Raw genomic sequence first — 54,860 nt, forward strand, 5'->3', positions numbered from 1 at the left:
GGCCGCGGTCCTCCCGGTGCGATGGGGTGCGGGGTGAAGTGGACATAGGGGGCTACGTTCCCGTGGGGCTGGGGGTTGATCCCGCGGCTGCGGGCTTGGCCAGGTGGTAGGTCACGAGCGCCCCGGCGGGTACCTTGCTGCCGGAAGCGGGCTCGGAACTGACGAAGGTTCCGGGCGCCTCTTTCTTGTTCGTCGGATTCACGTCGGGCCCCTTGGCCCAGCGCAGGCCGGCATTCTGGATGGCCTGCTGGACGGTGGCTTCACTGGCGCCGGACTGCAGAGGCGGGACCGGCACAGTCTCCGGAGCCTTGGTGGGCTCCGGACCCTTGGAGTAGGTCACCGTGATGGTCGTGTCAGGCTGGACCCGCCCGGCCGGGTCGATTTCCAGCACCGTTCCGGGGGCGGATTCGTCGAAGACTTCCGCTCCGGTAACGCCGAGCCCCAGGCCAATCAGTTCAGTTCGGACTCCGTTGTATGGACGGCCCAGGTAGCTTTCCGGAATCAGGTTGATGGCGGCCGGTGTGGACTGCGTCGGTGCCGCGGAGCTGCTGGTGGGGCTGGCGCTCGTGGTCGAGGGCGAGGCGCTGGTGGGGGCCGGTGACGCGCTGGTGGTGGTGGCGCTGCTGCTCGCCGGATTCTGCGGGAACAGGATCCCGGCCTGGGTCAGCATGACACCCACCAGCGCGAACAGCACCAGCAGGATCAGGGCAATCAGCGGCCAGGTCCAGGGGCTGCGCCCGCGGCGTTCCGGCTCAGTGGCCGGTTCGTCGTAATCGTCGTCCTCCTCCTGGACCCAATTGCGTTCCGCGGCGAGGGCGTCGGCACGCGCCACTGTGTTGCGGGCCCCATACGCGCTGGCGGCGGCGGCTCCGGCGGCGGCTCCGGCGGCGGCGCCCGCTCCGGCGGCGCCGATCACGGGCAGAGCCGAGGTGGCCGACGTCGTACGGTCCGCAGCGCCAATGACTCCGGTTGCTGCCGTCGGGATGTCAACCGGTGCCGTGATCGGCCCGGTTGCTGCCTCGAAGAGCAACATGCCCGGGACGGCGGCGTGTGCTGCCGGGATGTCGCCGTTGCGGATAGCCTCGGCGGCCTCGGACAGTTTGAGGGCGTCGGCCGGTCGGTTCTTCGGGTCCTTGGCCAGCATGGACATCAGCAGGGCGCGGACCGGCTTCGGCAGGGTTTCCGGCAGCGGCGGCGGCGCGTCGTTGACCTGGGCCAGCGCGATCGCGATCTGGGATTCCCCGGAAAACGGGCGGTGCCCGGTGAGGCACTCGTAGCCGATGACACCGAGGGCATAGATATCCGAGGCGCCGGTAGCCAGCTGTCCGGTTGCCTGCTCCGGAGCCAGGTACTGGGCGGTGCCCATAACCTGGCCGGTCTGGGTGAGCGGGACCTGGTCGGCCAGCCGGGCGATGCCGAAGTCCGTGACCTTGACGCGGCCGTCCGGGGTGATCAGCAGGTTGCCCGGCTTGACGTCGCGGTGGACCAGGCCCTGGGCGTGGGCCACCGAGAGGGCTCGGGCGGTCTGCGCGATCATGGACAGGGTCCGGTCCGGGGAGAGCACCTGTTCATGTTCGATGATGCTGCTCAGCGGCTGGCCCGGGACCAGCTCCATGACGAGGTAGGCGGAGCCTTCTTCCTCGCCGTAGTCAAAGACGTTGGCGATGCCCACGTGGTTCAGGAGTGCCGTGTGGCGGGCTTCGGCGCGGAAGCGCTGCAGGAAGCCGGGGTCGCCCGTGTACTCCTCCTTGAGCACCTTGATGGCGACGATGCGGCCAAGGATCAGATCTTTGGCCTTCCAGACTTCTCCCATGCCGCCGATCGCAATACGCGTGGTCAGCTGGAATCTGCCGCCGAGGGTGATTCCTGATGAAGGCCTCACTTATTCAACACCGCCTCAAAAATCTTCTTCGCGTTCGGACTGGTTAGCTTTGCGCCGGTGGTGATGTCTACGCCTTCCATGACGATGGTGACAGCCACCTGCGGGTCGTTCGCCGGGGCGAACCCGGTAAACCATGAGTTGTTCCGGCCGTCCCCGAGTTCCGCGGTACCGGTCTTGCCGGCCACCTTGACCCCGGGCACTGCCGCGCCGCGGCCGATGCCCTCGCTGACGACGCTGACCATCCACTCGTTGATCTGCCGGGCAATCTCCGGCGTGGTGGAGGTCCGGAGGGCCTGGGGTTTCGGCTCGTTGATCGGCCGCAGGTCCGGGGAGCGTACGGCCTTGATCAGGTTCGGCTGCATCTGCACACCGTTGTTGGCGATCGCGGCGGTCATCTGGTTGATCTGCAGCGGCGTGGCCCGGACGTCCCGCTGGCCGATCGACGACTGGGCCAGGCTGGCGTCATCCAGCTCTTCGGTCGGGAAGAAACTCGGCGCGGAGTCCAGTTTCAGCTCGTCGCCCCAGTCCTGCCCGAAGCCGAACTTCTCTGCCTCGTCCGCAATGGCCTGCTGCCCCAGGTCCAGGGCGATACTGGCAAACGGCGTGTTGCAGGATTGCTGCAGGGCGAAGGCAAAAGTCGCCGTGTCGCGGGCGTAGCAGTTGCCGCCGGCGTAATTGGGCAGCGTGTACTGGATGCCGGGGAAAGACATCTCCGCAGGGTTGGGCAGGATGCTGTCCTTGTTGTACTTTCCCGATTTGAGCGCCGCGGACGTGTCGATGAGCTTGAACACCGACCCCGGGGCCAGCAACTCCCCGGTGGGTCCGCTGACGTTCTGGTTCAGGTTGATCCCGGGAACCTTGTTCAGCTCTGCGAAGTTTGCGGCCTCAGCCACCGGGTCCTGGGTGGCGATCAGGTTGGGATCGTAGGACGGCTTGGACACCATGGCGATGATCGCGCCGGTCTTCGGGTTGGTCACCACGATCGATCCACGCTGGCCGGCCGGGATGAGGTCGAAGGCGAGCTTTTGGATCTTGGGATCGACGGTGAGCTCCACGGAGGCACCCTTGGGCTGGTTGCCCAGGAACAGCTGCCCAACCCGGTCCAGGAACTGTTGGTCCGAGCTGCCGGCGAGCTCCTTGTTCATCGTGCTTTCAAGCCCGGTCACGCCGAAGCTCCGGGAGAAATAGCCGGTGATCCCGGCGTAGGGTTCCGGCTGGTTGTAAGTGCGCTGGAACGCGCAGCTCTCCGCGGCGGCGACGGACTCGGCCACCGGGGCACCGCCCACGATGATGGCGCCGCGGTCGTTGCAGTAGTTCTGCAGGAGGGTGCGCTTGTTCCAGGCATTGGCCTCCAGCTCGTCCGCTCCAACCACCTGGACGTAGCTGAGGGCACCGAAGATCAAGACGAACATCGCGATTGCGGCGATCCAGGCGTTGCGAATGGCTTGGTTCACAGCTTCACCGCCTCGGTCGGGGCGTCCGGACTGTTTCGTCCGGTGCCGGGCATGGTGGCCGGCTTCGAAGGCATGGCAGGCAATACTTTCTGGGGGTCGGGTTCCTCGCCGGGGGCCAGTGGTGTTGTGTCCACCGGGCCGCGCGCCGTATGCGAGATCATCAGCAACAGTCCGACGATGATCCAGTTGGCCAGCAGCGATGAGCCGCCAGCGGCCAGGAACGGCGTGGTGAGGCCGGTGAGGGGAATGAGCCGGGTGACGCCGCCGATCACGACAAAGCACTGCAGGGCAATGGCGAAGGACAGCCCGGTGGCAAGCAGCTTGCCGAACGCGTCACGGGTGCCGAGCGCCGCGCGGAAGCCCCGGGTGAAGAGCAGCAGGTACATCAGGACGATCGCGAAGAGACCGATCAACCCGAGTTCCTCGCCGAAGGAGGCAATGATCATGTCGCTGTTGGCGAACGGAACCAGATTGGGGCGTCCCTGGCCGAGGCCGGTGCCGACCAGTCCGCCGTTGGCCATGCCGAATAGTCCTTCGACGATCTGCAGGCTACCGCCGAACGCGCGGCCGTAGACCTCGTCGGTGAAGGCGTTGATCCAGCCGTCAATCCGCAGGGCGACGTGGGAGAAGACGCGAGAGGCGACGAAACCGCCGACTGCGATGAGCCCGACGCCGATGACCACCCAGCTGATGCGGCTCGTGGCGACGTAGATCATCACCAGAAAAAGACCAAAGAAAAGGATCGACGAGCCGAGGTCCCGCTGGAAGATCAGCACTCCAATGCTCACGAGCCAGGCGGCGATCATGGGGCCCATGTCCTTGAACCGCGGGAACTGGAGGGGACCGACTTTCCGCCCGGCCAGCAGGATGAGATCGCGGTTGGAGGAAAGATACCCGGCAAAGAATATAGCGAGGGTGATTTTGGCGATTTCACCGGGCTGGAAGGTCATCGAGCCGAACTTGATCCAGACCCGCGCGCCCAGGATTTCGCCGGCCGTTATGCCGGGGACCAGAGGGAGGATCAGCAGGATTGCACTGGCGGCCAGGGAGATGTAGGTAAAGCGGCGGAGGATCCGGTGGTCCTTGAGGAACCAGATGACAGCGACAGAAACGGCCATGGCCACCAGGGTCCAGCGCAGCTGGTTGTTGCCGGTGTCCTCCCCGACCCGGTCCAACCGGTGGATCATGGCGAGGCCGAGGCCGTTGAGCGCCACTACCAGCGGAAGAATTACCGGATCGGCATATTTTGCCCGAAGACGCAGGACGACATGGAACGCGAGGGCGGCGGCGGCGAGCAGGCTCGATTGGAACCAGAAATCGGTGTCGAACGCTCTCTGCTGGTCCACTCCGACCAGGGCGTTGGCCCCAATGCCGACGGCAAGGGCCAGCACCAGCAGGACGAGCTCTACGTTCCGCCGCGGGCGAGGTGCGGGATCGATGGGTGTCATTTCACCGCCTCGCAGACAGGAGTCGTGGCCGCCGGCGAAGGTGCCGCGGTTCCGGCCGCGCCGGGACTCGCCGTGGCACCCGGATCCGCAGTCGCGCCGGGCGTGGCAGGGGTCGGAGACGGGGTGATGCACTCGTCCGCGGGGGCGGTGGTGCCGGTGCGCTCAAGGTTCTTAACGATCCGCTGGGCGTCATAGAGGTCCCGGGCCGGCACGGTCTGGCGCACCCTCTGCTGGGAAAATTCGGGGAGTTCTGACATCCGGATTTCGGTCACCGCTTCGAGGGTGGAGAGCTGGATGGGTCCCAGACGCTGGGAGACCCCGTTGAAGATGGCTACACGCTGGTCGTGCTCGCCGATGTAGTACCGCGTCTGGGTCCATGCGTAGCCCAGCCATAGACCCACCGTGAGAAAAGCCACGATGGCCGCGGCAATGGACACCGTCACCCAGCGGCGGGGCCGGCCGGCCTGCCGGTACTCTTCGGCTTCCTCCCGCGCCTGCTCCGACTTGTGGGTCAGGACCGTTGCCGCCCGGCGGGCCATGGTACGCCCCGCAATGGTGGGGATGGAGCCGGCTGCCGCGGCTGTAGCGGCAGCGCCCACGAGCTCGTGGGGGCGGCCGGCCAGTTCCTCGCGGAGCACCTCGGCGGACAGATGCTCACCCAGGTGGGGGTCGGTGGAGGTTATAGGTTCGCCCGGTCCGGGGGAGCCGCCGGCCGGCCGGTCGACGGCTGTGCCGGCGTCGGACCGGGAGTCCGCGGCCCCGGACGGAGCGGGGGTCGTCGCGATTCCTCCGGCCAGTGGGACTGTGGCGGAGGCGCCGGTCTCGCCATGGGCCTTAGGCGGCGCCTCGGCAGTCTTCGCTGCACCAAAGGTGTCTCCGGCCTGGCGGAGGCCTTCGGACACGATCGCGGCAACGGTGGCCGGCGGCGTCGACGGGACAATTTCGACGGCGGCGGTGCGGACGTCGTCGGTGGTCTGTTCGGCGATTTCCAGCATCACCACGGTGACGTTGTCCGGGGCGCCGGCCTCCAGAGTGAGATCGACCAGCAGCTCAACGCATTCCCGCAGGCTGCTGGTCTCCCGGACGGTACGCTCCACGACGTGGCCGGCGACGTAGTTCAGACCGTCGGAACAGAGCAGCCAGCGCTCACCCGGTACGACCTCGAGCGTTGCCAGGTCCAGTTCAGGGCTGGCATCGACATCGCCAAGGACGCGCATCAGGACGTTCTTGTGCGGATGGGTCTCCGCTTCTTCGGGGCGGAGCCTGCCTTCATCGATCAGGCGCTGCACGAAGGTGTGGTCCACGCTGACCTGCTCGAATTCGCCGTTCCGGAGCCGGTACGCGCGGGAGTCACCAATATGGGCGAAGTGCAGCTTGCCCTCGGCCAGCAGGAGGGCGGTGACGGTGGTCCCCATGCCGGCCAGCTTGGGATCGATGTGGACGAGTTCGGACAGCAGGGAGTTGGCGGTCTGGATCTCGTCGGCCAGGACAGTGCCGGCGTCGCCGTCGTAATCGTCGCTGTCGAGATGGATCATGTCCAGCACCGTGGCGGCAGAGGCGACATCGCCGCCGGCGTGTCCACCCATTCCGTCGGCGACGACGGCGAGGTGCCGGCCGACGTAGGCGGAGTCGTCGTTCTTCGCGCGCACGCTGCCGACGTCGGAACGCGCGGCGTAGCGCATGATGAGCGGCCGCTTGGGGGCAGTTGTTTTGCCTTCGGCCCTGTCTGTGGGGCGATCAGGGGCAGCCACGGCTACGGCCTCAATTCAATGACCGTCTTGCCGATTCTCACGGGGACACCCAGCTCTACGGGCAGTGCCCTGGTGAGCTGCTGGTCGGCCAGATAGGTGCCGTTGGTCGAGCCAAGATCCTCGATAAACCAGCGGCTGCCCTGCGGGAACAGGCGGGCATGGCGGCCCGAGGCATAGTCATCCTCCAGCACAAGGGTGGCTTCCTGGGCGCGGCCCAGCAGGATGGGGCTGGCGGCCAGCTGGATCGTGGTGCCCTTGAGCGGGCCCTCGGTCACGACCAGTTGGCGGGGCTGTTGCCTGACGGGGGCCGCCGGCTCGGCCAGGGCCGGGTTCTTGCGGACCTGCCGCGCCGTGGGGGCGCCCGCTGCTGCCTTGCGTCCGATCATGAGGTCGCGTCGCATGGCGGCAACAATGCTGAGAATGAGCACCCACAGGAGCAGGAGGAATCCGAAGCGCAGGGCGGTGATGGTCAGTTCGCTCATCGGCGGCCGCCCGGGCTGGCGGGCAAAAGTCGGAAGATGATCTTGGTCCGTCCCATTGTGATCGTGGAGCCGTCGGTGAGCTCCGAGGAGCCCACAATCTTGTGGCCGTTGACGTAGCTGCCGTTCGTGGAGCCCAGATCCACGGCCTGGGCGGTGCCCGGGCCCGTGCGGATTTCCAGATGGCGGCGGGAAACGCCGGTGTCGTCAATAAGAATGTCCGCTTCGGAGGAACGTCCCAGCACGATCGCCGGGGCGTTCAAGGAGTAGCGCTGCCCGTCGATGTCCAGCACGGGCTGCATCCGGGAGGGCTGGCGCGTCGGCGCGGCTGGCATTCCGGCGTGCGCGGCCGGCTGGGCCGGTGCGGAGGCGGACGGATTCTTTTCGGTCCGGGCCTTGATCTCGAAGTCGCCGGCGCGGCGGTCCCCGTCACGGCGGAAACTGATCCGGACGGGACCCGGGAGGGTGTAGCCCTGGCTACGCACGTGGTTGATGACCACGTCGCAAAGTTCTTCAGCCAGCGGAGTGCCCCATTCCTGGGCCCGTAGGAAGTCATCGTCGCTGAGGAAGACGTCGAAGACGTTGGGGGCGAGGGTCCGTCCCGCGGCGATGGTGATGGCCTTGTTGTCGACCTCGCGGCGGAGGTGGCTGGCGATCTCGACCGGCTCAACCTGGGCGCGAGAACCGGTGGAGAAGACTCCACGGACGGCCTTTTCGATGCCGCGCTCGACTTTGTCCAGCAATCCCATGGTCCTTCTCCTTTCGTGACGGCTGCAGGGCAGCATTCGTTCCGAACTCGGTTTCCCACATCTGCGGGAGCCCGCTGTCAGCGGGCACTCCTACATCAGATACTACTGGGCGAGTCTGGGAATGGCCTTAATGCGCGTCGCCACCCCGCGCCGGAAAATCGCGCCGGACCGGCCCTGACGTGCACGGACATCGGGTCGCTGCGCCCGCCGAAGATGACGTCCAGGGGTGCGGTGAGGGTCCGGTCCGGGTGGTGCGGCCCCCGGATGTCGTGCGCTGTATGTCCTGATCTGTCCCGCTCCGGAGGCCGATTGGTGTTTTCCCACGGTTGTCCGTTATGCTTGATCTCGCTGCTTTCACGAGGTTCACGGCCCGATTCTGGACCGACAACTCCGTGGAGGAAGTTGCGCGCGAGTGGCGGAACGGCAGACGCGCTGGCTTCAGGTGCCAGTGTCCGAAAGGGCGTGGGGGTTCAAATCCCCCCTCGCGCACGCAAAATGAAAGAACCCCGGTCTTAGGACCGGGGTTCTTTTGGTTTAACCCGGGACGCCAACAAGGACTGCTATCCCGGGCCGCCGATCGCCTCCGCTGACGGCCCGTCACCCCAAAGCAACGCGGGGTCACTTCCGGCCCATCCCGGAGGGGATTATGGGCCGGAAGTGACCCCGCGTTGCTTTTCGGCGGTCAGCCGCGGAGCGTCCCGAAGCGCGCGATCATCGCCTCCAGGCCGAGGTTGAAGGCGACGTCGGCGGGTTTGTCGTAGCCTTCCAGGTCCTGCTGCTTGACGGCGGCGGTGAAGTTCGGCGTCGAGTCCGCCATGCTGCCGGAGGCAAAAATGTCCGCCGGCGCCGTGACGTCGTAGGCGGAGCCAAAGATGAAGGATTCCAGCGCCACGATCGCGGACACGATCAGCCCCTGCGGGAAACCCGCGCGGCTGAACCCGGCGCTGACGGCCTCATACATGGCCAGCGTCTTGGGGGCGTCGGTCACCGGGAGCACGGCGATCACCGGGATCAGCGGCGTGTGCTTGGAGAACACGTCGCGGTAGCTCCAGGCCCAACTGCGCACGGCCTGGTCCCACGGTTCGGCCTCGAAGAGGGACACATCAACGAATGACGTCAGGTGGTCCTGGACCAGCACGAGGACGTCGCGCTTGGACGAGACATGGTTGTACAGGGCCGACGGCGCCACGTTCAGCGTCCGGGCCAGAGCAGCCATCGTGAATCCGTCATAGCCGCTCTTCCCGATGAGCTGCAGCGCCGCCGCCGTGATGCCGTCCTGGTCGAGGACGGCCGCCGCTGGCCTGCCCACCCGGCGGCGCGGTTTCGCGTCGTGGCGGTGCGGATCGGCAGGGGCGCTGGTTGATGCCGGCATTGCTGGCCTTCCTGCGGTCGGTGTCCTGGATGCTCCCATTGTTCCCACTTTACGGGCACTTTCCCTGGGAAATGTCCTGCGCGGGAGCTCTTCCCTGAGGCCTTCAAAGGGTCTATAGTCATCCTAAATGAACGGCATTCATTTAGTGGTCCGCATCACTACAGCGGCCACAGAGAGGACATCATGCTGGAACTTGACCGCGACGTCGTCATCGTCGGAGCCGGCCCCGCCGGGCTGACCGCAGCCCGGGAGCTGAAGAAGGCCGGCCTGAGCGTGGCCGTCCTGGAGGCGCGCGACCGTGTCGGCGGCCGCACCTGGACCGACACCATCGACGGTGCCATGCTGGAGATCGGCGGCCAGTGGGTCTCCCCGGACCAGACCGAACTGCTGGCGCTCCTTGACGAGCTTGGCCTGCAGACCTACTCGCGTTACCGCGACGGCAAGTCCGTCTACATCGGCTCCGACGGCAAGCGCACCCTCTATACGGGCGAAACCTTTCCGGTCAGCGAAACCACCGCCGCCGAAATGGACAAGCTCACCGCCCTGCTGGATTCCCTCGCCGCCGAGGTCGGCCCCACCGAGCCGTGGGCGCACCCCAAGGCCAGGGAGCTGGACACCATCTCTTTCCACCACTGGCTGCGGGAGAACTCCTCGGATGAGGAAGCCTGCAACAACATCGGGCTCTTCATTGCCGGCGGCATGCTGACCAAGCCCGCCCACGCCTTCTCCGCGCTGCAGGCCGTGCTGATGGCAGCCTCCGCCGGATCCTTCAGCCACCTCACCGACGAAGACTTCATCCTGGACAAGCGCGTCATCGGCGGAATGCAGCAGCTCTCCGAGCTGCTCGCGGCCGAACTGGGTGACGACGTCGTGCTGGACAGCCCGGTGCGCACCATCAACTGGGTGCCATCCTCCGCAGGGGGAACTGAAGTAAACACTGCAGGGCACCGGGTGACGGCTGTTTCCGAGCGCGCCACCGTGAAGGCGCGCTTCGTCATCATGGCCGTGCCGCCGAACCTCTACTCCCGGGTCTCCTTCAACCCGCCGCTGCCGCGCCGCCAGCACCAGATGCACCAGCACCAGTCCCTCGGCCTGGTCATCAAGGTTCACGCCGTCTACAGCTCCCCGTTCTGGCGCGAGGACGGCCTCTCCGGAACCTGCTTCGGCGCCTCCGCCCTGGTCCAGGAGGTCTACGACAACACCAACCACGAGGACGCCCGCGGCACCCTGGTCGGCTTCGTCTCGGATGAGAAGGCCGATGCCATGTTCGAGCTCAGCGCCGAGGAACGCCGCCGTGCCATCCTCGAATCAATGGCCGGATTCCTGGGGGACACGGCCCTCGAACCGGAGGTCTACTACGAATCGGACTGGGGCTCCGAGGAGTGGACCCGCGGCGCCTATGCCTCCAGCTACGACCTCGGCGGACTGCACCGCTATGGCAAGGACCAGCACGCCCCGGTCGGCCCGATCTTCTGGTCCTCCTCTGACCTCGCTGCCGAGGGCTACCAGCACGTCGACGGTGCGGTCAGGATGGGACGCCAGACGGCGGCCCGGATTGTCGCAGCCGCAGACCGCAGCTCCGTGGCCTCCCATTAGCCCGAACCTCCCACCCAACCCAACAGCTCAGAAAGGATCGGCCAGATGCGTTACGTAGTGGGGTATTCAGCCAATGCCAGAGGCCACGATGCCGTCAATCTGGCCGTATCGCTGGCACGCGGCCGCGGTGCCAGCCTGGATCTCGTCCTGGTGGTGCCAGAAGTCCAGCAGTTCGGTGCGGCCCATGCGCCCAAGGCAGGCTTCGAGAACCTTCTGAACGAGCAGGCCCGCCAATGGCTCGACGAGGCCCTCGCCCTCGTCCCGTCCGACGTTCCGGCGCAGGCGCACATCCGCAGCGGCGACTCCGATGCCCAGACGCTGATCGACGCGGCCGAGGAACTCGGCGCGGATGTCCTGGTCATCGGGGCCACGCGCACCGGCCTGTTCAAGCGCTTCAGCATCGGTTCGGTGGCCAGCGCGCTCCTTCACGCGTCCACGGTCCCGGTGGCCCTGGCACCTCACGGCTACTACCGCCAGGAGGCCCTGACCCGGATCAGCTGCGGACTCGGCACCCGGGCGGGAGCAGAGAAGCTGCTCGATTTCGCCATCGGCATGGCGGCGAACCGGGCCGTCCCGTTGCGCGTGGTATCGCTGCTCGCGCTCGACGGCGGCGACTCAACCGCCGCTGCGGCCGCCCGCGAGTACGCGGAGAAGACCGTCGCGGCAGCCGCGCCGGTCAGCCCGTCGGGCGTCCAGCTGGCGGCCAAGACGGACGTCGTCGTCGCGCAGGGCCGGAGCATCGAAGAGGCCGTGGACGGCCTCGACTGGGAAGACGGCGAGGTCCTGGTCATCGGATCGAGCCGCCTGGCCCAGGGCCGCGCCATCTTCCTGGGCAGCACCGCCAACCGGATCCTCCGGGCCCTGCCCGTACCGATGCTCGTGGTGCCCAGCGGCTACGAACTCAAGCACCAGAACCACCCAACGTCGAATGACACGTCCGGAGAGGCACCTCAATGAGCACCGAACACGCCGCGGCCAAGACCTCGCACGACACCCACGCAGGACTGAGCGCCAAGGGCCTCAAAGCCGGATCGGTAGGCCTGATCGGCGCCGTCGTCATCGGTGTGTCCTGTATTGCCCCGGCGTACACACTGACCGCGGCCCTGGGCCCGACGGTCGCCGAAGTCGGCGTCCAGCTGCCCGCCATCTTCCTGGTTGGCTTCATCCCGATGCTGCTCGTCGCGTTCGGCTACCGGGAACTGAACAACGCCATGCCCGACGCCGGAACCTCCTTCACTTGGGCCTCGCGCGCTTTCGGGCCCTGGATCGGCTGGATGGGCGGCTGGGGACTGATCGCCGCGACGATCATTGTGTTGTCCAACCTGGCCGCCGTGGCCGTGGACTTCTTCTACCTCATGCTGGCCCAGCTGTTCGGCAATCCTGACCTGGCCGATCTGACCCTGAACCTGCCGCTGAACATCGCCACCACCCTGGTGTTCATTGCGCTGGCCTGCTGGATCTCCTACCGCGGCATGGAAACCACCAAGAGCGTGCAGTACGTGCTGGTCGCGTTCCAGCTCCTGGTTCTCGGCTGGTTCGCCGTCGCCGCTTTCAGCCACGTCGCCAACGGCACAGCTTTCGATGCCACCGCGATCACCCCCGAGTGGTTCAACCCGTTCGCCGTCGAATCCTTCTCGGCCTTCGCCGCCGGGGTCTCCCTCTCGATCTTCATCTACTGGGGCTGGGACGTCACCCTGACCATGAACGAGGAAACGCGCAACCCGGAGAAGACCCCGGGCCGCGCCGCCACCGTTACCGTGCTCGTCATCGTGATCATCTACATGACCGTCGCCCTGGCCACGCTGACGTACGCCGGCATCGGTGAGGAAGGCCTGGGGGCCGGAAACCCGGAAAACCAGGGCAGCATCTTCGCCGTCCTCGCCGGACCGGTCATGGGCCCGTTCGCCATCCTGATGTCCCTGTCCATTCTGAGCAGCTCGGCCGCGTCCCTGCAGTCGACGTTCGTCTCACCGGCCCGGACGCTGCTGGCGATGGGCCACTACAAGGCGCTGCCGACCAAGTTCGGCCGGATCAGCCCTACCTTCAAGTCGCCCAGCTACGCCACGATCGCGGCGGCCATCGCCGCGGCGGGGTTCTATGTGATCACCCGGACCACCTCCGAGAACGCGTTGTGGGACACCATCACCGCACTCGGCATGATGATCTGCTTCTACTACGGCATCACCGCCCTGGCCTGCGTCTGGTTCTTCCGGAGCGAGGCCTTCAGCGGGGCACAGGCATTCTTCTTCAAGTTCCTCGCCCCGCTCCTGGGCGGCGTCATCCTGCTGGTGATGTTCGTCAAGACCGCCTATGACTCCATGGATCCGGCATACGGTTCCGGATCATCCGTCGGCGGCATCGGCCTCGTGTTCGTCCTGGGCATGGGTGTGATCCTGCTGGGTGTGGTGCTCATGCTGGTCATGGCCAAGATCCGCCCGGAGTTCTTCAAGGGCAAGGTCCTGCCCACGCGGTCGTAGGCCTGCGCCGCACCACGCCGGGAAGGTCCTCCGTCCGGCAGCCACTGGAAAGTAAGCAAACTTACCAATAGGCTGGCGGGAGGGGGACCTTCCCCCGTGGAACGAGGGGACAGCATGCCGGACGCAGAAAACATCAGCAAAGTTACGGACATCATCAACGGTTCGCGGATCGGGATGTTCACCACCGTCAACGCGGAAGGCGCACTGGTCAGCCGGCCGCTCGCCGTCCAGGAGGTGAAGGACGACGGCGACATGTGGTTCTTTACCTCCGCCGCCACCTCCCAGGTGGCCCAGGTCCGGGCGCACCCGGGTGTCAATGTCTCCTTCGGCAAAGGCACGGAATGGGTGTCGGTGGCCGGAACGGCCGAAGTCGTCACCGACCGCCAGAAGATCCACGAGCTCTGGAACCAGATGGTCGAGGCCTGGTTCCCGGACGGCCCGGACACCCCGGAGGTGGTCCTGCTGCACGTCGATTCCGACTCCGCCGAATACTGGACCAGCCCGGGCGGAACCGCCGCGACGGTCCTGCAGTGGGTCAAGTCCAAGGTCACGCACAGCCGGATGAGCGTGGGCGAAAGCGGCACGGTCGACCTGTAGGCCCCGGTTTAACTCTGCGCCGTGAAAGACGCGACCTTGTTGGCCGCCTCCTCGGAGTCCGAGGCGATCAGCTGTTGCGGTGCACAGTGTCAGCCGTGGGCCGGATCCACCCTGGTCAATCCGGCGGGCCGGGGCGGGGTGCCCGAGCCGACACCGGCGGCCCGTTCGGCGTCGGCGAGGGCCTGTTCCAGCCGGTCCACCGCCGGGCCATAAGCGGCCTCCGTCCCGCCACGGAGCTGTTCCGCGGCCTTCATCGCCCGGATCAGGGCGGCCGTCTCCGGCTGCCGCGGGTCGCTCATCGCGGGGTAGTCGATGCCGTGCGCGGGGTCCAGTTCGTAGCGCTGCCACCGGGCCAGGGCGAGGCGGTGCCGGGCCGCAGCCGCCTCGTTGCTGGCCGCAATATCCCGGGAGGCCCGGCGGGCCCCGCGCCGGCTGAGGACCCTGGGAGTCCAGAAGTAGGAGCAGGCGGCAGCGGCCACGGCGAGAATCCCGAGCAGCAGTCCGGCCCACGGTGCCGCCAGAGCGGGGAGGACCACGGCCGGCGCCACGATGGCGAGTCCGGCAAAGACGTCCCAGAACACGGCATCGGGCAGGCCATCGCTGGCATCGGCCACATGCTTGCGGATGAGATAGACCGAGGCTCCGGACGCGCACACAACGATGACTGCCAGGGCCAACAAGTGCCAGAGCGCGAAGGGGGCGGACTCGAACAGGGACGGCATTCCAACACCTCCAGGGATCCGGCCCGGACGGGCGCGGTTCCGCTGATTCCATTGGAATCCATTGGAGGCGGGCCGTCAATGGCCGCGGAGCTGTGCGGGAGCCCGGCGCCTTGCGTCCGGTTCACAGCGAGGCCCGTCCCGGCGTAGCCTAGGGCCCATGCGACTGAAAATGTGCAGTATCCACGTCAAGGACCCCGCCGCCGCTTTCGAGTTCTACACCGGAATCCTGGGCTTTGAGAGCCTCCTGGCCATGCCCGAGCACAACCTGTACATCGTGAAGGACCCGGCCGGGACCGGCGGTGGAACAGTCGGGCTCCTGCTGGAGCCCAGCGACAACCCGATCGGGGCCACCTACATGAACGGATGCCACGACGCCGGGCTGCCCGCGGTCGTCTTCGGAGTGACCGATGTCCAGGCCGAGTACAAGCGGCTCACGGCCAAGGGCGTGATATTCCAGGCCGAACCTTCCGTTGGTCCCGGCGGCACCACAGCGGTGTTCGACGACGGGTGCGGCAACTTCGTCCAGCTCCACCAGGACTGAGCGGGACCGACCCCGCCGGGATCAGGGGCGTGTCCTGGAAGGCGGCCAGGCTACTCGGCCGCGGTGCGTGCCTGCTTGGCGTCCTTCTTCGCAGCCTCGTCCTTGACCCGCTGGGCCTCGGCGCGGACGGCAGCGTGGGTGGAACGTTCGGCGACCAGCCACGCCGGGGGAGCCTGCAGCAGCGCGGTGATTTCCGCCGTCGTCAGCGCTTCCTCAACGCCGCCGCGGGACAGGCCGCTGATGGAGACGTTGAGCTTCTGCGCGACCACCGGGCGGGGGTGCGGGCCGTTGCGGCGCAGTTCGGCGAGCCACTCCGGCGGGTTGGCCTGGAGCTCGGCGAAATCGGCGCGGGTGATGACCGAATCCTGGAACTCCTGGGGTGTTGCGGGCAGGTAGATGCCAAGCTTCTTGGCAACGGTGGCCGGCTTCATGGACTGGGAGTTTGCAGAGGTCATGCTTCAAGGGTATCCGGCCAGAGGCTGGCTGGGCACCGGCACTGACCACCGCGCCAGCCCGGACGGTACTGTGAACATGTGTCCGCAGCAGAAGAAACACCCCAGACCCCCGACGAAACCGCCGCCGTCCCGGCCGAAGATGCAGTGCGGGAGCTGCGGTTTGCCTACGTCGCCGGCGTGACGCCGGGCAAGTGGACCCGGCGCTGGGAAGAGCGGATGCCCGATGTGCCGCTGCGCTCCTTTATGTCCGCGGAGGGCGCCCAGCTCACCGTGCTGCGCGACGGTTCCGCGGACCTGAGCTTTGTCCGGCTGCCGGTGGACCGCGAAGGCCTCAGCGTCATCCCCCTGTATGAGGAACAACCCGTGGTGGTGGCACCCAAGGGGCACGAGATCTCCGTGTTCGAGGAGGTGGCCTTCGCAGACCTGTCCAACGAGACGTTCCTGGACGTCGCCGAACTCGGCGGGCCGGAGATGGCCCTGCAGGTGGTGGCCTCCGGTGCCGGCCTGGCGATCCTGCCGATGTCCGTGGCCCGCCACTTCAACGTTAAAGGCACCGTGGCGCGCCAGCTCACCGGGGCCCCAATGACGGAGATCGCCGTGGCATGGCCCAGCGACAGCACGGACGAGGTGATAGAGGAGTTCATCGGGATTGTCCGCGGCCGGACTGCCGCGAGCTCCCGCCAGCCCTCCGCCCAGCAGGACAAGCCCAAAAAGGAACCGAAACCGGACCGGCGCGGTCCCGCCGTCAAGAAGCCCAAGGTGGCGCAGCGCTACGCGCCCAACCCCGACAAGGGCCGCGGCAAGGGATCGCGGAAAAAGGGCAAGCGCTAGGACGCTGCCTGACCCGGAAGAGCTACCTAATGCAGGCGTCCTGCAGGGCCTTGACGGAATCGGCCGGGACCTGATCGCCTGAGTCGGCGATCTGGCGCACCGGGGTGGTGATCTCGGCGGGAACACCTGCGGCCTCGGCACCGGCGACCAGGCCGCCCAGCAGTTCCTTGTCCTGGACACTGACCAGGCCGTCCTCGACGAGCGTGCAGGCCTGCTTCTTCACTTCACTGCCGGTTGCCGTAGCAACCTGGGAGGCGCCGTCGCTGACGGCCTTGTTTGCGGCGTCCTGCACCTGGCCGCAGCCCGTCAGGGCGATCATGAGGGTGGCGGCGGACAGGGCTGCGAGGCGGAGTTTCATGCCTCCACCCTAACAAGCGCTCCTGAGCGGACGCCTGGCCGCCTCACGCCGGTGGATCTAGCCAGCCGGCCGGAAGCGGAGTGCGGGTTCTGCCCTCACGACGCGGGAAATTCTCCAGGACGCGCCGAATTCCTGTCGACACCGCAGTTCCGGTATCGACAGGAATTCCCCGCCGCGCAGGACTCAATGCGCGTCGCCGGCGTCAGCCGGCGTTGTCACCGCCGAAGCTGGCGAGGTAGCTGGGTACCCCGACGGCGTCCGTCGAGACCGGTGCTCCGGTGTCGTTGATGACGTGGTCCAGGGTCCCCGCGCCGAGGTTCACGCTCAGCAGGCTGTGGAGCTTGACTCCGGGCGTGACCGGCACTTCGAAGCCCCGGGTGGCATGAATCGTGGGGTCGACGTTGTTGTAGACGTAGCTTCCCCCGCCCCAGAGTTCGTGGGTCTTGACCGAATCGGCGATCTTGAAGCCGGCCCAGCCCAGGACCCCGTCATGCTGCCAGGCAGCCTGGTTGGGCGCGTCGTAGGGCAGTTCGTTCTGGAAGAACACCGTCTTGCCGTGTTCGCCGTTCCAGATGACGTTGTACTGCTGGTAGTGCTCCACGAACAAGCCGGTGGCCGTCACGTGGTCGCCGTTGATGATAACGCCGTTGTCCCCCGTGTTGGTGGTCCAGCCGACGCCGTTGCCGTGGTCCGCCCGCCAGGCCCAGATGTGGTCCAGGAGCACGTTGTCGCTGTTGACTTCCAGGCTCACGGAGGCCTTGCCCACGTGCGGGCCGCCGATGCGGAAGAACACGTCGTGGAGGGTGGTGGGATTGGCCGGGTCGCTGCGGTTCAATGAGTTCGAAGCTCCATCGGCCTCAGGTTTCGTAGCCTTGCCAATTCGCATCAGCGCGGGCGAGTTCACTGCGCCGGCGTCCACCGTGACGGCAGCGATATCGACGCCTGGGACATCCGCGACGGTCAGCGGAACGGCGCCATTGACAGCGGTCAGGGTGGCCATGCCGAGCCCGAGCACGACCGTGTTGGCGCGCTTAACCTCAATGCTCTGGTCGATGTCGTACACCCCGGGGGTCAGCAGCAGGTTTTTGCCGCGAGCCAGCTGGGAGTTGATCATCTTGACTGAATCGCCGGGCCTGGCCACGTAGAAGTCGGACAGCGGAATGCTGCGGCCGGCCGTTGGGCCGTTTTCCCAGGTGGTGCCGGCGGCGTCCGTGCGGACCGCGGGAACGAAGACGCCGTACTGGCCTGCGGCGTCGAGGGTGAGGTAGGGCTTCTCCCGGCTCGCCGGGGTGCTGGCCAGGGTGGTGTACGGCGGATTCGGGAAGGACTGCGCCGGGGCGCCGTCGACGCCGGAGAAGACCTGGTTCCAGACCCCGTTGGACCAGTCGCCGATGCTGCTGTCACGCACGAAATACTGCTGCTGGGAACCGTTGATCACAGTGCCGGTCTTGGAGTCGGCAATGAACCCCCCGCTGGCATACTGCGGCCCGGCGGTGCAGTAGTCCATCAGGGACAGGTTGCCGCCGGTGACGTTGACCCGCCGCATGGGGGAGGCCTGCGAGGCAGCCCAGAAGTTGGCCGAACTCCGGCAGCCCTCGAGGCCGGTGACGTTGATGGTGAGGTTGGACAACGAGCGCCAAAAGTTGTTCAGGGCAATGCAGTTGTCCGCGGTCAGGCACCGGTTGTAGACGTCAACGTGCCCATTGATAGTGACGTCCGTGGGTGAGGCGCCCAGGCCCGCAACCTCCGTCGAATAGCCGACCTGGACGATGAGGGGCTCCTCGGCGCTGCCATAGGTGCCGGGTTTGAACAGCAGGGAGTACCGCTTGGACCCCATTTCGTCGTCCACCTGTTCGGCGGCAATGGAGTCGACCGTGGCCTGGATCTCGGCCACCGGCATGCTGGGGTCAAAAACCCGGACGTTAGGACCGAAATCCGGGACTCCCGCCTGTGGGACAGCCGGGGAAGCTGGCGCGGCGGCTTGGGGCGGAGCAGGGGCGGGGGTCTGGGGTGCGGCAGCCACCGAGGCGGCCGCCACTCCGCCCCCGGTACCGATAAGGCCGATGAGGAGGGCCGCAATGCCGGCGATGGACCGGACGCTGAGGCGCCGCGGCTGCGGAATCCCAGCCGGGACAGCCGCTGGTCCGGCGGGGAAGTGGGCTAGCGGCATTGCGAGTCCTGTTCTTTGGGGGGCGGGTTCGAGGCGTGCAGCGGGAAACGGCGGTCGATCTAACCTGGGTGACCGCAACTGTGGGAGCGCTCCCGCACTGGAGCGTAACACCGCACACGTCCATGAACAAGGGTCCGAGCCAGGGCTGGCACCCGTTCTTGACAACCGGATGTGAGGTAGGACACTATGGCTGTGAGAGCGCTCCCACACGGACCGCCCAGCCCGCCGCCCGATGGTGCGGCTGCCCCATCCGGCCACCGCGACTTCCCGGCGCTGTGGCACGAATGGAATTTTGACGAAGGAGTCTTCCCTGTGAAAAACCCCAGCAAGTTCTCTGCGCTGTCGGCCGCGGCCGCGTGCCTGGCCCTGTCGCTCACGGCCTGCGGATCCTCCGCCCCCGAGAAGCCCGGCGCCGAGGAAGCCACCGGTTCGAAGCCGGTGACACTGACCGTTGGCACGTTCAACGAGTTCGGCTACGAAAAACTCTTTGAAGAATATGAAATGTTGAACCCCAACGTCACGATCGAGCACAAGAAGGCGGCCACCACCAACGAAGCCCGCGACAACCTCACCACCCGGCTGGCAGCCGGGTCCGGATTGTCCGATATCGAAGGCGTTGAGGTCGACTGGCTGCCCGAGCTGCTGCAGTACCCCGACCGCTTCACCGACCTGAGCGACCCGGCTTTCGAAGGACGTTGGCTGGACTGGAAGACCGATGCCGCGAAGACGGCTGACGGCAAACTGCTGGGCTACGGCACGGATTCCGGGCCCGAGGCTGTCTGCTACAACGCCGAGCTACTCAAGAAGGCGGGCATGCCCACCGAGCGCGAGGCAGTTGCGAAGATGCTGGGCGGGACCTGGGACAGCTACTTCGAGGCCGGCAAGACATTCAAGGCCGCCAACCCGGGCGCGGCGTGGTTCGACTCCGCAGGAGCCATCTACCAGGGAATGAGCAACCAGCTCGAAAAGGCCTATGAGGAGGAAGGCGGAACCGTCATCGCGACGGACAACGAGAAGGTAAAAGACACATACAACCAGGTGCTGAAGGCCTCCACGGATGATGGACTCTCGGCCCACCTGGGCCAGTGGAGCGATGACTGGGCCGCCGGTTTCCAGACAGGCGCCTTCGCCACGACCCTCTGCCCGGGCTGGATGCTCGGGGTTATCGAGGGCAACGCAGCCGGAGTCACGGGCTGGGACGTAGCCAACGTTTTCCCCGGCGGCGGCGGAAACTGGGGCGGCTCCTACCTGACGGTCCCGACCCAGAGCGAAAACCAGGCCGAGGCCAGGAAGCTGGCCGGCTGGCTGACCGCCCCCGAGCAGCAGGTCAAGGCTTTCACCGCAAAGGGCACCTTCCCGAGCCAGAAGGCGGCACTGGAAAGCAGCGAGCTGCTGGGGAAGACCAACGCGTTCTTCAACGGAGCCCCCACCGGCAAGATCTTTGCCGAGCGGGCCAAGGCCGTTGAAGTGACGCCGTTCAAGGGCACCAAGTTCTTTGCCATCAACGACGCCATGCAGCAGGCCCTCACCCGTGTGGACGTCGACAAGACGGACGATGCGGCCTCCTCGTGGGAGAAGTTCGTCACTGCCGTGAAGTCCCTGTAAGCCATGACGGTTACGGACCAGGTCAAGCCCGGGAGCGCCGGTGCTGAGGCACCTCCGCCGGACGGCGGCGGCAGCGGTGTCCGGCGTCTGGCCTTCTCCCAGCAGGTCTCCAAATGGGACGTGAAACTCTCCCCCTACCTCTACATTTCCCCGTTCTTCCTGCTGTTTGGCGTCACGGGCCTCTTCCCGCTGCTGTACACGGGCTGGGTTTCGCTGCACAACTGGAACCTCATCGGCGGGCAGGGGAAGTTCACGGGCCTGGAGAATTATGCGTTCGTCCTGGCGCAGCCCTACTTCTGGAACGCCGTCGGCAACACCCTCAGCATCTTCCTCCTCTCCTCCGTGCCCCAGGTCATCATTGCCCTGGTGATCGCGGCGGTGCTGGACGCGAACCTGAGGGCCCGGACGTTCTGGCGGATGGGTGTCCTGGTTCCGTTCGTCGTCGCACCGGTGGCGGTGGGCCTGATTTTCAACAACCTCTTCGCGGACCAGTTCGGCCTCGTCAACGAGATGCTGAAAGCTATTGGCCTGGATCCGGTCCGATGGCATTCGGAGTCGCTCGCCAGCCACACGGCGATCGCCACCATGGTGAACTTCCGCTGGATCGGCTACAACGCCCTCATTTTCCTCGCAGCCATGCAGGCGATCCCGCGGGATGTGTTTGAAGCTGCCACGATCGACGGCGCCGGACGGCTGCGGCAGTTCTTCTCCGTCACCGTCCCCATGCTGCGGCCGACCGTGATCTTTGTGGTCATCACGTCCACGATCGGCGGACTGCAGATTTTCGACGAGGCGCGGGTCTTCGACCAGTCCGGGCTGGGCGGGGCGGACAGGCAGTGGCAGACGCTGACCATGTACATCTGGGAACTCGGCTGGGGCCAGCGGAACTTCGGCAGGGCCTCCGCCGTGGCGTGGCTGCTCTTTGTGATGATCGTTCTGATTGCCCTGCTCAACTTCGTCATCACCAAGCGCATCGCAAGCCAGGGAGGCCGCAAATGAGCTCTATCCCCATGATCGAACAGAGCGCCGGCAAGGGCGCCGCCCGGGCCGCGGCACGGCGGGGGCCCGGCGGAGGGCGCAAAAAGGGCTCCTCCAGCGTCCGCCGGCCCGGCTTCCTGACATACGGTTTCCTCGGCGCCGTCCTGCTCGCATCCCTTTTCCCCCTGTACTGGTCCTTCCTCGTCGGCAGCCACGACAACACGGTCCTGAGCCGCGGCATCCCGCTGCTGCCGGGCGGGAACTTCCTCGCCAACGCGGAGAAGGTCTTCGACAGCATCCCGTTCTGGAAGGCCATGGGCAACAGCCTCATCGTCTCCAGTGTGACGGCGGCATCCGTCGTGGTGTTCTCCACCCTCGCCGGGTTCGCCTTCGCGAAGCTCCGCTTCCGGGGGAGTAAGGGGCTGCTGGTTTTCGTTGTCGCAACCATGGCGGTCCCGACGCAGTTGGGCGTGGTCCCGCTGTTCATCGTGATGTCCAAACTGGGCTGGACCGGCTCCCTGTGGGCCGTCATCATTCCCGGGGTCGTCACGGCTTTCGGGGTGTTCTGGATGACCCAGTATCTCCGGGACGCCCTTCCGGACGAACTCATCGAGGCGGTGCGGATGGACGGCGCCTCGATGATCCAGGCCTTCTGGTACATCGGATTTCCGGCCGCCCGGCCCGCTGCCGCGATGCTGGCGCTGTTCACCTTCGTAGCCACCTGGACGAACTTCTTCTGGCCGTTCATCGTCCTCGACCCCTCCAACCCCACGCTGCCGGTGGCGCTGCAACTGCTGCAGGCCGCACACTTTGTGGACTACTCGGTGGTGCTGGCTGGTGCGGTCCTGGCCACCGTTCCACTGCTGCTGCTGTTTGTCGCTGCAGGCCGCCAGCTCGTTTCCGGAATTATGCAAGGAGCAGTAAAAGGATGACCACCACCCCGCTTTCATTTCCCGAAGGTTTTCTGTGGGGGGCCGCGACTGCTGCCTACCAGATTGAAGGGGCCGCCCACCTCGGCGGCAGGAAGGACTCAATCTGGGACACGTTCTGCCGGGTTCCAGGTGCGGTCGCCGACGGCCACAACGGCGACATCGCCTGCGACCACTACCATCGGAGCGCCCAGGATGTGGCCCTGATGAAGTCGCTGCACCTGAAGGCGTACCGGTTTTCGGTGTCATGGGCCCGCTGCATGCCGGACGGAAGGACGCCGAACCCTGAGGGGATCGCGTTCTACTCCCGTCTCGTGGATGAACTGCTGGCCGCAGGCATCACCCCCTGGCTGACGCTCTACCACTGGGACCTGCCGCAGGCACTGGAGGACGAAGGAGGCTGGACCAACCGGGAGACCGCCCGGCTTTTCGCCGAGTACGCCGCCGTGATGCACGAGGCGATCGGCGACCGCGTGCGGATTTGGACGACCCTCAATGAACCCTGGTGTTCGGCGTTCCTTGGCTACGCCGCCGGTGTCCACGCCCCGGGCCGGCAGGAACCGGCGGCCGCCCTTGCCGCAGCCCACCATCTGCTGCTCGGGCACGGGCTTGCCGTTGCCGAACTGCGCCGGCGAGACCCGGACGTACGCCTTGGAATCACCCTGAATCTCACGGTTGCGGATCCGGCTGACCCCGGCTCCGCGGACGACCGGGATGCGGCCCGCCGCATCGACGGCCTGCACAACCGGATCTTCCTGGATCCGCTCTTCCGCGGCGAGTACCCGGCCGACGTGCTGGACGATGTTGCCGGACTCGGTTTCGACGCGGTCGTGCAGGACGGTGACCTGGCCGTCATCTCGGCGGCCGTGGACCTGCTGGGTGTCAACTACTACCAGGGAGAGGCCCTCACCAGGGCGGCGTCCCCTGCCGTGCAGCCGGACCTCCCGGAAATCGTGACGACGACGGCGCAGGCGGCGCCGGAGTCCGCTGGCCGGCCCGCGGCGTCACCGTTCGTCGCCGCTGATGGTGTGCACTCGGTGCCGCGCGGGCTACCGGTGACCGGCATGGGCTGGGAGGTCCAGCCCGAAGGTCTCTTCCGGCTGCTGGTGCGGCTCCAGAGCGAATACACGGGCCCGGCTGGCATCCCGATCTACATGACGGAGAACGGCGCCGCCTATCCGGACGTTCCCGATGCCGACGGCTATGTTGACGACCAGGACCGGCTGGCCTATTTTGATGCCCACCTGCGCGCGGTGCGGGAGGCGATCGACGCCGGCGCGGACGTCCGCGGCTACTTGGCCTGGTCGCTGCTGGACAACTTCGAGTGGGCCTACGGCTACCACCAGCGGTTCGGGCTGGTCCGGGTGGACTACGAGACCCTGGAGCGGATCCCCAAGGCCAGTGGCCTTTGGTATGCGAAGGTGGCGGCATCGAACGCCATACCGGCCAGCAAGGTGGCCTCGCACGTGGGATGACCGGGGATGTCGTAGTCTCAAGGTGATGAGCGAACAGATCCACGGGGGTGTCCGGCCCGAACCGGCGAGGTCCAGCCCCACCCTTGAAGACCTCGCGAAGGCGGCGGGTGTGTCCCGCTCGACCGCCTCGCGGGCCATCAACGGCGGCTCCCGGGTCAGCCCCGAGGCCCAGGCAGCCGTCGCCGCCGCCGTCGTAGCCCTCGGCTATACGCCGAACCCTGCGGCGCGAAGCCTCGTCACCCGCCGAACCTCATCAATTGCCCTGGTCATCAACGAACCCGATGCCCGCGTCATGATGGACCCTTTCTTCGCTGCAGTGATCACCGGTGTGACGGAGGCGTTGCGCGAGACGGAAATGCAGTTGGTCCTGCTGATGTCCCGGGCCGGCGGCGACCCGTCGCGCACGGTCCGCTACCTGCGCGGCGGCCACGTCGACGGAGCCATTGTGGTCTCGCATCACAAAGCGGATGGCTGGACCGAGGAGCTCGCCGCGTCCGGTCTGCCCACCGTATTCATTGGACGGCCCTGGGATGCGGATCTCGGAATCCACTACGTTGACGTGGACAGCTTCCAGGGCGCCCGGCTGGCGGCGCTTCACCTTGCGGCAACCGGGCGCACCCGGCTCGGAACCGTCACCGGCCCGCTGGATATGACGGCCCCAGCGGACCGGCTCGCCGGCTGGAACGCGGGCCTCCGGGAAGCAGGGCTCCCGCCGGGACCGGCCGCCCACGGAGACTTCACAGCGGCCGGAGGCGCCAAGGCCACCGAAGAGCTGCTGGCCCAGGACGGCAGTCTGGACGGCATTTTTGCCGCGTCAGACCTGATGGCCCGTGGCGCGGTCACGGCCATCCGGGCCTCGGGGCGGGCGGTCCCCGGGGACGTCGCCGTCGTCGGGTTTGACGACCACGTGTCGGCTCCGGGTGAGCTGCCCCTGACCACGATCCATCAGCCGATGGTGGAAATGGCTACCGAGGCGGGCCGTCTCCTCCTCGCTGACATCTCGAACCCCGGGGCCGACCGGGATCCGGTGATCTACCCGGCGCGGCTGGTCGTCCGGGCCAGCAGCGGGCCGAAGGCCGGGTAAGCCCCGAAATCCCGGCGGCGAGGCGATCCGGGTTCCGGGGAGCGTCACGGACGCTGCGGAAATTTTTCCACGATGCGCCGAATTCCTTGCGCGCCGGTATGCCGGTATCGGCCGGAAATTACCGCAACACAGAACGGCAGGCGTGTCACAGGCGTCCCAGCACACCCTCTGTGCCGCCGGCGGCGCACCGGCGCGGGGAGGGCACGCTTCTTCGGTAGATTGGATCCATGCCGATGAATGCCGCCCTTGAAGGGATCTCCGCCGAGATCCAGGCCACTCACGCCCACACCGGATCGTGGGTGGCTGCTGTGCTGCGTTCGCGTATCTCGGCGGGCCAGATCGCCCCTGGAACGAAACTTTCCGAGCAGAAACTCTCCGAGGTCCTGGGCGTCTCACGGAATACGCTGCGGGAGGCTTTCACCGTCCTCGCCGGCGAGTCCGTGGTGCAGCGCATTCCCAACCGCGGCGTGTTCGTGTCCGCGCCGCAGGCCGAGGATGTCCGCGAAATCTACCGGGTCCGCCGGCTGATCGAGCCGGCGGCCGTGCTGTGGGGGGAGTACGGCGCAGAGACCCTGGATGCCCTTGATGCCATCATCGACGTGGCCCGCGCCGCCCTGGCTGCGGGGTCCGTGACGGAGATGGCCGATGCCAACCAGGACCTGCACAAGGCGCTGGTGGCGCTATCCGGGAGTGCGTCAGTGGCCGAACTTATGGACAAGGTCCTCGCCCAGATGCGGCTGGTCTTCCACGCCATGGCAACCACGGCGGACTTCCACAGCCACTACGTGGAACGCAACGCCGCCCTCGTGGCGCTGCTGCGCGCTGGCCGCAGGGAAGAGGCCGCGGCAGAGTTGCGCAGGTACCTGGACGTCGCCGAGCACGAACTCCTGGCGCACATCGGAGCCCAGTAGCCTAAGGCACCTGGTAGAAGATGTCGCGTGCGTCCGTGATGAGCATGTGGCCCGGGGAGTGGCCAATGGCCAGTGCCGGCCGTGACTCCATGACGGCCGCCTGCGGTGTCACCCCGCACGCCCAGAAGACAGGGACGTGCCCGTCCGGGATCCGGACCGGGTCCCCGAAGTCCGGCCGGCCCAGATCAGCGATGCCCAGTTCGGCGGGGTTGCCCACATGGACCGGGGCGCCGTGCACGGCCGGATAGCGGGAGGTGATGCGGACGGCGTCGGCCACCTGCGACGCCGGAACGGGACGCATGGAGACCACCAGCGGACCGGCCATTTGTCCGGCCGGTTCGCAGCGGACGGACGTGCGGTACATGGGCACGTTCACTCCCTGGTCGATATGGGCCACCCGGATGCCGTTGGCCTGGAGGGCGGATTCGAAGGTGAAGCTGCAGCCCACAATGAACGTCACGAGATCATCGCGCCAGTGGTCCGTGATGTCGGCTGGTTCGTCGACCTTCCGGCCCTCCCGGTACACCACGTACTTGGGCACATCGGTGCGGATATCCCCTCCGGCCAGCAGCGCACCGGAGGTCGCACCCGCGTCCAGCACGCCCAGGACAGGGCAGGGCTTGGGGTTGCGCTGCGCGAACAGCAGAACGTCGAAGGCCTGCGCCTTGGGGACAATGATCAGGTTGGCCTGTGCGTAGCCGCTGCTCCAGCCGGAGGTCGGCGTCACAAGACCGGAGCGGAACAGGGCCCGGGCCTCTGCCGGGAGCAGCCCTGCCGGGTTTCCGGGAGGGCCGACGGCGGACGGCACGGTCACCTCAGGAACAGTCACTGGTTCTAGGCCCACAGTTTGGCCAGGCTGGTCAGCGAGCTGTAGCCGAGGAACAGGGTCAGCAGCCAGGCCACAACGCCAATGACCAGCAGGCCCTTGGGGTAGACGTAGCCGTGCAGGAGGTCCCGGCGGCGCCAGGCCACCCAGAGCAGGACGCCGAAGCCGACCGGGAGGATGAGGCCGTTGAAGGCACCGGCGAAGATGAGGAGCTGCTGCGGGGCCTGGCCGATCAGCAGGTAGGCCACGGTGCAGAAACCGATGAAGCCGACGGTGATCAGGTTGCGGGTGCGATCTCTGGTGCTGGACTTCGTCACGAAGGAGACCGAGGTGTAAGCCGCACCGATCACGGAAGTGATGGAGGCAGCCCACAGGATGACACCGAAGACGCGCATGCCGATATCGCCTGCTGCGGCCTGGAACGCGGAGGCGGCCAGATTGCTGCCGGTCAGGGCCACGCCGCCGGCGACCACACCGAAGATGGCCAGGAAGAGCAGGATGCGCATGACGCAGGTGACCAGGATCCCGGCGATCGAGCTCTGCGTGATTTGTTTGACGTTTTCAACGCCGGTGACGCCGGTGTCCAACATGCGGTGGGCACCCGCGTACGTGATGTAGCCGCCGATCGTTCCGCCGATGAGGGTGGTGATGACCAGGAAGTCGACTTTCTCGGGCATGACGGTGTTCTTGAGGGCCTCACCCAGCGGCGGGGCGGAAACCACTGCCACGTACAGCGTCATCAGGATCATCAAGGCACCGAGAATCACCACGATCCGGTCGAGGGCCACCCCCGCCCGTTTGCTGAGGAAGATCAGGATCGCCAGCACAGCGGACACAGCCCCGCCGATTTTGGGATCCAGCCCCATCATGGCGTTGGTGCCGAGCCCGGTTCCGGCGATATTGCCAATGTTGAAGACGATCCCACCCATGAAGACGAGCGCGGCGAGGAACCATCCGACGCCGGGGAGGACCTTGTTGCCGAGCTCTTGGGCCCGCAGACCGGAGACGCCAATGATCCGCCAGACGTTGGCCTGCACGGCAATGTCGACCAGGATCGAGACCAGGATCGCGAAGGCGAAGGCGGCGCCGAGCTGGACGGTAAAGGCTGTGGTCTGGGTGATGAACCCCGGGCCGATGGCACTGGTAGCCATGAGGAACATGGCGCCCAGCAGGGCGGAACGCCGGGCGGCCGGTTTGAGGGCGGCCTTAACGGTGGTGGTTTCCATGGGGGTCCCAACAGTTGGGTGACTGGCGTCACAACGATTGTCTCCCGCAACTGTACAGACTGTTGAACAATCTGCGCAAGGAATTGTTCAACAATTCCTAGATCGCCGTACCGGGCCCCGGCGAACCGACAGGGGCCCCGGCGCGTCAATAATTGGTTAGTCGCCGTGGACCGCGCGCTGCTTCTCCTCCGAGTTATTCAGGTATGCCAGCAGCAGGTCCCCGGCACGGTCCAGCTGCCCCGCCTCCAGGGCCTTGCAGATTTCCTCGTTGTCGTCGAGGTAGCTGCGGTAAAAATGCGCATCCACGGTGGCCTTGTGAAAGAACAGCCGCATCTCGGCCAGCACCTGAGCCATGATCGTATTGAGGCGCCGACTCTCGGCCAGCGCCACGACGGCCCCATGGAAATGCTGGTTCGCGCTGCCGAGCGCTTCCTCGTCGTCCGCTGCCGCCGCGGCCCGGCCCTCCTCCACTGCCGCGCGGACCGCGGCCACCCGCTCCGGGCTTCCTCCGCCGCGGATCGCGCCGACTTCGATGAACCGGCGCACGGTGTAAACGTCATGGATCTCGCCCGGCCCCAGGGTTGCGACAAACATGCCCCGGTTGGGATGCCGGACGACCAGCCGCTCGGCCGCGAGCTCGGCAAAGGCCTCGCGGATCGTGTTGCGGGAAACGCCCAGCTCCTCGGAGATGGTTGATTCGGTCAGCCGTGCGCCCGGCAACAGCAGTCCTTCCGCCAGCTGCAGCCGCAGCTCGGCCGCGACCCGGTCCGCCACAGAGGGGGTGGCCACTCGCAGCCGGGCCGCCGGCCCCAGGGCCGCGCCCGCCGTGCCGGAGGCCTTGCTGCGTCCGGCGGGGGTGGAGCCGGGAATGCCGGGGAATCCTGATTCGGCGCTCGTCATAGATGCGAATCTACACGATCGTCACATCGTGGAATCGGAGAATTGTTGAACAATTCAGGGATTTGGTGCATCCTAGATGGAGGAACCCCATGAGACGAGGATCACAAATGGCAACCATCGACCTGAACAGCGACGTCGGCGAATCCTACGGACGCTGGAGCCTGGGAGATGACACTGCGATGTTCCGTTCGGTTTCCAGCGCGAACGTGGCCTGCGGATTCCATGCCGGCGACCCCAGCGTGATCCGGAAGACCTGCCGCGAGGCGGTGGCCGCCGGCGTCGTGATCGGCGCCCACGTCGGGTACCGCGACCTCGCAGGGTTCGGCCGCCGCTTCCTGGACATCGACCCGATCGAGCTCGCGGACGACGTCGTTTACCAGATCGGCGCGCTGCAGGCCCTGGCCGCCGCGGAAGGCGGCAAGGTCACCTACGTCAAGCCTCACGGCGGGCTCTACAACGCGATCGTGGCGCACACCGCGCAGGCGAGGGCCGTCGTCGACGCCGTTAAGTCCGTGGACCCGAACCTGCCCATCCTGGGCCTGCCGGGCTCCGAAGTGCTCCGCCTGGCCGAGGCCGCCGGCCTCCGTGCCGTGACCGAAGCCTTCGCGGACCGGGCTTACAACCCGGACGGCACCCTCGTCTCCCGCACCCTGCCCGGAGCCGTCCTGCACGACCATGTGGAGGTCACGGAGCATGTCCTCCGGATGGCGTCCGATTCTGCCGTCCGCACCGTTGACGGCTCCATCCTGAAGATCCGCGCAGAGAGCATCTGCGTGCACGGCGACTCCCCGGGAGCCGTCGCCATGGCCGCCGCAGTCCGCGCGGCTCTGACCGCCGCCGGCATCAGCACCGCAGCATTCGTCCACGCCTAAGCGGCGCGGACCACCTCGAGGCATCGCCAACGATGAAGGCAGCTCATGATTGAGACAGCAGGGCAAACCCTGGCTATACAGAAGGTCCGCTCCGTGCGGGCGGTGGGAACCCGCGCGGTACTGGCCGAGCTCTCCGGAACCCAGGACGTGCTGGCACTGCAGGCGCTGCTCTTTGAGTGCCCGTTGCCGGGCCAGCTGGACGTCCTCGCCGCGGCCGAGACGGTGCTGGTCACCGCGGATTCGCCGGTGTCGGCCCGGCGGATCGCCGCGCGCCTGCTCCAGTTCGACCTCACCGCCCCCGCGCAGCGGGAGGGCGAGCTGGTGGTCATCGACACCGTGTACGACGGCGAGGACCTCGCCGAGGTGGGGGAGCTGACCGGCCTCGGAACCGACGGCGTGATCGCGGCCCACACCGGGCAGATCTGGACCGTGGCCTTCGCCGGCTTCGCCCCGGGCTTCGGCTACATGGTGGGCGAAAACCAGGTGCTTGAGGTGCCGCGGCGCAGTTCGCCGCGCACCGCCGTCCCCGCCGGTTCGGTGGCGCTGGCCGGGAACTATTCGGCCGTGTACCCGCGCCGGTCGCCCGGCGGCTGGCAGCTGATCGGCCGCACCGGCGCCGCCATGTGGGACCTGGGCCGGGAACAGCCCGCGCTGGCCGCCCCCGGCCACCAGGTCCGGTTCCGCGCGGTCCGCGACATCGTCACGCTGGCGCCGGAACACCCGGCCCAGGTTCCTGCCCCGGAGCTGGCGACCGGACTCCGGGTTGTCGCGCCGGGGCTGCAGAGCCTGATCCAGGACCTTGGCCGCCACGGCCACTCGGGCCTGGGCGTCTCCGCGGCCGGCGCGCTGGACCGGGCCTCGCTGCGCCGGGCCAACCGCCTGGTCGGGAACGCGCCGTCGGCGGCAGCGGTGGAGACCGTCGCCGGCGGGCTTACGGTGCAGGCCGTCGGGGATCAGGTCCTTGCCGTTGCCGGGGCGCCGTCGGAGCTGACCATCGAGTCGCCCTGCGACGCCGTCTCCGGCGATGTTGTTTCGGACGACGCCGACGGCTCCGACGGGGCCAGGTCCGGTCCGTCCCGGCGGACCGTCCCGATGGCCACCCCCTTCGCCCTGCTCGTCGGCGAAACCCTGAGCATCGGTCCCCCGGAGAGCGGCTTCCGCAGCTACCTCGCCGTCCGCGGCGGCGTCGACACCGCCCCGGTGCTCGGCAGCCGCTCCACCGACACGATGTCCGGGATCGGCCCGGCCCCGCTGGCCGCCGGCCAGCTCCTCGCCGCCGGCGGGGAGGCCGAATCCGGCGTCGTCGGCCACCCCGAACTGCAGCCGGAGTACCCGGGAACCGGCGTCACCGTGCTCGACGTCGTCCCCGGCCCCCGCGCCGACTGGTTCGATCAGGCGGCGCTGGACTCGTTCACGGCCCAGGACTGGGAAGTGAAACCGCAGTCCAACCGGGTGGGCATGCGCCTGCAGGGAACCCCGCTGCAGCGCACCCGCCGGGGCGAACTCGCCAGCGAGGGCACCGTCGCCGGCGCCCTGCAGGTCCCGCCGGAAGGACTCCCCGTGCTCTTCCTGGCCGACCACCCGATCACCGGAGGCTACCCGGTGATCGCCGTGGTGGTCGACTCCCAGCTGGACCGCGCCGGCCAGATCCCGATCGGCGGGAAGATCCGTTTCCGCTGGGCCGAATCCACCCTCGGCGGCACCGCCACCTCCGACCCCGTCACCCCCGAAGAAGAAGCGAGCTACTGATGCGCAAGGTCCTGATCGCCAACCGCGGTGAAATCGCCGTCCGGATCGCCCGGGCCTGCGACGACGCGCAGCTGGCCTCCGTCGCCGTCTACGCGGACATTGACGCCGACGCCTTGCACGTCTCCGCCGCGGATGAGGCCTACGCCCTGGGCGGCAACTCGCCCGCGGACACCTACCTCAACATCCCCAAGCTGCTCGCCGCCGCGGCCGACTCCGGCGCCGACGCCCTCCACCCCGGCTATGGCTTCCTGTCCGAGAACGCCGAATTCGCCCAGGCCGTCCTCGACGCCGGCCTCACCTGGATCGGGCCCACCCCGGACGCCATCCGGCTGCTCGGCAACAAAATCACCGCCCGCGAAACCGCCGTCCGCGCCGGCGCCCCGCTGGTCGCCGGCAGCGACGGCCCGGTGGACTCCGCCGCCGAGGCCCGCGCCTTCGCCGAAATGCACGGCCTGCCCATCGCCATCAAGGCGGCCTTCGGCGGCGGCGGCCGCGGCATGAAGGTGGTCCGCGCCCTCGACGAGGTCGAGGAAGCCTTCGACTCCGCCGTCCGCGAGGCCATCGCCGCCTTCGGCCGCGGCGAATGCTTCGTGGAGCGCTACCTCGACCGGCCGCGCCACGTCGAGGCGCAGGTCCTCGCGGACGCCCACGGCAACGTCGTCGTCGTCGGAACCCGCGACTGCTCCCTCCAGCGCCGGCACCAGAAGCTCGTGGAGGAGGCCCCCGCGCCGTTCCTCAGCGACGAACAGACCCGCCAGATCTACGACGCCGCCAAGGCGGTCTGCCGCGCGGCCGGCTACTCCGGCGCCGGCACGGTGGAATTCCTGGTCGCCGCGGACGGCACCGTGGCGTTCCTCGAGGTCAACACCCGGCTCCAGGTGGAGCACCCCATCACCGAGGAAACCACCGGGATCGATCTCGTGCAGGAGCAGTTCCGCATCGCCGCGGGGGAACCGCTGCGCATCACCGCGGACCCGGCGCCGCGCGGCCACTCCTTCGAATTCCGGCTCAACGCCGAGGACGTGGGGCGCGGTTTCCTGCCCTCGCCCGGCACCGTCGGGGAGTTCCACGGCCCCACCGGCCCCGGCATCCGGCTCGACACCGGCGTCCGCTCCGGCTCGTTCGTCCCGCCGCAGTTCGACTCGCTGCTGGCGAAACTGATCGTCACCGGCGCCGACCGGCAGCAGGCGCTGCGCCGCGCCCGCCGCGCCCTCGCCGAAATCAGCATCACCAGGGTGGCCACCGTGCTCCCGTTCCACCGCGCCGTGGTCGAATCCCCGGACTTCACCTCCGAAACCGGCCTCGGCATCCACACCCGCTGGATCGAGACCGACTTCGCGGACACCATCGCCGCCGACCCAGGCTTCAGCACCACCGCGCCCGACGGCGAACGCCGCACCGTCACCGTCGAGGTGGACGGCCGCCGGATGGCCGTCGGGCTGCCGGCGGATCTGCTGGACGGCTGGGCGCTGTCTACTCGGACTCTGTCCGGGGGCCCCCTGCTGCCCGCCGGGGTGTCCGTGGAAGGGGCGTCCGACGGCGGAGCTGCCGCCCCCCACCCCGGGGAACTGCGCGCCGGGATGGCCGGGACCGTGGTGAAGTGGCTCGTGGAACCGGGCGCCGAGGTCTCGGCGGGGGATCCCGTCGTCGTGCTGGAGGCGATGAAGATGGAAACCCAGGTCCCGGCCCACCGCGACGGCACCGTGTCCGGCCTCCGCGCGGAGGCCGGCGGCGTCGTTACTGCCGGCGCGGTGCTGGCACTGATCGGGTAGCCGCTGATTGCTGCGTGCCGGCCGGGTGCAGCTTCGCATATTGTTCGTCGATGAGCGGGGTCCGGAGGGGGTCGTGAAGAAAATATAGTAGGAAGTCCTAGTAATAAGCGGGCCGGCGTACTACATTGAGTCAAAATCTACGCTTCGGAGGACTGGGTATGTTTGAACTCAACGAGGACCAGCAGTCGCTGGTTGCGATGGTGCGGGACTTCGCCAACGGGGCTCTGGCACCGAACGCCGCGAAATGGGACGAGACCAAACACTTCCCGGTGGACGTCCTGCGCGAAGCCGGCGCCCTGGGTATGGGCGGCATCTATGTGCAGGAGCAGTTCGGCGGCTCCGGGCTAACGCGCAGCGATGCGGTGCTGATCTTCGAGGAACTGGCCAAGGCTGATCCGACGATTGCCGCCTACATCTCCATCCACAACATGGTGGTCTGGATGATCGACTCCTTCGGCAACGATGAGCAGCGCGCCCAGTGGGTGCCGCAGCTTGCCTCCATGGAAGCCCTGGGCAGCTACTGCCTTACCGAGCCCGGCGCCGGCTCCGACGCTGCCGCGTTGAGCACCAGGGCGGCGCGCGACGGCGAAGAGTACGTGCTGAACGGCGTCAAACAATTCATCTCCGGGGCCGGGTCGTCGAGCTACTACATCGTGATGGCCCGCACCGCCGACAACGGAAACCGCGGCATCACGGCCATAGTTGTCCCGGCGGGGACCCCGGGCCTGTCGTTCGGTCCGAACGAGAAAAAGATGGGGTGGAACGCCCAGCCGACCCGCCAGGTTATTTTCGACAATGTCCGGGTTCCGATTGCCAACCGCCTCGGAGACGAAGGCAGCGGTTTTGGGATCGCGATGAAGGGGCTCAACGGAGGTCGCGTCAACATCGGCGCCTGCTCCCTGGGCGGCGGCCAGACTGCCCTGGATAAGTCGGTGGCCTACCTCAAGGAACGCGAGGCGTTCGGCGGACCGCTGATCAACCAGCAATCCTTGCTGTTCCAGCTGGCCGACATGGAAACAGAGCTAGTGACCGCCCGGACGCTGCTCTGGCGGGCAGCGGACGCGCTGGACCGCGGGGCGCCCGACGCCGTCAAGCTCTGCGCCATGGCCAAGAGGGTCGCCACGGATGCCGGGTTCAACGTCGCCAACAGCGCCATCCAGCTCCACGGGGGCTACGGCTACCTTTCCGAGTACGGACTGGAGAAGATCGCCCGGGACCTGCGGGTCCACCAGATCCTCGAAGGCAGCAACGAGATCATGCGCCTGATCATCGGCCGCACCGTGTCCGGTACCTAGCCAAGGTTGCGGCCAACGTCGTCCGCTGCACGTCCCCCGACAGTTGGCTGCCCCTTAGCCCTGCTTCAGCGGTTCCTGAGCTGCCCGCTGGCTCGCGGCCCAGCTGGCCAGCAGCCGCAGCGCGTCCCCGGTGGGGGAGCCGGGCTCGGTCCGCAGGATCGCCACCGTGTCATTCGCGGCGCGCTCCCAGTCCGGGTAGAACCCGTGGGCACGGCTGTCGAGGAAAATGAGGCGGGCTGGGTGGCGGGGCGCCGGCGCTGCGGCCTGCGGCTGGTGCTGGCAGCCCGGGCCAGGTCGAACAGGCGGGCCTGCTCCGCCTCATCCAGCTGCAGCGCCCGCGCCAGGGCTTCCAGGCCGCCCTCGGAGACTCCGGAGAGGTCCCCGCGCTCCAGTCGGGTGTAATTCTCGACACTGACCCCGGCCAGCAGGGCATCCTCTCCGGCGCAGCCCCGGGACGCGGCGCTTGCCGCCGTAGACGGGCAGACCCGCCTGTTCCGGGGTGATTTTCGCCCGCCGGGTGGCGAGGAAGTCCCGGGTCTCGCTCTGGTTGTCCATCCAATCAACGGTAGAGGGTGCGGTGCCGTAAGGGAGTCCCTGCCAGCACCCCTCACAGCAGGGCCTCCCTCTCCGGCAGCCGAATGGTGTTTGATGGATAGTGCCCCCGATGATGACCGGGCCGAAAGGCCGCACCTGACCGGTGCCGGACGCCGGGGCACCCCCCACACCATCCACAAGCAGGAGATCCATGCTTACCGTTAACGCTTACGCCGCCCCCTCCGCGACGGAACCCCTCGTTCCGACCACCATCGAGCGCCGGGACGTTGGCCCGCACGACGTCCTGATCGACATCAAGTTCGCCGGCATCTGCCACTCCGACATCCACACCGTCCGCGGTGACTGGGGGCCCCAGCAGTTCCCCCTGGTGCCGGGCCACGAGATCGCCGGCATCGTTTCCGAGGTCGGCTCTGCCGTCACCATGCACACCGTCGGTGACCGGGTCGGCGTCGGCTGCATGGTGAATTCCTGCCGCGAGTGCGTCAACTGCCAGAAGGGTGAGGAGCAGTACTGCCTCGCCGGGAACACGGGCACGTACGGTGCCGTGGACCGCGACGGCACGATCACACAGGGCGGCTACTCCACCCACGTGGTGGTGACCGAGGACTTCGTCGTGCGGATCCCCGACGGCATCGAACTCGACGTCGCCGCGCCGCTGCTCTGCGCCGGCGTCACCACCTACTCGCCGCTGCGCCACTGGGGTGCCGGACCCGGCAAGAAGGTGGCCATCGTGGGACTCGGCGGCCTCGGACACATGGCCGTGAAGCTCGCCCACGCCATGGGCGCCGAGGTGACCGTGCTGTCACAGTCGCTGAAGAAGCTGGAGGACGGGCTGAAACTGGGCGCGGACCACTACTACGCCACCAGCGACGAAAACACCTTCACGGATCTGGCAGGCTCATTTGACCTGATCATCAACACCGTCAGCGCTTCGATCGACATCAGCTCCTACCTGCAGTTGCTGAGCCTCGACGGCGCCCTGGTGAACGTGGGCGCCCCGGCTGAACCGCTGCCCGTGAACGCCTTCGCCCTGATCATGGGGCGCCGGTCCTTCGCCGGATCCATGATCGGTGGCATCCGGGAGACCCAGGAAATGCTGGACTTCTGCGCCGAGCACAAGCTTGGCGCCGAGATCGAGGTCATCCCGGCCGGGAAGATCAACGACGCCTACGAGCGTGTGCTGGCCTCCGACGTGAGGTACCGCTTCGTGATCGACACCTCCACGCTGGTCTAGTCCCTGCGGCCGCGGCAAGCAGTAAGACGGGGGGCCCGGCCGGCGTCAACCGGCCGGGCCCTTCCAGGTTCCGCTGGGCGGAAGGCGGTCCTTGCCCGCGGCCGGTCCGGCAGGCACGCTGGCAGGATGACCAAACTGCTGCCGGACGCCAACTATTCCGGCCTCGATATTTCCGCCGGGATCGAGGCGGAGCCCGAGGGCGTTATCGCGCTGGACCTGGAACTCGCCGCCATCTGGCATCTTGCGGCGCCGTTCCTGTTGGTCCGCGACAACGACGCCCACACGCTCTACGCCTTCGGGCTGGCCCGCGCAATGCTCGAGGCGCACCCGGAGGCGGATGCCGCCGTCGTCCTGCCCGCGATCCTGCTGCATGACATCGGCTGGTCGCAGGTGCCGCCCGCGGAAGTCCTGCAGGCGATTGCGCCCGGCGGCGGCAGGCCGGATCTGGTGCTGCTGCACGAGAAGGAAGGCGCCCGGCTCGCCGCCGGGATCCTTGCCGAGGCAGGATACGACGCCGGGAAGGTGCCGGCCATCCTGGGCATCATCGACGGCCACGACTCCCGCCGCGAGGCGCTCTCTATCGAGGACGCGATCGTCAAGGACGCGGACAAGACCTGGCGGCTCAGTCCGCACGGCATCGACACGGTGATGGACTGGTTCGGCCTGGACCGCGGCCAGGCGCTGCGGCTATGCAGCCAGCGCGTCCACGGGAACCTGTTCACGGCGGAGGCCCGGGCCGTGGCCCGGGCCCTGTCCGCGCTGGAGTCGGTGACGCTGTGGCCGCAGCGGCAGTCGCTGCTGGGCGGGCCATAGGAACGTCTGCCGGGGCGCACCGGGACCGCGCTGCAGAGTATCGTGCCAGCTCAGGCCTAGAATAAACCCAATGATCCCTGACCCAGCTGTCGTCCCCGAAGGGAAGAATTCCCTGAGCGTGCGCGCGGGGATCATTGAATCCGTCTGGCGCCCCGGTTCGTTTGTGGACGTCGACGACGCCAGGGACGCCATGCTGGCCGTGGAACGGATCAGCGGCGGCACTCCGATGCCGATGCTCTCCGAAATGACCGACGTGGAGATCAGCGCCGCGGCCCGGTACGAGTTCGCGCAGACCACGGGGGTGCTGGCCATTGCGGTTCTCGGATCCAGCGCCGTGGACCGCGTGGTCGCCGCCGCCATGAGCCGCTATACCCTGTACCCCCACGAGTTCTTTACCTCCAGGATCGCCGCCATGACCTGGCTGGCGGACGTCGTCAGGGGCCGGGCCTAGCGGTCCAGCGTCGCTGTCGCGCCGTGGCGGGAGAAAGTTGTTCCCGCCTCATGTTCTGCCTCTGGCAGAGGTTCTCCCAGCCCGGTCGTGGCGGGTGGGCTTCCGACGCCGGGCGACCCGGCCCGGGGGCTACGCGGCCTAGAGTCCGCTCAGGGTTTCGATGTAATCCAGAGTTTTGGGGCTGACATGCCGCACACCTGCAAGGGCTTCCCGGAGGGCGGTCCGCCTGGCCGGGTCACTGAGTGCGCCTCGGAGCTCCATGACCGTCTCGACGCCCCGGCCCTCGAACACGCGGGTGATGTCCTCGACCTGGGCCAGACGGCCCGGCGAGGGCCAGTCGATAACCTCGGAGAGCTTGCCCGTCTCAAGGTGCCGCCGGAATCCGCTGATCGTGGCGGCATCCGGCCAGGCCGCAATCAGTGCGTCAACGCGCGGCTTGACGGTCTCGTGGTAGTTCTGACGTCGCTGCAACGTGGCATCGACGATGATCGCCCCGATGTGGTCCCACCCGCGGAAGGCGTCGCCCGCGGCGTCCGTGCCGGGGGAGTCCGTTGGCATCGGAGGAAGGTTGGCAGCATCATTTTCGCTAGTCATAAATGAATTCTTCCATGGGCCGGTGGTGGGCGCGTGGGCGGCGGCGCACCGGCCGTCACCCTGGCCAGCCCAACCCGACAACCCTCAGAGGGTAATTCTGCGGTTGATGACCTTGTCCGCTGTCTCGTAGATCGTCTGGTTGTGGGCGCGGGCGTAGCCGCGCAGCAGCGCGAATGCTGCGCTCATGTCGACATTGGAGGTGTGGGCGACCACGCCCTTGGCCTGTTCGATCAGGATGCGGCTGTTCAAGGCGCGCTGCAGCTGTTCGTTGATCAGGGCGCTTTCCCTCGCAGCGCGTTCCTGCAGCAGGGTAATGGTTGCCACGTCAGCAAAGGCCTGGGCAATCGCGGCGTCGTCGGCGGTGAGGGGACCGGGCTCGCGGCCAAAGAGATTCAAGGCACCGATGGTGCGGCTGCGCAGGCGCATGGGGACGGCGTGCAGGGACCGGAATCCCTGGGATAGCGCAGACGACTGGAAGAGGGGCCATCGGGAACCCTGCGCCGCGATGTCGTCGATCGTCACGACGGCTCCGGTCCGGTAGCAGTCCACGCACGGTCCCGCGCCAGCCTCGAGCTGGAGGACTTCCACGAGCTGGCTCTCCTCGCTCGTTGAGGCCATTACCTGGAGGTCTCCGGCCGGATCGACCAGCACGAGTCCCGCGGCGGCGGCGTCAAGAATGCCAACTGATTCATCCACCAGTGTGTGGAGGAGGTCGAAGACGTCGTAGTCCGCCACTAACGTGTCCGCTATCTTGACGAAAGCGGCACTCACGCGTCCTGCGCGGCTTATCATCGCCATAACCGGATTCTACTGCACGCGCGCATCTCAGCCGCCACCGGGGGTGAAGTCAAGGCTTCTGCCGACGACGTCGCGGGCGACCTCCCGGACGGTACGACCATGGGAAAACGCGTGAGCCCGGATCAGCAGAAGTGCGTCCCGCGCAGACGTCCCGGCCTGTGCCAGGACCATTCCGGTGGCCTGGTGTACCTCGCGACGTGACAGGGGAGAGCCATCCGGCGGGGCGTCGGTGCCGTCTCCGGGGGTAAGGGTCAGGAGCTGGCGCAGCAGGAGCCAGCTTGCGGCGTCGGCGAGCTGCAGGGCTGTGGACTGCTTTGCCGGGCTCAGTGGGCCGGATTCAGAACTGTAGAGCTCCACGACGCCGATATCCAGGGCGCCGAGCGCGAGCGGGAAAACGAAGATGGCCGCAACTTCCAGGTCCAACAGGGATTTTGCAAAGACCGGCCAGGCGCCGTGCGGCCCCCTGCGCACATCCGGCAGGAGCACGGGACTGCGGGTTCGCAGGGCCTCCCAGCGCGGGCCTTCCCCCAGATCGAACTGCAGCTCATCGATCCTTGCCGCCACTGTGTCGCTGGCACATACCATTGTCTCCGGGGCCAGGCCGGAGAACACTGAGATCGCAGCCCCGGAAATCGGCAGCGACTCGACGAACCCGCTGCAGAGGCCGGCATCGAATTCCTGTGCCACCGAGTCTGTGCTATCACCCATGCCGGACAGCCCAGCCGGTTTTATCCATGACGCCGAAACTTCCCGCCGGGGGAGACAGGTGCCACTGGATCGTTCGGTACAAAATACTGGCCATGGGGTCGCGCCTCCTCGGCCTTGTCGGAGTGCTCAATCGCTGGGGAAACCACCCAAGTGTTTGTTCATTCTATGCCTGCTTACTTTCGAGCCTGCTGGCGGCACCAGTTTGCCGTTTCCGCCTTGGTTCTCCCAGCGGCATGGATCTGTCCCGGCGCCTACCGAATTAGTTCAAGATCGGATAAAATGGCAACTGTTGCCCTGGACCCCGGTAGCGCCATTTCTCGGCGAACTATCCAGGAGGATCCCACCGATGCGAGGCAACCCCATCCCTAGACCGGCGTCCGTTCACCCGTTTCACCGTTCCGGGGCCATCATTGATGATCCTCGGCCCGAACGCGGGGAACAGAACGAACAGCTGCTCGGACAAATGGACGATGGCGAGCAAGCACCAGCGCCGCTGGCTCAGGCCCGCCAGCAGGGGCTGGCGGCAGGACTGGCCGACTTCCTATGGAAGCGGCAGGAACCGGGACCTGACCAGGCGCCGTCGTCCACCACAGGGCGTAGTGGCGAGCAAGATTCCGGAATTTGGCAGGACCAGCTGTTGGCGGAGATCGAAGGCCTTGCTGCGACGCTGAAGGAGAAGGTGGCCCGGTACTCGTTGACACAGGCAGACCAAACCTCCGAACAAGCCGCGGAACCAGCCAACAAGACTGCCGTGTTGTGGATTCAGGACGCCCTTGAGGATATTGCCGCGACAGCCTTGGGCATTGAAATGGCGTCACGCGCACTGTTCATCCAGGCAGCTTCGGGCGGGGAACTGGATTCGAAGCGCGAAACAGCCCACGAACAAACAGCAGGATCCGCCGAATGACCGGCCCCATCGGTGCCGAATGGACCTATCTCGTTGAGTTTCTCGAAGCGCGCATCGCGGAGCAGGAATCAGCCATCCGGGAGGGAACCTTCGCCCGGGGGGCCGCCGATGCTCCTGAAAGCGACGACAAAGTCTCCCTAGGCCAGCTCATGCTGGACGAGTGCGCCCAGAAGCGGGCAATCATTGCCAGCTGGAAGGAAGCCGCCGACGCCGAAGGGATCACCGATCTCAGCAAAGCCGAAGGGACAATAGCCATCGCCCGCAGGTCAATGCTCACCATTCTCGCGGGCTCCCATCGGGAGCATCCGGACTACGACCGGGCCTGGTCACCCGCGCTGCCAACCGGTACGCCCGGAGAACCTGCGAAGGCCTGAAACGCCGGACCCAGGAGGGGAGGGCAGGCCAGGCAGCGGAAGGAACTCGTGCCCGCCGCCCGCCGCCCGGTGCCGGCGAAGCCTAGCGGCTGCTCACCTGACCGAACAGCTTCGCAATTGGCGCGAGCAGGATCGGACGGGCGGCGTACCACGCGGCCACCGTAACGCCGATGGCGGCCGCGAAGAGCCAGAACCCGACCCAGTTCACCACGTCGGTGCCGCCAAACATGTGGTTCAGGTTGCGCAGCGCACCGGTCGAGAACACCAGGAACACGTGGATGAGGATGAAAAGCACGAAAAACAGCATCGTCGGGAAGTGGACCGCGCGCGCAACCTCCACCGGGTAGATCTTGTTCAGCGTCTTCGCGTTCTTCGGCCAGAACTCGCTCATGCGCACACCCGTGATCGCCGCGAGCGGGGCCGCAATGAACACCACGAGGAAGTACATCAACTGCTGCAGGCTGTTGTAGTTCACCCAGCCGTTCTCTATGGGCCAGTCGAGAGTCATGTACTGCAGCAGCGCGGAGAGCGCATTCGGGAACACCTCCCAGCTGGTCGGTACGATTCGCATCCAGTGGCCGGAGGCAAACAGCAGCACCACAAAGATGAGACCGTTCACCAACCATAAAATGTCGAGCGACTGGTGCAGCCACAGGTTGATGCTGATTTTCTTGCCACCGCGCTTCGGCGTCCAGAACGCCGGCGGCTTCTGCTGAGTGCGCACCTGATAGCCGGAGCGAATGATGAGCACCATCAGGAAGAGGTTCAGGAAGTGCGTCCACTGCGCCCACCAAGGGAATCCCGGCTCGGCGGTCGCGGGCAGGTGATATTCGCCGGGGTACCTCTCGAGGAACGCCGGCACGCCCGGCAGTGTCGTCACACCGCGCGCGGCGAGCACAAGAATCGCTGCGGCGGCCACGGCGCCGACCGCGAGGAGCACGACGCGCCTGATCCACTGGCCCAGGGTGCGAGAACCATAGAGCCTTGCCTCAGCCTGTGGCCGCACGGGCATCTCAGCGGCGACGGACTGCGCCGGCGATGCCGGGACGGCGGTGGCAGCGGGTGCACTCGCGGCGGCCGTCGGCTCCGCCTCGGAACGGGTCTCCACCACGCTGGCAGCCGGTGCATGGGCCGGAGCGATGCGTTCGGGAGCTGGCTCCACCGCGGGGGCGGCGGCGACCGCCGGAGCAAGCCCAGCCAGCGGCCAGGGTTCACCGTCGGGGACGCGCGGAAGCCCGCGGCGAAGCAGCGTGGTTCCCGTCATCAGGGTGGCGGGTGCGGTGGTGGGAGCAGCTGCAGGCGACGCCGCTGCCGGCCCTGCTTGCGCAGCAGGATCTGCAGCAGCATCGGCGGCCGGCGGGAGCGTGGCGCCTCCGGCGGGAGCCCCGGACAGAGCCCCGAGAAGTACCATCCTTGATGCCGAAACCTCGCCCGCGGGCGGCCAAGGTTCGCCGCCCGGCACCCGCGGCAGGCCACGGCGAAGCTGCCGCGCCACCGCCGTACCGGCGTTCACGGCAGGGACGTTGACGGCAGGGACCGGGGCGGACATTGTGGCACCCGGTGCCGTTTCCTGGACGGCAGCGGCAGCGGCAGCGGCAGAAGAGGCGGAGGGGGCGGAGGGGGCAGCGGCCGCTGGCCCGGCGGCGCCCGGTCCCTCCCTGGAATCAGACGCCGACCGGGCTGGGGCTCCGGCCGTGACAACGCGTGCGGGCGCCCGTCCTGCCGGAGGCCAGAGGTCCCCGCCTTCGACGCGCGGCAGGCCCCGCCGGATCGAGCCAGACAGAGGGGCCATCACTGATTCTTCCGAGCCTCAAGGGCGCTGATGAGCTGGGGGACAACCTTGAAGAGATCTCCGACCACACCAAAGTCGGCGATCTCGAAGATCGGCGCGTCTCCATCTTTGTTGATGGCGACGATGGTCTTGGCGGTCTGCATCCCGGCCCGGTGCTGAATCGCGCCGGAAATGCCCAGCGCGATATACAACTGCGATGACACGGAAACCCCGGTCTGGCCGACCTGGTGTGACTGCGGGATGTAGCCTGCATCCACCGCGGCACGCGAAGCACCGATGGCAGCACCGAGTGTATCGGCGAGCTGTCCAACGAGGGCAAACTGTTCCTCCGACCCGAGGCCGCGACCACCCGCGACCACCTTCGAGGCACCACGCAGCTCCGGCCGCGAGGTGGCAACAACGGCCTCGTCGAACGAGTCAATCCGCGCGGCCGGCTTCTCGGAGCGCGTCACTGCCAAGGTCTCCGACGCTTGCGGCTGAGCCGTGGCGCGGGCTTCGATGGAGCCCTGACGAACCGTAATTACCGGCGGCCCAAACGTGGACGTTGACGTCACATCGTAGGCACCGCCGTAGACGGAGTGGTGTGCCACGATGCCCTCGTCATCACGTGAGACACCGATCGCATCGACGGAAACCGCTGCACGCGACCGGGCGGCGTAACGGCCGGCAAGATCGCGTCCATTCAAAGAATGCGAAATCAGGATCGCCCCCGGCTGCACCTGCTCCACCGCGGCGGCAAGGGCGTCAACGCCCGGCACGCCGAGCGCGGAAGGATCCGGAGTCTCTGCGATCAGGACGCGCGCGGCACCCAGGAGCGCGGCCTCCGCGGCGGCGGCGCTCCCGGTGCCGGGTGAAGCGAGTACCAATGCAATGGGCGTGCCAACTTCAGCGGCAGCACCGAAGAGTCCGGCCGCAGCCTTCTCAAGCTCACCGGAAGCCCGGGTTTCCACGACGACGAGGATTGCGTCACGAGGGAATTCAGTCATGTCGTTACTCCTAAGCCAGTCGGTTTTCGATGAGGAAGTCAGCGAGCTGCTCGCCGGCATTACCGTCATCAATGATCTTTACGCCCGCCTCACGCGGGGGCTTCTCTGCAACGGTCAGCATGATCGAACGCGCCGCGTCCGGGTTGTCGGCCGTGATCCCAAGGTCTGCGAGGGTGAGGACCTCAAGGGGCTTCTTCTTCGCCGCCATAATTCCTTTGAAGTTCGGGAAGCGCGGACCGGGAAGCGCCTCGGTAATGGAGATCACCGCGGGCAGGTTCGCTGACACCTTCTGCACGCCGGATTCAACGCCCCTGGTGCCGGACACCGCGCCGTCGCTGATCTCTACGGTGCTGAGCCCGGTGGCAAGCGGCACGTCAAGCAATTCTGCAAGCATCGCGGGAATGATGCCGCCGGAACCATCGGTGGAGACGTTGCCGGTGACCACAAGGTCAAACTCGACGCGACGGATCGCTGCGGCGAGGGTTTCAGCGGTAAGTCCAAGATCGGCACCCCGGAGCGCCTCGTCGGAGACGTGGGTGGCGCGTCCCGCGCCCATCGCAAGGCCCTTGCGTATCGTTGCCGTGGCACCTTCGGGAGCGAGGGAGAGGATTGCGACCTCAGTGCCCTCGTTCGCGTCGGCGTACGTCAATGCCAGCTCCAGGGCCCGCTCGCCGATCTCATCAATGACTGCCTCGCTGGCTTCCCGGTCGGCGAGGCCTGTTGCAAGGTTGAGTTTTCGGTCCCCGTACGTGTCGGGGACCTCCTTTACGAGGACGACTATCTTCATTGATGGCTCTTCCTGTGGCGGGCTTGTCTCGCTGGAGGAGACGTGCCGAAATGGCGAATTTTCTTGCAGTGCTATCTGTCAGTTTAGGGACGAGATCCCCCCGGTAAGGACGCCGCTGTGGCGTACGCCGACTTTGTGTCAGACGCAGGGGTCGAATTCGGTAGGCTGGGGCCGACAGTATCTCCGACACGAACATGGCCACGAACTAGAGCCTGAAGTGGCTGCTCGAAGCATTCCATCGACAAGCCGACAGGGATTATTGATGTTTGGGTGGAGCCGGTGACTCACTTGGTTCGGTGGGGTCGAGCATATTTCGCCATGCAGGCGATTGCCGGTTTCTCCTGGTGGGCCGCGGTTTTCGTGTCGCCCGTGGTGCGCGCGGTGACCCTCGGCAATCTCGACCCGGCCGCGGTGGCGGTCTTCGACATTCCACTGTTTGTCATCGCCTCGGCCGCGGCGGCTTCCGGCGTCAGGGCTGCCGCGGTAGTGGCCACCGTCTGGACCACCGTCGTCGCAGCCGCACTGACGGTATATGCCACGATCACGACCGAAGCGGGCTGGGGCGTACTCAGCATGGGGGCTGCCGCCGCAGGTTCGCTGATTGCGCTCTGCCTCGTCCTGCTGGGGCGCGTCCCGACAGAGTGGATCGTCCGCGGTCCGTTCGCATTCCGCCCCGCCAGCAGCCGCCGGACCGCCGCAGCCCATGTGGCGTCAACTTTCGGGCAAATCGTCTTCTTTTGGGGGTTCTTCCTGGTGGTGCTTCCGGTTGCCCTGGCGGTTCTCGAACAGCGGTGGGCGGTGGTGCTCCCGTTTCCGTGGTTTGCAGGTCCCGTCGGTGTCGTGGTTCTCGTGCTCGCCAGCGTTCTTGGCGTCTGGTCGGCAGTGGTGATGTCGACGCTGGGAGATGGCACGCCGTTGCCCCGGCGATGCCCAACCGTCTGGTTATCGCAGGTCCGTATCGCTGGATTCGTAATCCGATGGCGGTCGCGGGCATTGTCCAGGGCGCCGCGATCGGCCTCATGCTGCAGTCATGGCTCGTTGTCGCCTACGCGGTCGTGGGCTCACTGGTGTGGAACTACGCCGTCAGGCCGCTCGAGGAATCTGACCTTAAGGAACGATTCGGCGAAGAATTCCAGCACTACCGTGACACGGTGCGCTGCTGGATACCTCAAGTAGCGGAGAACCAACGCTCCCAGAGACGGTAGCGGGCGCAGGGTGCGTTGTCGAGGAGTACGCTTCCGGCGCTGACTGCCGCCGCGCACGATGTCAGTTGATTGCCTCGATGCCACGCCGCTTAAGTTCTTCAAGGTGGTCGCGCATATTCTGAAGCATCTCGGGGGAGTGCGGCTGCCAATCCAGGATCTCGTTTACGACTCGCAGCGGCGCTCGGGTGCGGTAGGACCTCGTCGGGTTACCCGGGAACTTTTTGTCCGTCAGATTGGGGTCATCCTCAAAGGGCCCCGTGGGTTCCACAAGGTAGATTCTGCTTTGTCCCTCGCCCACGCCGAGTTCCGCTCCCCAAGTAGCCGCATCCAGCGTCGCGGTCAGGTAGATGTAGTTCGCACTCCGTCGTTCCCCGAAGTTCGAGTTGTGACCGGGCTTCAGCAGGTCCCCAGGCTTCAGATCAGCCTTCGTGCCGTGATAGAAGGGCCCGGGGTCTTTGGCCCCGGACGACTGCGTTCGGTTCTCCATGATTACCCTCCTCGAACTTGGGCTCCCACAGTAGCTCGCCGCCCATGGATGTGGACCAGCTTCCTGGTCTGCCGTGGGCTCAGGGTCTGCGCAGGAACTCCCGCACGGTATCGGTGTACTCCGCGGTCCGCGTTGCCATCACTCCGTGGCCGGCGCCCGCAAACAGGCGGACCTCCGCGCGGGATAGAGAGCCCGGAGGGCCGCACGGGCCCGGGGTGAGAACGCCTCGTCGCGCTCCGATTCGATCAGCAGCACCGGTGCCGTCAGGGCCGTGAGGGCGGGCGCCACCGGGGTTCCTGGGGCCGGCAGATGCGCGAAGTCGTCCATCTCCCGCAGGGCGGAGAGCAGGTCCGCTTTCCCCAGCCGGCTGAGGATGTCCGTGAGCAGCTTGTTCCAGAAAGTCGCGTCGGCTTGCAGGGTCGGGACAAACCAGCGGCGCCAGGTCCAGCCGGTCAATGAACGCACGGCGTTTTCCGGAAGAACGGCGAGGACGCGGCGCAGGAGCGGAAGTAGCGGCAGCGGCGCCGCGGCGGGGCCTCCGGTGTTCGCGAGCACGAGGCGCCGCACACGTTCGGGGTGCCGGCGGGCGAACGTCTGCGCCACGAAACCGCCGAAGGAGGAGCCCAGCACTTCCGCTTGCCTGACGCCCTCGGCGTCGAGGATCGCTGCCAGGCCGTCCGCAAGCCCGGCGAGGCCGGCGCCGGCGGGGTAGGCCGGCGCGAGGACACGGAAATCCCGTTCTAGCGCTTCGATCAGCAGCAGGTACATGTCCGGCAGCCGTGTGCCTCCGGAGGGCAGCAGCACCGTCTGCCCGCCAGAGCCGCCGGCAAGGTAGCGCCAGCGCACGCCGTCGACATCCAGGGTGCGGTACCGGTGGCTGGCGCGGAACCCGGCCAGCTGGGCGTCCAGGGTGGACGGCGGCCCGGCCTCCGGTTCGTCCCGGCGGCGTTCCGATGCCGGTCGGGACGGCGGGGCGGCAGGGCTTGCGGTCCGGACCGGGGGAAGGGCGCGGCCTTCGAGGAAGCGTCCGACGACGTCGGCGTACTCGCTCGGGTGGGTGGCGGCAGGCCAGTGTCCGCCCTCGCCGAACACGTACGCGCGGGCGCCGGGATAGGCAGCCAGCAAGGCTTCGCGTTCGCGCGGCGTGAAGCCGCGGTCGTCGGAAGCGGCGATCACCAGCACGTCCTCCGGACGCTCGAAGGCCGCCGCGGCGTTACGGTCCCGGTTTTCGGCCAGATCCAGGATCACTGCCAGTCGCGCCAGGGCCGATTCCCTGGTGTGGGCGGCGAAGAGGTCCTCTGTGTAGGCGCTGAGGAAGGCACGGTCGTTGTCATCTGCCCCCGCGAGGAGGCGCGCGATCCTCGGGCGGTAGAACGCGGCGAGGGCGGCCTTGGGCAGCATCGAGAAAAGGCGGACAAAGGCGCCCACCCGGCGCGTGTGGCCAGGAGTGTAAAGACCAAACCCGGAAAGAATGAGCTTGTCCACCCGCTCCGGATAACGCCGTGAAAAGGCGTGCGCGACGCCGGCGCCGAGGGAATGCCCGAAGACACTCGCGGACGGGACTCCCTCGGCATCGAGGATGGCCGCGACCCCGGCCACGAGTTCAGCCATGGTCCGCACGGAGGGATAGGAGGGGGAGATGACGCGGAACCGGGGTTCGAACGCGGTGATCGTGCGGAACGCGGAGTCGCCGAAGGAGAAGCCGGAGAAGCCGCCGCCGAGGACAAGAAGCGCCGGTCTGGTGTCCTCAGGTGCGGGGGCTGCGTCCTTGGCGTGCGGCGCGGCGGGTCCCGCGAGGTACTGCCAGTCGACAGCACCGACGGTCAGTGACCGGTACGGGTGGGTGGCACGGAATGCCCTCAGCTCGGCATAGCCGTCCATGGTTCCTCCCGCCGGATGGCCCGATAAGAGGGAGACTACGCCGCAGCTTGGGGCCGCCGCAACGGGTGCCTGGACGCTTCACAGGTGCCAGCGGCGGGCTCACCAGAATTTCTGCACGCCGGAGGCGGCGTCGCGGAGCCGGGAGCCGTCCAGGAAAATGGAGCACTCCGCCAAGCCGAAGTCCTTCCACTGTGCAACCAGCTGGAGTGTCCCCGCCGGTGGCAGCGGCCAGAGCCAGAGCGAGCCGGAGCCGGAGAGTTCGTCATCACCGCCGTTCCCGCCGCCGTTTCTCATCAGGAGCACCGGCGGATCAGGCTCCTCGGTGCCCTCGAAGAATCCGTGGGGGTGCGCACCGGTGCTGGACTTTGATCCATCAGGGAAAGCCGCACCGAACAGCAGCATCGAAGCTCCCCCGGAGCCCCTGCGGGCGCCGGGTCCGGGCCGGAAAAACATCTCGTTGAGATCTGCCCATTCCTCATCCGTCTGGTTGCCCCGGCGGATGACCCAGGACACATCGAACGAACACCCCGTCGAGAAGACGTCCGCGCTCTTGACGGCCATCGCCACCGTCGGGCTCCGGTGCAGGAACTGACCGATCTGAACGACAAGCGGAAGCTCGTACGGCGGGGCGCCGGCCCAGACCGGAGGGACGTACCTCATTGCCCGCCCGCGCGGGGGAGTAGGCGGCACCGGAAAGTCCCGGAAGAACGTCATGGATGGTCCTTTCGTCGGCGGGCGGCCGCGGTTACTGCGGCTGGCCCAGGAGCTGGAGGGTGATGGGCTGTGTTGTCACGGGACCGCCGCATTCGTCCGAGCCGCCGACCCTGGTCCACTCAAGCGGGTATTGCTGCTGGGCGAGCAGGGTGCCGTCCTGGGCGAGTACACGGGTTTCCACTTCGCCGGGCAAACGGCCCCGGACGGTGAACGACCAGGAATTGACGGCAGTCCGGGTGGCGACGAAGGGGGCCATTGGCGGTGGAGAGTCGACCAGTGGGCTGGGAACCGCTGATTTCGGTGAAGCGGGATGAGGCGCGGAAACCTCGGGAACAGAGCACCCCTCCGGAGTGCAGAGTTGAACGGCGTCGACCGCGGTGAGGTCGCCTTCGAGTCGCACGGTGATGGCGCTGACCCAGCCAACTGCGGGGCAAACGACGTCGGTTACGCTGCAAGCGGTCAGCTGCAGGCCGGCAACCATCAGCACGATGGCAGAGCGAAGGATCCCCCGATTCGACCTCATTTGGCCAGTCTAGACAGGTTCGCGGCGGACTGTCCGGTGCCCTCGTCCGTCGGACGGCCGTGCCGCCGCGTCTGGTTGACTGGTCCATATGATCAGGGATGCCAGGCCAGAAGACCTGTCGAAGATGCGCGGCATCGAAGCCGCTGCGGGCGAGGTCTTCCGACTGGTCGGCATGGCAGCGGTCGCGGACGATCCGCCGCCCGCCCTGGATGCCTTGGCCGTGTACCAGCAGGATGGCAGGGCCTGGGTGGCCACCGATTCCGCGGACGAGCCGATCGCCTATATTCTGCTCGGCGTCGTCGATCGTTTTGCGCATATCGAACAGGTGACCGTCCACCCTCGATACGCCCGCCGCGGTATTGGCCGGACGCTCATCGAGGAAGCCGCGCGCTGGGCAGGAGCCCGCGGACTGCACGGACTGACGCTGACGACATTCGAAGAAGTCCCCTGGAACGCACCCTACTACCGGAGCCTCGGTTTCCAGCAGGTGCCCGAATCTCAATGGTCGGAAGGCATCCGGCAAATTGTGCAGTCCGAACGTGACCACGTTCTGGCAGCCTGGCCGCGTGTTGTCATGCAGAAGGCTGTCACCTCCAGCGGCAGCTTCCCCGCCACAGCCACAAACCGCCCAAATGAAACTCAGTACCTATTGACGTGAGACTCAGTTTCACGGTAGAACGGTGACATGGTTCCTGACAATGTCGTTGAAACTGCCACGCTCGCGGGGGCCGGCACGGCTGCCTCCGAAGGGCCCGGAAAGTCGGCCAGCGCGTACGCGAAAGCTCTCTTGGCCGCTGAACGGCAAGGGCCGCAGGGGGCGCCCGGCGCAGTCCCGCGCCCTGTCCGAAGCGTTGGAGTCATCGGAGCCGGGCTCATGGCCAGTCAGCTCGCCCTGCTCTTCGCCAAGCAGCTGGGGGTTCCGGTCCTGATCACCGATCTGTCCCAGGCGAAGGTGGACGGGGCACTGAGCGGGATCGCCGGACACCTGGACAAACTGGTGGCGCGCGGGCAGCTCACTGAAACGGCGGCGCGGGAACTTGGCAGTCTTGTCCGCGGGACGGTGGACAAGCGAGAATTCCGGAACTGTGACGTCGTCATTGAGGCCGTGTTCGAGGAGCTGAGCGTCAAGCGCGCCGCCTTCGCCGAGATCGAGCCCCTGCTGCGCGCTGACGCGCTGCTGCTGACAAACACCTCGTCCCTTTCCGTGGCAGCCATCGGTCGCGGCCTGAGCCATCCGGAACGCCTGGTGGGACTGCACTTTTTCAATCCGGTGGCTGTGCTGCCGTTGGTGGAAATCATCAGCACCGAAGGCAACGACGACGTCAGCATCGCCTCTGCCTGTTCGCTCGCCCGGCTCCTTGGCAAGACCGCGGTGCTGGTCACGGACACGCCGGGCTTTGTGGTGAACCGGATCCTGAGCCGGCTCTTCTGCGAACTTCTCCGGATCATTGATGACGGGGCGGAGGTAGAACTGGCGGACCACGCCCTGGATCCGCTGGGACTGCCAATGACCCCGCTGACACTGCTGGGTTTCATTGGACCCGCCGTCCAGCTGCATATCTGCGAGGCCATGCACGCCGCCTATCCGGACCGCTTTTACGTCAGCACCAGCCTGGCCGCCATTGCGGCGGCGCGCCTGCGCGGCTATCTCGACAAATCGGGCACCGTGCTTCCCGAGGCGGGTGCCCTGCTGCCGAATGCCGACGCCGGCCTTCCGGCACCCGGCGCGGAGTCCATCAGGGCACTGATCCTGGATGCCCTGGCGGAGGAGGTGGGCCTGATGCTGGCCGAAAACGTGGTGGCCGGACCGGCGGACGTGGATCTGTGCATGCTGCTCGGCGCCAACTTTCCCGAGCACCAGGGCGGCCTCACGCCGATGCTCGACCTCAGTGGCGCCTCCCGGCGCGTGTGGGGAAAAGAATTCCACTCCGGGCCCGGCTTTGCCGAATAGGCATCGCGCGGGCCGTCCACACAAGCGCCACCTCTCTCATCCCCTTCCTCATTCCCTCCGCTAAGGATGCAAGCCATGCCCGATTATGACGTCTCCGAACCGCTCGATACCGACTACTACTCCGTCTTTGCGAATATTCCTGCCCCCGACCGTGAAGTCTGGAACCGCGCCAGGGCCTTCACTGTGGAGGCAATGCCGCAGATGAACGACTACTGGGAGCGCGCCGAGTTCCCCGCCCACCTAGCCAAGCGGATGGGCAGCCTGAACCTGCTGGCCGACGGCCTGGACGTCCCGGGCCTGGACCTGATGTCGCCCCTGGGCGCCGGACTGGTCAACATGGAAGTCTCCCGGGGGGACGGTTCGCTGGGTACCGTGATCGCAGTCCAGGGCGGCCTGGCCATGCGCTCGATTGCACTCTTCGGCTCTGAAGCCCAGCGCGAGACCTGGCTTGGTCCGCTGGGCCGGGGCGAAAAGCTCGGCGCCTTCGCCCTGACGGAACCAGACCACGGCTCGGACTCAGTGGCACTGGAAACCACCGCCACCCTCGACGGCGGGGAGTACGTCCTCAACGGCGAGAAGAAGTGGATCGGCAACGGCTCGGTGGGCGATGTCACCGTGGTCTGGGCGCGCGATGACGCCGGGGATGTCCGCGGCTTCCTGGTGGAGCAGGACCGGGAGGGGTACGAGGCCGAGACCATCACCGGAAAGGCGTCGCTCCGCGCGATACACCAGGCCAGGATCAGGCTCAACAGCGTCCGCATCCCCAAGGCCAATCTGCTCCCCGGCGCACGCACGTTCAAGGACACCTCCAAGGTCCTCGTGGCGACGCGGCTGGGCGTGGCCTGGTCCGCCCTTGGCCACGCCACGGCCGTCTACGAAGCCGCATTGAACTACGCCACGCAGCGGACACAGTTCGGCAAGCCGCTCGCGAAGTTCCAGCTGGTCCAGGAACGGCTGACCTACATGCTCTCGGAGCTGACCAGCATGCAGCTGCATTGTGTCCACCTGGCCGGTCTTGACGCGGCCGGCCAGATGCGCCCCACGCAGGCCGCGATGGCGAAGTACCACAACACCCGCAAGGCCCGCGAACTGGCATCCATTGCCCGCGACATGCTGGGCGGCAACGGCATCCTTCTGGAAAACCACGTGATCCGGCACCTGCTGGACATCGAATCCATCCATACCTATGAAGGCACGCAAAGCATTCAGACCCTACTGATCGGCCGCGATGTCACCGGACAAAGCGCCTTCGCCTAAAGGACCCGCCATGACCACCATCGAGCGTCCCAACGAAACCCCGCTGAGCCCCCTGCGGTTCCTCCAGCGCTCCGCCGAGGTCTTCGGACACAAGACAGCGATCATCCACGGCGACCGCTCCTACACCTACTCGGACTTCGCCGCCGAAGCCCAACAGCTGGCCAAGGCGATCAAGAGCAGGATCCAGCCAGGCGACCGCGTGGCCTTCCTGTGTCCCAACGTGCCTGAACTGCTGATCGCCCACTACGCCGTTCCCCTTGCCGGGGGCGTCCTGGTGGCACTGAACACGCGGATGACCGCCCGGGAACTCCAGTACATCCTGGAACACTCCGAAGCCAGGCTGCTGTTTGCCGATTCTGAACTGCTGGGCACCGTGGCGGGACTGGACCTTGGCCTGACACAGCTGGCCGGCGTGATCGAAGTGCCCGACAGCACCATCCCCGATCCGGCGGTCCCGGCGGGTCTCAACACCACCCGCTATGCGGATTTCCTCGCGGGACCGGATAGCCGGGACGCAGATCTCCCCTGGGGGGTCCAGGACGAACGTGCGCCCATCACGCTGAACTACACCTCAGGGACAACAGGCAAGCCCAAGGGCGTGCTCTATTCACATCGCGGGGCTTACCTGAACTCGCTCGGAGAAACCATCCACAACCAGTTCACCGGCGACACCCGCTACCTGTGGACGCTTCCGATGTTCCACTGCAACGGCTGGTGCACGACGTGGGCAGTGACCGCCGTGGCGGGTGTCCATATCTGCCTGCGTGCCGTGCGCGCGGATGCAGTCTGGGACGCCATCGACAGACTCGGTGTCACCAACCTCTGCGGCGCCCCCACGGTGTGCAGCATCATCGCCGAAGCGCCCCAGGCGCATGAGCTCACGGCGCCGCTGCGGATCACGACGGCGGGCGCACCGCCCTCGCCAGCAATCATCACCTCCCTGGACTCACTCGGAATCACCGTGGTTCACGTCTACGGGCTGACCGAGGTGTACGGCCCCTACACGATCTGCGAGTACCAGTCCGAGTGGGATGAGCTGTCCCCCCAGGACCGGGCCGTGAAGATCTCACGTCAGGGCGTGGGGATGCTGCAGGCAGAGACGGCGCGCATCGTGGACCTGGACATGCTCGACGTCCCGGCGGACGGCACCACGCTGGGTGAAATCGTGCTGCGGGGCAACAACGTCATGCTCGGATATTTCAAGGACCCCGAGGCCACCGCCGAGGCCTTCGCCGGCGGGTGGTTCCACACCGGAGACCTCGGCGTTATGCATCCGGACGGCTACATCCAGCTCAAGGACCGGGCCAAGGACATCATCATCTCCGGCGGCGAGAACATCTCCACCATTGAGGTCGAGCAGGCCATCAGCAGCCACCCTGCGGTGTTGAACGTGGCCGTGATCGGCGTCCCGCACGAGAAGTGGGGCGAACGTCCGGTTGCCTTTGTCATCCGCAGCAGCTCCAGCCCGGTCACGGCCGAGGAAATCCGCGCGCACGTCCAGGGCCTGCTCTCTGGATTCAAGGTGCCGGACCGAATCCTCTTCCCGGACGAACTCCCGCACAATTCCACCGGCAAGGTCCTTAAGTCCCAGCTGCGCGCCCTGGGCGTCAGCGCCGCGGCGCTCAGCCAGGAAGCCGCCCAATGAGCGGCCAGGCCGCCGTCGCACTCTGGAGCGGCGGCGGTCAGGGCGACGCGCTGTTACTGCACCGGGGTGGCATCAGTGGCTAATTTCCGTTCCGAGGTGGCCGAGGCCGCCCTGGATCTGTTCACGGAAAACGGCTACGATCCGACCAGCGTGGACGATATTGCCCTGGCGGCCGGGATCTCGCGTAGCACCTTCTTCCGACAGTTCCGCGCCAAGGAAGACGTGATCTTTGCAGACCACGAGGCCTTGCTCAATGAGCTGGGCAGCTACCTGGCCGCGAGTCATCCCGATCCGTGGGAAGCCGTGTGCCAGGCCGCGGCGCTCGTCTTTGGAAAGTTCTCTGAGCAGCGGAAAATGGCCCAAAAGCGCTATCACGTGGTGCAGGCGGTGCCCGCGCTCCGGGACCGGGAAACGATCATGGTATCCCGCTACGAGCGGCTTTTCTCCGACTACCTCCGGCAGGCACGTCCCGGCCTGGGGGCACTTGATGCGATCCGGTTCACGGCGGCGGTCACGTCCACGCACAACTATGTGCTGCGCGAGATGATGCTGGATTCCCCCCGCGGGTCCCTCCGGAACCTGGAACACGAACTGCTGGCAGTACGGCGCATCTTCGGCGTCCTGCCACCGGGCGACCCGTCCGTTGCCCCGGCCGCAGATGACCTCGTGGTGGCTGTCTTCCCCCGATCCACTC

51 protein-coding genes, 1 tRNA gene and 2 pseudogenes (2 of these 54 running past the window's edge) are annotated in these 54,860 nt (G+C 67.0%); 28 read left to right on the forward strand and 26 right to left on the reverse strand.

Annotated features, from left to right (window positions below; genetic code table 11):
* The 7 genes in view from pknB to ACZYZ3_RS04865 are tightly spaced (at most 6 nt apart) and all read right to left on the reverse strand, a layout consistent with a single transcriptional unit that may run on beyond the window.
* A protein-coding gene (gene pknB, locus ACZYZ3_RS04835) for a Stk1 family PASTA domain-containing Ser/Thr kinase (protein ID WP_463962695.1) crosses the window boundary here: on the reverse strand, positions 1-46 show its start. Its footprint begins 1,895 nt before the window's first position; the window shows 46 of its 1,941 coding nt (coding positions 1-46); its start codon is at positions 44-46; its stop codon lies beyond the left edge, outside the window.
* Between the two features lie 6 nt (positions 47-52).
* Positions 53-1,882 carry a protein kinase domain-containing protein gene (locus ACZYZ3_RS04840; RefSeq protein WP_463962696.1) on the reverse strand — a complete coding sequence of 610 codons (1,830 nt, stop codon included), beginning with the start codon at positions 1,880-1,882 and terminating at the stop codon, positions 53-55.
* Positions 1,879-3,336: a peptidoglycan D,D-transpeptidase FtsI family protein gene (locus ACZYZ3_RS04845; RefSeq protein WP_463962697.1), complete on the reverse strand. Its 1,458-nt coding sequence runs from the start codon at positions 3,334-3,336 to the stop codon at positions 1,879-1,881. The genes ACZYZ3_RS04840 and ACZYZ3_RS04845 overlap by 4 nt, the downstream gene beginning before the upstream one ends.
* Positions 3,333-4,784 carry an FtsW/RodA/SpoVE family cell cycle protein gene (locus ACZYZ3_RS04850; protein WP_463962698.1) on the reverse strand — a complete coding sequence of 484 codons (1,452 nt, stop codon included), beginning with the start codon at positions 4,782-4,784 and terminating at the stop codon, positions 3,333-3,335. The genes ACZYZ3_RS04845 and ACZYZ3_RS04850 overlap by 4 nt, the downstream gene beginning before the upstream one ends.
* Positions 4,781-6,535 carry a PP2C family protein-serine/threonine phosphatase gene (locus ACZYZ3_RS04855; protein ID WP_463962699.1) on the reverse strand — a complete coding sequence of 585 codons (1,755 nt, stop codon included), beginning with the start codon at positions 6,533-6,535 and terminating at the stop codon, positions 4,781-4,783. Before ACZYZ3_RS04855 ends, ACZYZ3_RS04850 begins: the two co-directional genes overlap by 4 nt.
* Before the next feature lie 2 nt (positions 6,536-6,537).
* Entirely contained in the window at positions 6,538-7,017 is a 480-nt protein-coding gene (locus tag ACZYZ3_RS04860; RefSeq protein WP_463962700.1) for an FHA domain-containing protein FhaB/FipA, read from the reverse strand.
* A complete protein-coding gene (locus tag ACZYZ3_RS04865; RefSeq protein ID WP_463962701.1) occupies positions 7,014-7,763 on the reverse strand; it encodes an FHA domain-containing protein in 750 nt (249 codons plus the stop codon). Before ACZYZ3_RS04865 ends, ACZYZ3_RS04860 begins: the two co-directional genes overlap by 4 nt.
* 406 nt (positions 7,764-8,169) lie before the next feature.
* Here ACZYZ3_RS04865 and ACZYZ3_RS04870 point away from each other — a divergent pair.
* Positions 8,170-8,252 (forward strand) — tRNA-Leu (locus ACZYZ3_RS04870).
* A 193-nt stretch (positions 8,253-8,445) separates the two neighbouring features.
* On the opposite strand, the gene ACZYZ3_RS04875 is transcribed toward ACZYZ3_RS04870, so the two are convergent.
* Positions 8,446-9,135: a TetR/AcrR family transcriptional regulator gene (locus ACZYZ3_RS04875; RefSeq protein ID WP_463962702.1), complete on the reverse strand. Its 690-nt coding sequence runs from the start codon at positions 9,133-9,135 to the stop codon at positions 8,446-8,448.
* A 183-nt stretch (positions 9,136-9,318) separates the two neighbouring features.
* Between ACZYZ3_RS04875 and ACZYZ3_RS04880 the strand changes: the two genes are divergently transcribed.
* The 4 genes from ACZYZ3_RS04880 (at position 9,319) to ACZYZ3_RS04895 (ending at position 13,805) form a co-directional block, all read left to right on the forward strand.
* Complete coding sequence (locus ACZYZ3_RS04880) at positions 9,319-10,731, forward strand: flavin monoamine oxidase family protein (RefSeq protein WP_463962703.1); 1,413 nt, start codon at positions 9,319-9,321, stop codon at positions 10,729-10,731.
* A gap of 45 nt (positions 10,732-10,776) precedes the next feature.
* Positions 10,777-11,688 (forward strand): universal stress protein, encoded by a 912-nt coding sequence (locus ACZYZ3_RS04885; protein ID WP_463962704.1) that lies wholly within the window; start codon positions 10,777-10,779, stop codon positions 11,686-11,688.
* A complete protein-coding gene (locus ACZYZ3_RS04890) occupies positions 11,685-13,208 on the forward strand; it encodes an APC family permease (RefSeq protein ID WP_463962705.1) in 1,524 nt (507 codons plus the stop codon). The genes ACZYZ3_RS04885 and ACZYZ3_RS04890 overlap by 4 nt, the downstream gene beginning before the upstream one ends.
* A 114-nt stretch (positions 13,209-13,322) precedes the next feature.
* Positions 13,323-13,805, forward strand: a complete 483-nt coding sequence (locus ACZYZ3_RS04895) for a pyridoxamine 5'-phosphate oxidase family protein (RefSeq protein WP_463962706.1) — start codon at positions 13,323-13,325, stop codon at positions 13,803-13,805.
* An 89-nt stretch (positions 13,806-13,894) separates the two neighbouring features.
* Here ACZYZ3_RS04895 and ACZYZ3_RS04900 read toward each other — a convergent pair whose 3' ends face one another.
* On the reverse strand, positions 13,895-14,527 hold the full coding sequence (locus ACZYZ3_RS04900) for a hypothetical protein (RefSeq protein WP_463962707.1): 633 nt from the start codon (positions 14,525-14,527) through the stop codon (positions 13,895-13,897).
* 157 nt (positions 14,528-14,684) lie between these two features.
* Between ACZYZ3_RS04900 and ACZYZ3_RS04905 the strand changes: the two genes are divergently transcribed.
* Complete coding sequence (locus ACZYZ3_RS04905; RefSeq protein ID WP_463962708.1) at positions 14,685-15,068, forward strand: VOC family protein; 384 nt, start codon at positions 14,685-14,687, stop codon at positions 15,066-15,068.
* 50 nt (positions 15,069-15,118) lie between these two features.
* On the opposite strand, the gene ACZYZ3_RS04910 is transcribed toward ACZYZ3_RS04905, so the two are convergent.
* Complete coding sequence (locus ACZYZ3_RS04910; protein ID WP_463962709.1) at positions 15,119-15,523, reverse strand: DUF5997 family protein; 405 nt, start codon at positions 15,521-15,523, stop codon at positions 15,119-15,121.
* Positions 15,524-15,601: 78 nt separating this feature from the next.
* On the opposite strand from ACZYZ3_RS04910, the gene ACZYZ3_RS04915 reads away from it, so the two are divergent.
* Positions 15,602-16,354, forward strand: a complete 753-nt coding sequence (locus tag ACZYZ3_RS04915; RefSeq protein WP_463962710.1) for a LysR family substrate-binding domain-containing protein — start codon at positions 15,602-15,604, stop codon at positions 16,352-16,354.
* 22 nt (positions 16,355-16,376) lie between these two features.
* On the opposite strand, the gene ACZYZ3_RS04920 is transcribed toward ACZYZ3_RS04915, so the two are convergent.
* A complete protein-coding gene (locus ACZYZ3_RS04920; RefSeq protein ID WP_463962711.1) occupies positions 16,377-16,712 on the reverse strand; it encodes a hypothetical protein in 336 nt (111 codons plus the stop codon).
* 202 nt (positions 16,713-16,914) lie between these two features.
* Positions 16,915-18,882 carry a pectate lyase-like domain-containing protein gene (locus ACZYZ3_RS04925; RefSeq protein ID WP_463962712.1) on the reverse strand — a complete coding sequence of 656 codons (1,968 nt, stop codon included), beginning with the start codon at positions 18,880-18,882 and terminating at the stop codon, positions 16,915-16,917.
* 312 nt (positions 18,883-19,194) lie between these two features.
* Here ACZYZ3_RS04925 and ACZYZ3_RS04930 point away from each other — a divergent pair, with 312 nt between their 5' ends.
* From ACZYZ3_RS04930 to ACZYZ3_RS04955, 6 genes are all read left to right on the forward strand, one after another.
* On the forward strand, positions 19,195-20,487 hold the full coding sequence (locus ACZYZ3_RS04930; RefSeq protein WP_463962713.1) for an ABC transporter substrate-binding protein: 1,293 nt from the start codon (positions 19,195-19,197) through the stop codon (positions 20,485-20,487).
* Positions 20,488-20,490: 3 nt separating this feature from the next.
* The gene (locus tag ACZYZ3_RS04935; protein ID WP_463962714.1) at positions 20,491-21,486 is read left to right on the forward strand and encodes a carbohydrate ABC transporter permease; all 996 of its coding nucleotides are present in this window, start codon (positions 20,491-20,493) and stop codon (positions 21,484-21,486) included.
* Positions 21,483-22,397: a carbohydrate ABC transporter permease gene (locus ACZYZ3_RS04940; protein WP_463962715.1), complete on the forward strand. Its 915-nt coding sequence runs from the start codon at positions 21,483-21,485 to the stop codon at positions 22,395-22,397. The genes ACZYZ3_RS04935 and ACZYZ3_RS04940 overlap by 4 nt, the downstream gene beginning before the upstream one ends.
* Positions 22,394-23,869 carry a glycoside hydrolase family 1 protein gene (locus tag ACZYZ3_RS04945; RefSeq protein ID WP_463962716.1) on the forward strand — a complete coding sequence of 492 codons (1,476 nt, stop codon included), beginning with the start codon at positions 22,394-22,396 and terminating at the stop codon, positions 23,867-23,869. The genes ACZYZ3_RS04940 and ACZYZ3_RS04945 overlap by 4 nt, the downstream gene beginning before the upstream one ends.
* Before the next feature lie 25 nt (positions 23,870-23,894).
* A complete protein-coding gene (locus ACZYZ3_RS04950; RefSeq protein WP_463962717.1) occupies positions 23,895-24,953 on the forward strand; it encodes a LacI family DNA-binding transcriptional regulator in 1,059 nt (352 codons plus the stop codon).
* 227 nt (positions 24,954-25,180) lie between these two features.
* Complete coding sequence (locus ACZYZ3_RS04955; RefSeq protein ID WP_463962718.1) at positions 25,181-25,864, forward strand: GntR family transcriptional regulator; 684 nt, start codon at positions 25,181-25,183, stop codon at positions 25,862-25,864.
* Between the two features lies 1 nt (position 25,865).
* Here ACZYZ3_RS04955 and ACZYZ3_RS04960 read toward each other — a convergent pair whose 3' ends face one another.
* The 3 genes from ACZYZ3_RS04960 to ACZYZ3_RS04970 form a co-directional block, all read right to left on the reverse strand.
* Positions 25,866-26,693 (reverse strand): putative hydro-lyase, encoded by an 828-nt coding sequence (locus tag ACZYZ3_RS04960; protein WP_463962719.1) that lies wholly within the window; start codon positions 26,691-26,693, stop codon positions 25,866-25,868.
* Between the two features lie 5 nt (positions 26,694-26,698).
* Complete coding sequence (locus ACZYZ3_RS04965; RefSeq protein WP_463962720.1) at positions 26,699-27,916, reverse strand: NRAMP family divalent metal transporter; 1,218 nt, start codon at positions 27,914-27,916, stop codon at positions 26,699-26,701.
* A 156-nt stretch (positions 27,917-28,072) separates the two neighbouring features.
* Positions 28,073-28,816 (reverse strand): GntR family transcriptional regulator, encoded by a 744-nt coding sequence (locus ACZYZ3_RS04970; protein WP_463962721.1) that lies wholly within the window; start codon positions 28,814-28,816, stop codon positions 28,073-28,075.
* A gap of 107 nt (positions 28,817-28,923) precedes the next feature.
* Here ACZYZ3_RS04970 and ACZYZ3_RS04975 point away from each other — a divergent pair, with 107 nt between their 5' ends.
* The 4 genes from ACZYZ3_RS04975 to ACZYZ3_RS04990 all read left to right on the forward strand — a co-directional run bounded on the left by ACZYZ3_RS04975 (position 28,924) and on the right by ACZYZ3_RS04990 (position 34,504).
* Positions 28,924-29,688, forward strand: a complete 765-nt coding sequence (locus ACZYZ3_RS04975) for a LamB/YcsF family protein (RefSeq protein WP_463962722.1) — start codon at positions 28,924-28,926, stop codon at positions 29,686-29,688.
* Positions 29,689-29,733: 45 nt separating this feature from the next.
* Positions 29,734-31,437 carry a 5-oxoprolinase subunit B/C family protein gene (locus ACZYZ3_RS04980; RefSeq protein WP_463962723.1) on the forward strand — a complete coding sequence of 568 codons (1,704 nt, stop codon included), beginning with the start codon at positions 29,734-29,736 and terminating at the stop codon, positions 31,435-31,437.
* Entirely contained in the window at positions 31,437-33,209 is a 1,773-nt protein-coding gene (locus ACZYZ3_RS04985) for an acetyl/propionyl/methylcrotonyl-CoA carboxylase subunit alpha (RefSeq protein WP_463962724.1), read from the forward strand. Before ACZYZ3_RS04980 ends, ACZYZ3_RS04985 begins: the two co-directional genes overlap by 1 nt.
* A gap of 158 nt (positions 33,210-33,367) precedes the next feature.
* The gene (locus ACZYZ3_RS04990) at positions 33,368-34,504 is read left to right on the forward strand and encodes an acyl-CoA dehydrogenase family protein (RefSeq protein ID WP_463962725.1); all 1,137 of its coding nucleotides are present in this window, start codon (positions 33,368-33,370) and stop codon (positions 34,502-34,504) included.
* A 138-nt stretch (positions 34,505-34,642) separates the two neighbouring features.
* Here the strand turns inward: ACZYZ3_RS04990 and ACZYZ3_RS04995 are convergent.
* Positions 34,643-35,059, reverse strand: a pseudogene (locus ACZYZ3_RS04995) (helix-turn-helix domain-containing protein); the annotation flags it as partial.
* 190 nt (positions 35,060-35,249) lie between these two features.
* Between ACZYZ3_RS04995 and ACZYZ3_RS05000 the strand changes: the two are divergent.
* From ACZYZ3_RS05000 to ACZYZ3_RS05010, 3 genes are all read left to right on the forward strand, one after another.
* Positions 35,250-36,293 (forward strand): NAD(P)-dependent alcohol dehydrogenase, encoded by a 1,044-nt coding sequence (locus ACZYZ3_RS05000; RefSeq protein WP_463962726.1) that lies wholly within the window; start codon positions 35,250-35,252, stop codon positions 36,291-36,293.
* Positions 36,294-36,419: 126 nt separating this feature from the next.
* Entirely contained in the window at positions 36,420-37,106 is a 687-nt protein-coding gene (locus tag ACZYZ3_RS05005; protein ID WP_463962727.1) for an HD domain-containing protein, read from the forward strand.
* A gap of 70 nt (positions 37,107-37,176) precedes the next feature.
* Positions 37,177-37,557 (forward strand): DUF7793 family protein, encoded by a 381-nt coding sequence (locus ACZYZ3_RS05010; RefSeq protein ID WP_463962728.1) that lies wholly within the window; start codon positions 37,177-37,179, stop codon positions 37,555-37,557.
* A 138-nt stretch (positions 37,558-37,695) separates the two neighbouring features.
* Here ACZYZ3_RS05010 and ACZYZ3_RS05015 read toward each other — a convergent pair whose 3' ends face one another.
* The 3 genes from ACZYZ3_RS05015 to ACZYZ3_RS05025 form a co-directional block, all read right to left on the reverse strand.
* Complete coding sequence (locus ACZYZ3_RS05015; protein ID WP_463962729.1) at positions 37,696-38,151, reverse strand: hypothetical protein; 456 nt, start codon at positions 38,149-38,151, stop codon at positions 37,696-37,698.
* Between the two features lie 84 nt (positions 38,152-38,235).
* Complete coding sequence (locus ACZYZ3_RS05020) at positions 38,236-38,949, reverse strand: GAF domain-containing protein (protein WP_463962730.1); 714 nt, start codon at positions 38,947-38,949, stop codon at positions 38,236-38,238.
* Positions 38,950-38,976: 27 nt separating this feature from the next.
* A complete protein-coding gene (locus tag ACZYZ3_RS05025; protein ID WP_463962731.1) occupies positions 38,977-39,657 on the reverse strand; it encodes a GAF and ANTAR domain-containing protein in 681 nt (226 codons plus the stop codon).
* Positions 39,658-40,003: 346 nt separating this feature from the next.
* Here ACZYZ3_RS05025 and ACZYZ3_RS05030 point away from each other — a divergent pair, with 346 nt between their 5' ends.
* A complete protein-coding gene (locus ACZYZ3_RS05030; RefSeq protein ID WP_463962732.1) occupies positions 40,004-40,564 on the forward strand; it encodes a hypothetical protein in 561 nt (186 codons plus the stop codon).
* A complete protein-coding gene (locus tag ACZYZ3_RS05035) occupies positions 40,561-40,938 on the forward strand; it encodes a DUF6221 family protein (RefSeq protein ID WP_463962733.1) in 378 nt (125 codons plus the stop codon). The genes ACZYZ3_RS05030 and ACZYZ3_RS05035 overlap by 4 nt, the downstream gene beginning before the upstream one ends.
* An 82-nt stretch (positions 40,939-41,020) precedes the next feature.
* On the opposite strand, the gene ACZYZ3_RS05040 is transcribed toward ACZYZ3_RS05035, so the two are convergent.
* The 3 genes from ACZYZ3_RS05040 to ACZYZ3_RS05050 form a co-directional block, all read right to left on the reverse strand.
* The gene (locus ACZYZ3_RS05040; RefSeq protein ID WP_463962734.1) at positions 41,021-42,202 is read right to left on the reverse strand and encodes a cytochrome b/b6 domain-containing protein; all 1,182 of its coding nucleotides are present in this window, start codon (positions 42,200-42,202) and stop codon (positions 41,021-41,023) included.
* Positions 42,203-42,729: 527 nt separating this feature from the next.
* Positions 42,730-43,716, reverse strand: a complete 987-nt coding sequence (locus ACZYZ3_RS05045) for an electron transfer flavoprotein subunit alpha/FixB family protein (RefSeq protein ID WP_463962735.1) — start codon at positions 43,714-43,716, stop codon at positions 42,730-42,732.
* Positions 43,717-43,726: 10 nt separating this feature from the next.
* Positions 43,727-44,503: an electron transfer flavoprotein subunit beta/FixA family protein gene (locus tag ACZYZ3_RS05050; protein WP_463962736.1), complete on the reverse strand. Its 777-nt coding sequence runs from the start codon at positions 44,501-44,503 to the stop codon at positions 43,727-43,729.
* 318 nt (positions 44,504-44,821) lie between these two features.
* Between ACZYZ3_RS05050 and ACZYZ3_RS05055 the strand changes: the two are divergent.
* Positions 44,822-45,708, forward strand: a pseudogene (locus ACZYZ3_RS05055) (methyltransferase family protein).
* Positions 45,709-45,769: 61 nt separating this feature from the next.
* Here ACZYZ3_RS05055 and arr read toward each other — a convergent pair.
* The 4 genes from arr to ACZYZ3_RS05075 form a co-directional block, all read right to left on the reverse strand.
* Complete coding sequence (arr, locus tag ACZYZ3_RS05060; protein WP_463962737.1) at positions 45,770-46,195, reverse strand: NAD(+)--rifampin ADP-ribosyltransferase; 426 nt, start codon at positions 46,193-46,195, stop codon at positions 45,770-45,772.
* 138 nt (positions 46,196-46,333) lie between these two features.
* Positions 46,334-48,076: an alpha/beta fold hydrolase gene (locus ACZYZ3_RS05065; protein ID WP_463962738.1), complete on the reverse strand. Its 1,743-nt coding sequence runs from the start codon at positions 48,074-48,076 to the stop codon at positions 46,334-46,336.
* A 99-nt stretch (positions 48,077-48,175) separates the two neighbouring features.
* Complete coding sequence (locus ACZYZ3_RS05070) at positions 48,176-48,736, reverse strand: hypothetical protein (RefSeq protein WP_463962739.1); 561 nt, start codon at positions 48,734-48,736, stop codon at positions 48,176-48,178.
* A gap of 85 nt (positions 48,737-48,821) precedes the next feature.
* On the reverse strand, positions 48,822-49,313 hold the full coding sequence (locus ACZYZ3_RS05075; protein ID WP_463962740.1) for a hypothetical protein: 492 nt from the start codon (positions 49,311-49,313) through the stop codon (positions 48,822-48,824).
* 88 nt (positions 49,314-49,401) lie between these two features.
* Here ACZYZ3_RS05075 and ACZYZ3_RS05080 point away from each other — a divergent pair, with 88 nt between their 5' ends.
* From ACZYZ3_RS05080 to ACZYZ3_RS05100, 5 genes are all read left to right on the forward strand, one after another.
* Positions 49,402-49,971, forward strand: a complete 570-nt coding sequence (locus tag ACZYZ3_RS05080) for a GNAT family N-acetyltransferase (protein ID WP_463962741.1) — start codon at positions 49,402-49,404, stop codon at positions 49,969-49,971.
* 27 nt (positions 49,972-49,998) lie between these two features.
* On the forward strand, positions 49,999-51,264 hold the full coding sequence (locus ACZYZ3_RS05085; protein WP_463962742.1) for a 3-hydroxyacyl-CoA dehydrogenase family protein: 1,266 nt from the start codon (positions 49,999-50,001) through the stop codon (positions 51,262-51,264).
* Positions 51,265-51,330: 66 nt separating this feature from the next.
* Entirely contained in the window at positions 51,331-52,521 is a 1,191-nt protein-coding gene (locus ACZYZ3_RS05090; protein WP_463962743.1) for an acyl-CoA dehydrogenase family protein, read from the forward strand.
* A 10-nt stretch (positions 52,522-52,531) separates the two neighbouring features.
* A complete protein-coding gene (locus ACZYZ3_RS05095; protein WP_463962744.1) occupies positions 52,532-54,166 on the forward strand; it encodes an AMP-binding protein in 1,635 nt (544 codons plus the stop codon).
* 75 nt (positions 54,167-54,241) lie between these two features.
* A protein-coding gene (locus ACZYZ3_RS05100) for a TetR/AcrR family transcriptional regulator (protein WP_463962745.1) crosses the window boundary here: on the forward strand, positions 54,242-54,860 show its 5' portion. Its footprint extends 56 nt past the window's final position; 619 of the gene's 675 nt are visible here — the first part of the coding sequence; the start codon lies at positions 54,242-54,244; the stop codon falls past the right edge of the window.

Source organism: Pseudarthrobacter linnaei, assembly GCF_055412825.1.

What these genes read in the sequence shown, in the direction of transcription:
- ACZYZ3_RS04850 (WP_463962698.1), bottom strand. Translation starts at nt 4,784, where the DNA reads ATGACACCCATCGATCCCGCACCTCGCCCGCGGCGGAACGTAGAGCTC.
- ACZYZ3_RS04860 (WP_463962700.1), bottom strand. Translation starts at nt 7,017, where the DNA reads ATGAGCGAACTGACCATCACCGCCCTGCGCTTCGGATTCCTCCTGCTC.
- ACZYZ3_RS04865 (WP_463962701.1), bottom strand. Translation starts at nt 7,763, where the DNA reads ATGGGATTGCTGGACAAAGTCGAGCGCGGCATCGAAAAGGCCGTCCGT.
- ACZYZ3_RS04875 (WP_463962702.1), bottom strand. Translation starts at nt 9,135, where the DNA reads ATGCCGGCATCAACCAGCGCCCCTGCCGATCCGCACCGCCACGACGCG.
- ACZYZ3_RS04880 (WP_463962703.1), top strand. Translation starts at nt 9,319, where the DNA reads ATGCTGGAACTTGACCGCGACGTCGTCATCGTCGGAGCCGGCCCCGCC.
- ACZYZ3_RS04885 (WP_463962704.1), top strand. Translation starts at nt 10,777, where the DNA reads ATGCGTTACGTAGTGGGGTATTCAGCCAATGCCAGAGGCCACGATGCC.
- ACZYZ3_RS04890 (WP_463962705.1), top strand. Translation starts at nt 11,685, where the DNA reads ATGAGCACCGAACACGCCGCGGCCAAGACCTCGCACGACACCCACGCA.
- ACZYZ3_RS04895 (WP_463962706.1), top strand. Translation starts at nt 13,323, where the DNA reads ATGCCGGACGCAGAAAACATCAGCAAAGTTACGGACATCATCAACGGT.
- ACZYZ3_RS04900 (WP_463962707.1), bottom strand. Translation starts at nt 14,527, where the DNA reads ATGCCGTCCCTGTTCGAGTCCGCCCCCTTCGCGCTCTGGCACTTGTTG.
- ACZYZ3_RS04905 (WP_463962708.1), top strand. Translation starts at nt 14,685, where the DNA reads ATGCGACTGAAAATGTGCAGTATCCACGTCAAGGACCCCGCCGCCGCT.
- ACZYZ3_RS04910 (WP_463962709.1), bottom strand. Translation starts at nt 15,523, where the DNA reads ATGACCTCTGCAAACTCCCAGTCCATGAAGCCGGCCACCGTTGCCAAG.
- ACZYZ3_RS04920 (WP_463962711.1), bottom strand. Translation starts at nt 16,712, where the DNA reads ATGAAACTCCGCCTCGCAGCCCTGTCCGCCGCCACCCTCATGATCGCC.
- ACZYZ3_RS04925 (WP_463962712.1), bottom strand. Translation starts at nt 18,882, where the DNA reads ATGCCGCTAGCCCACTTCCCCGCCGGACCAGCGGCTGTCCCGGCTGGG.
- ACZYZ3_RS04935 (WP_463962714.1), top strand. Translation starts at nt 20,491, where the DNA reads ATGACGGTTACGGACCAGGTCAAGCCCGGGAGCGCCGGTGCTGAGGCA.
- ACZYZ3_RS04940 (WP_463962715.1), top strand. Translation starts at nt 21,483, where the DNA reads ATGAGCTCTATCCCCATGATCGAACAGAGCGCCGGCAAGGGCGCCGCC.
- ACZYZ3_RS04945 (WP_463962716.1), top strand. Translation starts at nt 22,394, where the DNA reads ATGACCACCACCCCGCTTTCATTTCCCGAAGGTTTTCTGTGGGGGGCC.
- ACZYZ3_RS04950 (WP_463962717.1), top strand. Translation starts at nt 23,895, where the DNA reads ATGAGCGAACAGATCCACGGGGGTGTCCGGCCCGAACCGGCGAGGTCC.
- ACZYZ3_RS04955 (WP_463962718.1), top strand. Translation starts at nt 25,181, where the DNA reads ATGCCGATGAATGCCGCCCTTGAAGGGATCTCCGCCGAGATCCAGGCC.
- ACZYZ3_RS04965 (WP_463962720.1), bottom strand. Translation starts at nt 27,916, where the DNA reads ATGGAAACCACCACCGTTAAGGCCGCCCTCAAACCGGCCGCCCGGCGT.
- ACZYZ3_RS04970 (WP_463962721.1), bottom strand. Translation starts at nt 28,816, where the DNA reads ATGACGAGCGCCGAATCAGGATTCCCCGGCATTCCCGGCTCCACCCCC.
- ACZYZ3_RS04975 (WP_463962722.1), top strand. Translation starts at nt 28,924, where the DNA reads ATGGCAACCATCGACCTGAACAGCGACGTCGGCGAATCCTACGGACGC.
- ACZYZ3_RS04980 (WP_463962723.1), top strand. Translation starts at nt 29,734, where the DNA reads ATGATTGAGACAGCAGGGCAAACCCTGGCTATACAGAAGGTCCGCTCC.
- ACZYZ3_RS04985 (WP_463962724.1), top strand. Translation starts at nt 31,437, where the DNA reads ATGCGCAAGGTCCTGATCGCCAACCGCGGTGAAATCGCCGTCCGGATC.
- ACZYZ3_RS04990 (WP_463962725.1), top strand. Translation starts at nt 33,368, where the DNA reads ATGTTTGAACTCAACGAGGACCAGCAGTCGCTGGTTGCGATGGTGCGG.
- ACZYZ3_RS05000 (WP_463962726.1), top strand. Translation starts at nt 35,250, where the DNA reads ATGCTTACCGTTAACGCTTACGCCGCCCCCTCCGCGACGGAACCCCTC.
- ACZYZ3_RS05005 (WP_463962727.1), top strand. Translation starts at nt 36,420, where the DNA reads ATGACCAAACTGCTGCCGGACGCCAACTATTCCGGCCTCGATATTTCC.
- ACZYZ3_RS05010 (WP_463962728.1), top strand. Translation starts at nt 37,177, where the DNA reads ATGATCCCTGACCCAGCTGTCGTCCCCGAAGGGAAGAATTCCCTGAGC.
- ACZYZ3_RS05015 (WP_463962729.1), bottom strand. Translation starts at nt 38,151, where the DNA reads ATGACTAGCGAAAATGATGCTGCCAACCTTCCTCCGATGCCAACGGAC.
- ACZYZ3_RS05020 (WP_463962730.1), bottom strand. Translation starts at nt 38,949, where the DNA reads ATGGCGATGATAAGCCGCGCAGGACGCGTGAGTGCCGCTTTCGTCAAG.
- ACZYZ3_RS05025 (WP_463962731.1), bottom strand. Translation starts at nt 39,657, where the DNA reads ATGGGTGATAGCACAGACTCGGTGGCACAGGAATTCGATGCCGGCCTC.
- ACZYZ3_RS05030 (WP_463962732.1), top strand. Translation starts at nt 40,004, where the DNA reads ATGCGAGGCAACCCCATCCCTAGACCGGCGTCCGTTCACCCGTTTCAC.
- ACZYZ3_RS05035 (WP_463962733.1), top strand. Translation starts at nt 40,561, where the DNA reads ATGACCGGCCCCATCGGTGCCGAATGGACCTATCTCGTTGAGTTTCTC.
- ACZYZ3_RS05040 (WP_463962734.1), bottom strand. Translation starts at nt 42,202, where the DNA reads ATGACGGGAACCACGCTGCTTCGCCGCGGGCTTCCGCGCGTCCCCGAC.
- ACZYZ3_RS05045 (WP_463962735.1), bottom strand. Translation starts at nt 43,716, where the DNA reads ATGACTGAATTCCCTCGTGACGCAATCCTCGTCGTCGTGGAAACCCGG.
- ACZYZ3_RS05050 (WP_463962736.1), bottom strand. Translation starts at nt 44,503, where the DNA reads ATGAAGATAGTCGTCCTCGTAAAGGAGGTCCCCGACACGTACGGGGAC.
- arr (WP_463962737.1), bottom strand. Translation starts at nt 46,195, where the DNA reads ATGGAGAACCGAACGCAGTCGTCCGGGGCCAAAGACCCCGGGCCCTTC.
- ACZYZ3_RS05065 (WP_463962738.1), bottom strand. Translation starts at nt 48,076, where the DNA reads ATGGACGGCTATGCCGAGCTGAGGGCATTCCGTGCCACCCACCCGTAC.
- ACZYZ3_RS05070 (WP_463962739.1), bottom strand. Translation starts at nt 48,736, where the DNA reads ATGAGGTACGTCCCTCCGGTCTGGGCCGGCGCCCCGCCGTACGAGCTT.
- ACZYZ3_RS05075 (WP_463962740.1), bottom strand. Translation starts at nt 49,313, where the DNA reads ATGAGGTCGAATCGGGGGATCCTTCGCTCTGCCATCGTGCTGATGGTT.
- ACZYZ3_RS05080 (WP_463962741.1), top strand. Translation starts at nt 49,402, where the DNA reads ATGATCAGGGATGCCAGGCCAGAAGACCTGTCGAAGATGCGCGGCATC.
- ACZYZ3_RS05085 (WP_463962742.1), top strand. Translation starts at nt 49,999, where the DNA reads ATGGTTCCTGACAATGTCGTTGAAACTGCCACGCTCGCGGGGGCCGGC.
- ACZYZ3_RS05090 (WP_463962743.1), top strand. Translation starts at nt 51,331, where the DNA reads ATGCAAGCCATGCCCGATTATGACGTCTCCGAACCGCTCGATACCGAC.
- ACZYZ3_RS05095 (WP_463962744.1), top strand. Translation starts at nt 52,532, where the DNA reads ATGACCACCATCGAGCGTCCCAACGAAACCCCGCTGAGCCCCCTGCGG.